We start from the raw sequence: 57,067 nt of genomic DNA, 5'->3' as shown, positions 1-57,067 counted from the left end.
AAGGTGATCACCCTCTCGTCGGAGTCCTCGAGGGAACGGTCGTCGTCCAGGATCACGATGTGGCGCACGACGTGGTCGAGTTCGGTGGCCTTGCGCAGTTTGTCGAGCTGGGCCGAGTTCTCGACCACCACGATGTGCGAGTCGGAGTCGGCCACGATGTGGGTGACGTCGTCGACGTTGGTGTTGGGGTAGATCGTGGTCGTCGCTCCCCCGGCGCACGCAATCCCCAGGTCGGTGAGCACCCACTCGATGCGGGTGGTCATGGCGATCGCCACCCGGTCCTCCGGTTGGAGCCCGAGCCCGATCAGCCCGGCGGCGATCACATGGGCCCGCTGCTGGGTCTGCGTCCACGTCAGCTCGTGCCACTGGTTGGCGCCGACGGGGGCCCGGTCGGGCACCAGGAAGGCCACCTTGTGGGGGGTGGCCCGGGTGCGATCGGCCAGCATGGTGCCCAGGTTCTGCGAGCAGGCGGCCAACAACCGGTCCCGCTCGGCCAGGTCTCCGAAGGCGGAGTTGGCTCGTGCTGAGGAGGGTGTCGGCTCGGCGGGCTCGGGGGTCATGTTCTCTCCTCGCGGCGGGGCGGAGTTCGTCAGTCGGCATCCTAGCGTCAGCCGCGCGCCACAACGGGTTTCAGGCGGGGTGCCTCATCGTGACCGGGTCGCCAGCAGATAGCATGCTCGCCATGAGCGAGGCACTGGATCCCAGCGATCCACGCGCGGGGGGCGACGCGGACGTGGTCTGGCTGACCGATGAACAGCAACAGATCTGGCGGGCGTGGTTGCACGGTGTGGCACGGGTCAACGACGAACTGGACGCCCAACTGCGCACGGTCGGTCTCGACCTCGGCGACTACGAGATCCTGGTGTCGCTGGTCGAGGGCGAGAACCGGGAGCGCCGGATGTCAGACCTGGCGGCCATGGTTCACCAGTCGCGCAGCCGACTCACCCACGCCATCAACCGGATGGAGACCAACGGGTGGGTGATCCGTCGTCAGGCCAGCGATGACCGGCGGGGAGTGATCGCTTCGCTGACCGACGAGGGCTACGCACTGTTGGAACGGGCAGCACCCGGTCACGTGCGTGAGGTACGTCGGGTGCTGGTCGATGCCGTCGATCCCGATGACTTCGTGGCACTGGGACGTTGCATGCAGGCCATCCTCGCGGTGCCAGACTGAGGCAATGACCGTCACCACCCGCGCCACCGTCCCGCAGACCCTGGCCCGGTTCGACTGCGTCGACGACTCGACCCTCACCCGGGCCCTCTACACCACCGACGCCTCCCTCTACCGGGTCGAGCCCCTCGCGGTGGCCTTCCCACGCACGCGCGACGAACTCGTCGAGGTGGTCAGGGCCGCCCTCGAGGCCGAGGTGTCGGTGACGGTGCGCGGCGCGGGCACCTCCTGCGCCGGCAATGCCGTCGGGCCCGGGCTGGTCGTCGACGTCGCCCGCCACCTCAACCGGGTGGTGTCGATCGACCCGGACGCGGCCACCGCCACCGTGGAACCCGGCGTGGTGCACGCCACCTTGCAGGCTCAGGCGCGGCCACTGGGGCTGCGGTTCGGGCCCGATCCGTCGACCCACACCCGCTGCACCATCGGCGGCATGATCGGCAACAACGCATGCGGTCCACGCGCCCTGGGCTACGGACGAACAGCCGACAACGTGGTCTCGCTTGAGGTGTTGACCGGCTCCGGGGAGATCGTCACGGTCACCTCGGGTGAACCGTCGACGGGTGGTCTGGCCACCGACCTGCGGGCACTCGTGGGCGCCAACCTCGGCCTGGTGCGAACCGAGTTCGGACGATTCGGCCGCCAGGTCTCGGGCTACTCGATGGAGCACCTGCTGCCCGAGCGCAAGTTCGACCTGGCCCGCTTCCTGGCCGGCACCGAGGGCACGCTGGCCGTCATCCTCTCGGCGACCGTGCGGCTGGTCCGCGACCTGCCGCACGCGGCGGTGGTGGCCCTGGGCTACCCGTCGATGGCCGACGCCGCCGATGCGGTGCCGGCGCTGCTACCCCATCGTCCGGTGGCCGCCGAGGGCATGGACCGGCGGATCGTCGACGTGGTGGCGCGCACCAAGGGGCCGGCCGCCGTCCCCGCACTCCCCGCCGGCGACGGCTGGATGTTCGTCGAACTCGTGGGCGAGGACGAGGCCGAGGTGCGCTCCCGCGCCGAGGCTCTGCTGGCCACCTCGGGCTGTCTCGACGGCTGGGTCGTGGACGACCCGGCCGCAGCCGATCGGCTGTGGAAGATCCGCGAGGACGGGGCGGGACTGGCCGGGGTCAGCCTCGCCGATCCGGCCTACCCGGGCTGGGAGGACGCTGCGGTGCTGCCCGAGCGGCTCGGGGCCTACCTGCGCGAGTTCGACCTGCTGCTGCAGGAGTTCGGCCTGCACGGGTTGCCCTACGGTCATTTCGGCGACGGCTGCGTGCACGTCCGCATCGACTTCCCTCTCGAACGAGAGGGTGGGGCGGCCGTCTACCGGCAGTTCGTCGAGCGAGCCGCGGCCCTGGTGGCCAGCCACGGGGGTTCGATGTCGGGTGAGCACGGTGACGGGCGGGCCCGCTCGGCCCTGCTGCCCGCGATGTACTCCCCCGAGGCGATCGCGCTGTTCGGGCAGGTCAAGGCACTGTTCGACCCGCGCGGGCTGCTCAACCCGGGGGTGCTCGTCGACCCCGTCGCCGTCGACGCCGACGTTCGGGTTGCGGCCACCGTCAGCTCACCGCTGCGGCTCAGTGACCCCCACTTCGTGCGCGAGGTGCACCAGTGTTCCGGGGTGGGCAAGTGTGTGACCGCGACCCTGGGACCCGGAGCGGTGATGTGCCCGAGCTACCAGGCCACCCGCAACGAGAAGGACTCCACGCGCGGCCGGGCCCGGGTACTGCAGGAGATGGTCAACGGGTCCCTGGTCGCAGGGGGCTGGCGCTCCCCCGAGGTGCACGAGGCACTCGACCTGTGCCTGTCGTGCAAGGGCTGCGGACGCGACTGCCCCACCGGGATAGACATGGCCGCCTACAAGTCGAGGGTGCTGCACGAGTCCTACAAGGGTCGACTCCGCCCCCTGTCGCACTACACCCTCGGCCAGTTGCCCCGTTGGCTCTCGCTGGTGCACGTCGTGCCGGGCCTGTCGGGGCTGGCCAACGTGGCACTGTCCCTGCCCGGTGTGGGATCGCTCGCCAAACGGCTGGCCGGGGTGGACGGTCGTCGTCCGTTGCCGCGGTTCAATCCCGGGGGATCGCAACGGAGACGTGCCGCGCACCGGGCCCGCTCGACCGAGGCCGGGACGGCTGCCGCCGGCGGCGGTGTGTCAGGGCGCCACGGGCGTGTCGCCGTGTGGGTCGATTCCTTCACCGATGCCTTCGAGGGCACCCAGGTGGCGTCGCTGATGGCGGTGCTGGAACGGGCCGGGTACCAGCCCGAGGTGATCAGCGATCGTGCCTGCTGCGGCCTGACCTGGATCACCACGGGGCAGTTGGACGGAGCCCGCGCCCAACTGCGTGGCGCACTCGAAGTGCTCGCACCGATCGCGGAGGCGGGCGTGACGATCGTGGGGGCCGAGCCCTCCTGTCTGGCTGTCTGGCGCTCCGACGCCCCCGAACTGCTGCCCGACGACCCCAGAGTCGGCATCGTCGCCAGCGCCGTCCGCACCCTCGCCGAGGTGCTGTCGTCGACGCCCGACTGGCAGGCTCCCGACCTAAGTGGGCACGAGGTCGTGGCCCAGCCCCACTGCCACCACGCGTCCGTGCTGGGCTGGTCGGCCGACGCCGACGTGCTCGGGCGGACCGGTGCCACCGTCACCACCCTGGGGGGATGCTGCGGCCTCGCCGGCAACTTCGGGGTGGAACGAGGACACTACGAGACCTCCGTCGCGGTCGCGGAGACGGCCCTGCTGCCGGCGCTGCGTGCCAACCCGCGGGCGATCGTGCTGGCCGATGGGTTCAGCTGCCGCAAGCAGGTCGACGACCTGACCCAACGACGCGCGATGACCTTGGCCGAGCTACTGCTCACGCACTCCTGAGGGACGCTGGACGGGCCGGTCGGTCGCTCGAATCGGAGAACCCCAAGTCTGAGAGTATCCTGAGAGGTGTGACTGCTCTGCTCTACCTGCTGGGATACGGGATCACGTTGGCGTTGGGGTGGCTGGTGTTGTTCGGCCACCGGAGCGCCGCGAGGCCGTCCGAGACCTGGCAGATCGCCCTGACCCTGCTCTTCCTGCCGAGCCTGCTCAAGTACGCCCTGCAGCTGCTAATCGCACCTTGGTTCGACGTGCAGGGCTGGTGGCGCCGTCGTCGCGCCCCCCGCCGCGCTGCCAAGCCCGCCCAGCGCGTCTCGGTGCTCGTCCCCGCCTGGAACGAGGAGGTCGGCATCGCGCTGACCGTACGCTCGCTGCTGGCCAGCGACCACCCCGATGTCGAGGTCGTCGTGATCAACGACGGCTCGACCGACGACACAGAAGCCGTGATGCAGGCGCTGGTGGCCGAGCACGAGGCGTCCGGACGACCGGGCCGACTCGTGTACGTCAGCCAACCCAACGGCGGCAAGGCCTCGGCGCTGAACCGTGGGCTCGGCGTGGCCTCGGGCGAGATCATCGTCACCACCGACGCCGACAGCGCGGTGGCAGCCGACACCCTCACGAACTTCGCCCGCCGGTTCGACGACCCCCGGGTGATGGCCGTGGCTGGCAACGTGAAGATCGGCAACCGGCCCGGCGTGCTGGGGCTGGTGCAGCGCCTGGAGTACCTCTACGGGTTCTACTTCAAGAAGGCCGACTCGGTGCTCGACTCGATCTACATCGTCGGGGGCGCTGCCGCTGCCTACCGGGCCGACGTGCTGCACGAGCTGATCGACCGGGGACGATCGGGGGCCCTGGCCGGTTTCGACGAGGACAACATCACCGAGGACATCGAGATGTCGACCCGACTGCAGGCGGCCGGGCACCGCATCGTCTACGCTCCCGATGCCGTCGTGACGACCGAGGCTCCGGCCGACTGGGACGGCTTGGTGCGACAGCGGCTGCGCTGGAAGTTCGGACGGTTCCTCACCTTCCGGCAGTACCGGCACCTGTTCTTCAACCCCACCCTCCCGCGCAAGCGCGTGTTGACGATGCTGATCCTGCCGGTCGCCCTGCTCTCGGAGGTGTTGTTGTTGGCCGAACCCCTGCTGGTGACCGTGATGTGGGCGTGGACGATCGCGGTCGGGGACTACGGTCCGGCGCTGGTCTACATCGGCGCGCTCACGCTGGTGGTGGGGTGGCAGGTGCTCACTGACACCCGACGCAGGGAGTCCTTGGCGCTGCTGCCGCTGGCACCGATGGCCTGGCTGGTGTTCTACCTGGTCGACCTGACCGAGTTCCGTGCGTTGGTGCGCACGCTGGTTCGCATGGCCACCGGTCGGGGCGTGACCTGGCAACGCTGGAGCCGCCAGGGAGTCTTCGCCTCACAACAGGGCTGAATTCGCACTCGGGAGCAGGGATCCACCGGCCGAGCGTCGCTCAGACGTCGAGGAAGAGTGAGACCTCGATCCTGTCACCGACCCCGATGCCCAGGTCTTCGCGCACGTTCTTGCGGATCGGCACCCGATAGGTGCCCAGCTTGGGGAACATGGCCGTCCTGTAGGTGTGGTGACCGATGGTCGCCATCGTCGGCACGCACCCCCAGTAGATGATCGACTGGGCCACCTCGGCGATCAGGTCGGCCTCGTCGTTCGGCACCACCGCGTAGTAGAAGGGGGCAGGGCCGCGCCACTCGATCACCTCTGCGGTGAACTGCAGGTCCATCGTCCCAGTCTGGCACCGGGTGGGGAGGACGACCCGTGACGCGGGACTTTGCCCGTTCACCGCCGCAGCGCGCCGGCCGCGTTGCTCCCCGGCCAATCGTGCCGATCGTGTGCGCTGACGCCGACTGTTCCGTCCCAGGAGCAACATCTGGCGTCAGAACACACGATCCGCACGATTGAACCCCCTGATTGAACCGTCTGACCGCAGCGAGCGCGGGCACAGCACGCACTAGGCTCCCTGCATGAGCGAGCGCACCACCTACCTGCTGGTCGACGGCGAGAACATCGACGCGACCCTGGGGAACTCGGTTCTGGGACGCCGCCCGGACCCCCACGAGCGACCGCGGTGGAACACCCTGCTCGACTACACCGAGCGGGCTTGGGGCCAGCCGGTGAAGGGGCTGTTCTTCCTCGCGGTTCCGGCGGAACTGCCGGCTTCGTTCGTGCAGGCCCTGCTGGCCATCGGTTACCGTCCGGTGCCGCTGCGGGGTGAGGGCAAGGTCGTCGACATCGCCATCCAGCGCACGGCCGAGGCCTTGGCCGGTCGACCCGCCGACGTGATGTTGGTGAGCCACGACGCCGACTTCGCCCCGCAGATGGAGGCCTTGGCCGAGGATCCGGATCGACGGGTGGGCATCGTCGGGTTCGGCGAGTTCCTGGCCACGTCGCTGCGTCGCATCGATGGGGTGGAGTTCTTCGATCTGGAGTATGACGTGGCCGCGTTCCGTGAGCGCCTGCCCCGGGTGCGGATCATCGAGATCGACGAGTTCGACCCGCTCGAGTTCATCTGAGCGAGCCCACCTGCTCATCCCAGGTTCTCTGGTCGGGCAGCCAGCCTGCCAGCAGGTCGTCGGTGCCCGCCCCCGCGAGCAGGTCCCGGGCGAATTGCCTGCGTCCGGTCATCAGGTCGAGCCATCGCCACTGGTCCCCGCGGTGGGTGAACTCCGGGTAGAGGTCACGCGCACTGGTCAGCAGGTCGACCCCGAACCGGACCGCGTCGAACTCGTCGGGATCGCTGACATGCACCTCAACCCCCCGGCAGAGGCGGCCGGCATGGGTCTCGAAGTGGGGCACGGCCAACGGCTCGAACGCGGCCTCGCGCACCAACGCGCCCGGGTGCCGGCCCTCGTCCAGGCGGGCCAACCAGCGGTCATCCACCCAGGGCGCCCCGAGCAGGGTGAACGGACGGGTCGTCCCCCTCCCCTCCGACAGCGTGACAGCCTCCAGCAGCCCGGTTCCGGGATAGGCCAGACACGACTCCACGGTCGGCAGATTGGGGCTCGGTGCCACCCACAGTGGCCATCCCGGAGCCCCGGACGAACGTGCCGAGCCGTCCCAGCCCTCGACGGGCACGACGGACAGGTCAATGCTCGTCCCACCCGGCTCCTCGGGCAGGTGATGGGCATTCAGCACGCGTGCCAGCTCACCCAGGGTGAGGCCGTGCTGGTGCAGGATCGACCTCCGGCCGATGCTCGATTCCAGACCGGGAGCCAGCAGCCCTCCCCTGCGGGCCCGGCCCAAGGGGTTGGGGCGATCGAGCACGAGCATCGCCACTGCGGGAACGCGGGCGACCGCCATCATCAACCGGTACATCGTCCAGACGTAGGTGTAGAACCTGACGCCCGCGTCCTGAAGGTCGACCACCACCACGTGGGCTCCGAGCCGCACCAATGCCTCGGCCAGGTGCTCGGGACCCGCGTGGTAGGCGTCCAGCAGCGGGACGGAGGTCACCGGGTCGAACGCATCGGCCTCCGACTCACCGGCGGTGGCCGTTCCCCGGAAGCCGTGCTCGGGCCCGAACACGCCGACCACCTCGACACCCGCGGCCACCATGGCGTCGACCCCGTGCAGCACACGCCCCTCCCGCACCATCACACCGGTCGGGTTCGACAGCACGACGACGCGACGCCCCCGCAGTTCCGCGAAATCGCGGTCGGCGAGGGCGTCGAGTCCGGTGCGCACGGGCGGCGTCAGCTCTCAGTCGCGGCGCAGGCGGCGGTGCTTGGAGGCGTGCGGACGAGCCGCCTCGGCCCCCAGCCGCTCGATCTTGTTGGCCTCGTAGTCGGCGAAGTTGCCCTCGAACCAGAACCAGTCGGCCTCGTCGGCCTCGTGGCCCTCCCACGCGAGGATGTGGGTGGCGACCCGGTCGAGGAACCACCGGTCGTGGCTGATCACGACGGCGCAGCCCGGGAACTCGAGCAGGGCGTCCTCGAGAGCCGAGAGGGTCTCGACGTCGAGGTCGTTGGTGGGCTCGTCGAGCAGCAAGAGGTTGCCGCCCATCTTCAGGGTGAGCGCCAGGTTGAGCCGGTTCCGTTCACCACCGGACAGCACCCCGGACAACTTCTGCTGGTCGGGACCCTTGAAACCGAAGCTGGCCACGTACGCACGCGAAGCCATCTCGAAGTTGCCCACCTTGATGAAGTCGAGCCCGTCGGAGACGACCTGCCAGACATTCTTCTGCGGGTCCAGTCCCGAGCGGCCCTGGTCGACGTAGCTGATCTTGACCGTCTGGCCGAGCTTCAGCTGGCCCGAGTCCGGCTGCTCCTCGCCGACGATCATCCGGAACAGCGTCGACTTGCCCACCCCGTTGGGACCGATGATGCCGACGATCCCCGCGCGCGGGAGGGTGAAGTCGAGGTCGTTGATCAGCAGTCGGTCGCCGAAACCCTTGGTGAGGTCGATCGCCTGCAGCACGTCGCTGCCCAATCGCGGACCGGCGGGGATGTTGATGTCGGCGGTGTCGATCTTGCGGCTGCGCTCGGCCTCGGTGGCCAGCTCCTCGTAGCGGGCCAGACGTGCCTTGTTCTTCGCCTGACGTGCCTTGGGGGACGACCGCACCCATTCGAGCTCACGCTCGAGCACCTTGGCGCGCTTGGCGTCCTTCTGGCCCTCGATCTGCAAGCGCTTGCGCTTGGTCTCGAGGTAGGTGGAGTAGTTGCCCTCGTAGGGGTGGAGACGTCCGCGGTCGATCTCGCAGATCCAGCTGGCGACGTTGTCGAGGAAGTAACGGTCGTGGGTCACGGCCAGGACAGCGCCGGGGTAGCTCTTCAGGTGGCTCTCGAGCCAGTTGACGCTCTCGGCGTCGAGGTGGTTGGTGGGCTCGTCGAGCAGCAGCAGGTCGGGGGCCTGCAGGAGCAGCTTGCACAGGGCCACCCGGCGGCGCTCGCCACCGGAGAGCACTTCGACGGGAGAGTCCCCGGGAGGGCAACCCAGTGCCTCCATGGCCTGCTGCAGCTGGGCGTCGATGTCCCAGGCCTGACGGTGGTCGAGCTCGGTCTGCAGTCGTCCCATCTCGTCCATCAGGGCGTCGAAGTCGGCGTCGGGATCGGAGAACGAGTCGGAGATCTCGTTGAAGCGGGCCAGCATCGCCTTGGTGTCGGCGACGGCCTCCTCGACGTTCTCCCAGACCGTCTTGTCCTCGGTGAGCGGGGGTTCCTGCAGCAGGATCCCGACGGTCGCCCCCTTCGCCAGCTGTGCCTCCCCGTTGTTGGGACGGTCCATTCCGGCCATCAGCTTGAGCATGGTCGACTTGCCGGCCCCGTTGGGGCCGACGACACCGATCTTGGCGCCCGGGTAGAAGCTGAGGGTGACGTCGTCGAGAATCACCTTCTCGCCGACGGCCTTGCGGACGTTGTGCATGGTGTAGATGAACTCAGCCATGAGTGGCGCGTTTCCTTCGCATCGACGTCGTCCGGTGCGCTCGCACGCCCCGGGGAACGGCCGCACCGCAACAGGCGCGGACCGTCGTCCAGTATGCCAGTGAACACGCTCCGGATGGTTCCTGTGCCCTGAGCTCAGTCGCGGCCCCCGAGCCCGAGCACCTGTTCGTCCGGGGCGGGCTCATCGACGGGTTCAGGGTCCACGTCGTCACGGTCGACCGGTTCCCCCGGGGAGGCCGGTGAGGCCACCCGCTCGTTGCGGGCGAAACTGGTGGTGCCCCGGTTGAGATCGTGACCCACCGAGGAGGCCTCGACGATGAGACGGTCCTGCTTGACACCCTCGGCGTCCTGCCAGACGTGGGTGCGCAGCCGTCCGGTGACGACCACGGGGTCACCCTTGTGCAGGCTGGCGGCGACGTTGCGGGCCAACCGGTTGGAGGCCCTCACCGAGATCCAGGTGGTCTCACCATCGGTCCACTCCCCTCCGCGGCGCACCCTCGGAGTGCAGGCGAGGCGGAACCGGGCCAGTACCCAGTCGTCGCCGGTGAAGGTCTCGACGTCGGTGCCGATGTTTCCCGACAGGCTGATGGTTGCGTCCATGAATGGTCCTCTCCAGGGATGGTCTGCCGAAGGGCAGTCACCTGAGTTGTGACTGGAACTCCCGGGATGGTCCCGCCCGCGATGCCGGGCTGTGGACAACCCTTCGACCTCCCCCTCGCTTGTGGACAACAGTCCGCTCCGAGGCTGGAAGAATCGGGACCATGAGCGAACGCGACGGCATCCTCGCCTGCCCGGTGTGCGGGAACAGGCTGCGCCTGCGCGACCGGGTGGCCCGCTGCGAGGCCGGCCACAGTTTCGACCAGGCCCGCGACGGGCACCTGCACCTGCTGACTCCCGGCAAGTCGAGGTCGCGGGCGCAGGGTGACGACCAGTCAATGGTCGCTGCACGACGGGCATTCCTCGATCGTGGCCACTACCGCGCCCTCAGTGAGGGCCTGCACGAGTGGGTGGGCGAGTTGATGCCCGAGACGATGCTCGACGTCGGCTGCGGCGAGGGCACGTTCACCGAGGCGATGTTGTCGGCCATACCCGACGACTCCTCGAGTCGCCCCGGGGGCAAGCACCTGCACGACGACCACTGGGTGGCGTTCGACATCTCCCGTCCGGCCATGAAGCTCACCGCCCGCCGGGTGCCCCGAGCCGTCGCCGTCGTCGCCTCGGTCAACCAGTTGCCGGCGGTCGACGGATCGGTCGACCTGCTCACCAGCGTGATGTCTCCGGTGCTCGACAGCGAGTTCGCTCGCGTGCTGGCCCCGGGCGGACGAGCCCTGCTGGTCACCCCCGGCGGCTCCCACCTCGCCGAACTGAGGGCTCAGCTGTACCGCGACTACCGCCCCCACGACGAGGAAGTACTGCTGGCCCGGTCCTGGCCGGTGCTGGAGCAGCGACGGTTCGAGGCCCGCGTGACGCTGGGGAGCAACGAGGAGATCATGCAGGTGTGGGGGATGACGCCCTACCGCTGGAATGCTCCCGAGGAGGGGGTCGAGCGGATCAGCGCCCTCGACCGGCTGGAGATCACGGTGCACTTCGTCGGCACGCTGGTGCAGCCGCCCGATGACCCAGCGCGCGATGAGCCAGCGCCCGATGACTGGGCGCGCGACCACCTGGTGCCCGCGGAACAGTCCCCTGTTGTTCCCGGGATCGGGTCGTCAGCGCATCACGCCGGTGATGCCGCCCCACACGTGGTCGACGAAGACCCGATCTGAGTAGGCCTCGGCACGATGACCGAGGGCGGTGTACCAGGTTCGGCCCAGACCCAGTCGCCCACGCCAGCTCAGGGGGCGGTCGGGTTCGTCGGCGAGTACCACCAGTGGTTCGACTCCGACTGGCTCCGACTCGAACTCGTACCACTCGTCCGACCACGACCAGGGGTCGGGCAGGTGCTGGGTGGACGGGTCGGGAGCGACCGCCCGCAAGCCCCGCCGCTGGTCGTTGAGGGGTGGATGGCCCCGGAACCGTGCCCCGACCAGTTCGAGGTAGCCCGGCCAGCCGCGCTCGGCACCGGTGGAGTTGTGCACGGCGGCGAACCCGCACCCCGCTCGCACTGCCGACTGCAGGCAGGCCCGCTGGTCGTCAGTGAGGATCTCACCGTTGCACTGGTGGAAGACCACGGCGCGGGCCCGAGCGAGGTCATCGGGGTTGAGCACCGAGGTGTCCTCGGTGTGGAGCAGGTCGAGCCCCGCCTCGGCGGCCAGACGGGCGAACAGCGCCACCCCCGCCTCGATCGCGGCTGAGTGCCTGAACGCCTCGTGGGTGGCGGTGACCAGCAACAGGTCAGCCACGGACTCGCCCCAGCGCCTCGCGTGCCGTGCGAAGTCGGACGAGTTCTGCGGTGACCGGCGCCACCGCGTGCCGTTCGGCCACGGCCGCGACCTGTCGGTTCAGCACGGCGTGGGCCCGGCGGGCCTTGGCTCGCGCGCTCACCTCGACGAACACGCGACTGATCAGGGCCAGGAGCAGACCAGCGGCCACTCCCCCGACCACGAGCCAGGTCTGCACCGGCAACCGGTGCCAGCTGCGGGTCGGCAGGGGCGGGAAGTGGAAGTAGGCCAACACCAGATCGGCAGCCAGCCACAGCAGTCCAGCGGCCACCACAGCCACCAGGATCCACTGCACGACCTGGATCACGCGCCAGTGGCCGAAGCCGCGGTCCATCGCCAGGTCGGTGGTGGCCACCGCCCGGTCCAGCTCGTCGGCCAGCACGCCCTGGTTGGCGAGGGAGGCACGGCGGACCGCGTCCTGCCACGAGCGTGGGAGGTCGGCGGCAGCCTCGTCCGACAGGGCCCTGACCGCCGAGGTGACCCTCGCCTTCGAGGCCCCCTGCCCGGAGTCGAGCCCCGTGCGGGGAACGCGGACCGGCTCCAGCGACTTCTTGGTGCGCCCGATCGGGAGCCGGTCGAGGTGCAGACGCCTCAACGGGTCCGGTCGCAGCGACGCGATCCATGACAGCGCAGGCCATCCCGTGACGAGTTCACCGCGTCGGCGCACCGAGGCCAGCACGGCCTCGGTGACGACATCGGCCCCCGCCGCCTCGGCCAACGCCCGGTTCAACTGGCGCACGGTGCCGGAACCGATGGCAGGGTCACCGGCGGAGCCGGAGTCGTCCAACCCCAGTTCCGGGGCCAACCGAGCTGCCTCACGGGTGAGGTCGGCGCCGAGACGCTCGGCCACCACCCGCTTCCTGGCGACCAGGTCGACGACCTGACGGCGCAGGGCGTCGACTCCTTGACCGGTCGTCGCCGACACCGCCGCGATCCGGGCCTTGCCCAAGCCCTCGTTGTCGAGCAGGCGACGCAGGTCACGCTCGCACTGCACGAGTTGCCCGGGGGTGAGCAGGTCGACCTGGTTGAGCACGACCAGCATCACCTCGGCGTGGCCGGCCAGTGGCTTCAGGTAGCGCTCGTGCAGGGCCGCATCGGCGTACTTCTGGGGATCCACCACCCACACCAGTAGGTCGACCAGGTCGACCAGTCGATCGACCTCGGCGCGGTGGGCTGCCTCGATCGAGTCGTGGTCGGGAAGGTCAAGCAGCACCAGTCCCTCGAGCCCCGGCGCCTGCGACCCGGGACGAGGGACCCGCGACAACTCGACCTGGTGGCGACGTGACACGTCGAGCCAGTCGAGCAGTTCCGCGGGGGGCACATCCCCCCAGGAGACCGACATGGCCTTCGCCGTGGTGGGACGACGCACTCCCGGCTCGGCCAGCTGGGTTCCGGACAGCGCGTTGAACAGGCTCGACTTGCCTGATCCGGTGGCACCGGCCAGGGCAACCACGGTGTGGTCCCCGGCGATCGCCAGCCTCGAGCCCGCGCGACGGACCAGTTCTTCCGCGTGCCTGACCGCCTCGTCGGGCACCCGTCCCTCGACCTGCTCGACCACGTGGCCCAGAGCCTGGAGTCGTTCCGCGACGGGCCTTTGTCGTGCCATCAGCGGTCGTCCCCGTCCCGATGCTCGACCAGTTCACCGTCGACCACCTCGGCAGGACTGGCCGCGACCTGGCTGACGGTCACCACGGGCTCAGAGGTGGACGAGCCGAGCGCCGCCGGGGTGCGGGCCGGGTTCATACCGCGCGCCGTGGTGGTGTCGGCGGTGATGGCTCGTTCGTGGTCGAAGCCTTCCACGTGGGCCCGCTCCACCGCCGCTGCCGATTCCCGCAGGGCGGCGGCCTGCTCGTCGGCGACGCCGGCCTCGGCCAGCACGGCCTCGAACCGGGCGAGTTCGGTCGACATGAGCGTCTCGATCCGGGCATCCAGGTCGGCCTTCGCCCTCTCCGCCAATGCGCGGACGGCGTCGTCACCGATGATGCCCTCGAGCAGTCTTTGGGCCAGTACCGACGTGCCACCGGCCACGCCGATCTCGGCACCCGTGAGGCCACCGGTGTAGGCAAAGATCGTCACCATGAGGGCCACCCCGGCACCGTTGACACCGAACGCCAGCAGTCGAGCCCTCGACCGCTTGTCCATGCCTTCCTCGGCCACCAGTTCGACGACGTCGCCCTGCCAGTCCCGGATCGCGCGGGCGACCTTGCCCGGGAACTCCCGCGAGGCGCGAGTGAGTTCGTCCCGCCCGTGGGCGGCAGCGTGTCTGGCCAGGAGGGAGCGGCCGGCTGGCGTGGCCCGCCAGGCGGCTTCTGCGCGCTCGGCGGCTGCCTGCCCCTCTTCGCGCACCAGCGCCTCGAGCCCGTTCTCGACCGCCACCTTCATCTTGTCGACCTCGGGTGGCTTGCCGACGAGGGTGCCCCACACCCGGTCGCGCAGCCAGCTGATGCGCTGGTCGAGGGCACGCATGAACTCACCGGTGCCGACCAACTCGTGCCAGCGACCGAGCACCTCACCCCGCAGCAGGGTTCCGTCGGCGGACTGCACCGCCACCTGTCGGGCGGCCTCGGCGTAGGCGCTGCGAGCGTCCTGGCGCAGGCTCTCGAGGGCCTCGACCTGGTCATCGGTCGCCGCGGCCAGGCTGGACACTCGTGGCCCGATGGAGTCGATGGCGCCGGTCAGGGTCTGCATGACCACGGTCTGACGGCTGCGCTCGTCGGCCGCGAGCGTGGCGAGCCAGGTGCGTATCGGTGAGACTGCCGCATCAGGCAGCAACCCCTCGGCATCGGTGGCCGTCTCGGGCACGGCGAACAGCGCGGAGTCGCCCAGGCCACGCTCGGTCATCATCTGCCCCAGGTGGGTGGGGACGTCGGTCATGGCCGCCGGGGGCACACGGTCGAGCACGACGGCGACGGCCGCCCTGCGCTGCACCGCTTGCTGCAGGAACTCCCACGGCACGGCGTCGGCGTACCGGGCAGCTGAGGTGACGAACAACCACAGGTCAGCCGCCTGCAACAACTCCGTCGCCAGTTCGCGGTTGCGCTCGTCCACGGAGTCGAAGTCGGGTGCGTCGAGCACGGCGAGCCCCGGTGGCAGGCTCGGCTCCGCCACCAACTGAAGGGAACTCTGGTCGTGTGAGGCCACCCTGGAGCGGATCAGCGTGGGCAGGATGCGCTCGTCGGAGAACCAGTGCTCGTCGTCGGGATGGTGGATCAAGACCGGCGACTTGGTGGTGGGGCGAATGACTCCGGGAGTGGTGACGGTGCGGCCCACCAAGGTGTTGACCAGCGTCGACTTGCCAGCGCCGGTGGATCCGCCCACGACGGTGAGCAGCGGGGCCTCGAGGGTGGCCAGCCGGGGCAACACGTAGTCGTCCAGCTGACGGACGAGCTCGTGTGCGCTCCTTCGTTGGTCGCCCGTACCGGGCAGGTCGATCGGCAGGCTGAGCCCGGCCAACCTCGATCTCAAGGTCGCAAGCGCCGCGGCCAGCTGGGCTGCGCTCACGCGGGCGGGCCCGCCCCCGGACGAAGGGTCCGAGGACGGCACGTCCGGAGCGCCCGTCATGCGCGTCCACCAGGCGGGGGCCCCCACTGGTTCGAGTCCCACGAGGGCGGCGCCCACTGCGGCGCCGGGCCGGCTGCCGTGGCCAGCTGACGTCGGGAGCGAAGCCAGGCCACCGGGTGCGGCAACCGAACCTTCTCCCCCGCCAGTGTGGTCACGGCGACCGGACGATCCCGGCGGATGACCTCGAGCAGTTCCCGCGCGTGCTCGTATCCGACCCGGTCGATCAGGCCGAGCACCATCGAGTCACGCAGGTAGGCCAGTTCCGTGAGGTGGCGCATGACCCGCATCGTGGCGGGAAGTCGGGACGGTTGCGAGACCGCGATGACCAGCAGGCGCAGGCGCCGCCACAGACTGGAGTAGATCACGGGGTCGCAGGGCAACAACCACCCGAACCGCACCAGATCGTTCAGGCGGGCCCGGATTCGTCCACCCTCCCGGATCATCCACGCAACCAGCACGCCGGCGAGCACGACGACGACCGCAACGGCCATCAGCCAGTACTTCATCCCCCCGCCTTCGGGCACGCTGGAGGCGACCCCGTTGAACACCATGTGACCCAGCGCCGCCGCCAGGAAGCCGGTGACCGGGGCAAGGATGCGCACCAGCTTGCTGCGGTGCCTCACCCCGACCAGGATCCCGATCGCCGTCATCGTCGTGAAGAACGGGTGGCCGAACGAGGTGTAGACACCGCGGAGCCTCACCAGTGACAGCAACGCCTGCTCCGCGTCGCCGGCCTCGATGGTCCGGGAGGCATATTCGTAGCCGCGGGCGTAGTAGATGATGTTCTCGGTGAAGGCGAAGCCCACGGCAGACAACCCGGCGAGCGAGACGCTCTGCATGATCGACACGATGCGGTAGCGGGCCAGCACCGCGAGCGCGAACACGATGGTTGCCTTCGAGAACTCCTCGACGAAGGGGGCCACGAACACCGCCGGACGAGCGCCCGTCGACGGGTCGCCGTTGCCCTGCACGCTGAGCAGTTCGCCGGCCCAGGAGTTGACGTAGATCGACATCCAGGTGGAGAAGCAGGCCCCCCAGAGGAAGGCGATCAGCCACGTCACGACGCGGTGCTTGCGGAAACGGTCGAACCACAGGAACAGCAACGACCACACCACGGCCGTGGGCCACGCGTACTTGGCACCGATCCGCATGGCCTGGTTGGTGATGCCGGGAACGGTGCCACCCTCGACCTTGCGGTCGGCGTGCAACATCCAGTACATGTCGAACAGCCCCACGAATCCCACCAGCAGGATGCCGACCAGCGCCCACGTCCACGGGCTGCGCAGGACGCGGAGGTACCACGGTCGAGGCGGCTGGTTGCGCGGCACCCCCGAGAGGACACGAGCTCGGCGCTCGAGACGTGCTGACGACATGGGCCCAGCCTAGCGAGTGCCCAGTGCAGCGCAGCCGGCCTGCTGGGAGGCTTTACACTGACGGCTGGACCAGCCCCAGTAGCTCAGCGGATAGAGCAGCAGCCTTCTAATCTGTCGCGCGCAGGTTCGATTCCTGCCTGGGGCGCCAACCGGACGGCCGCTCGGGTCGCCCGACCGACCGAAAGGGGCGCACCCGGTGGCGCAGACCAACGAGATGCTCGTCTGGATCGATTGTGAGATGACGGGACTCGACCTGACCACCGATGCCCTGGTGGAGGTGGCCGCGCTGGTCACCGACGGTGACCTGAACGTGCTGGGTGAAGGCGTCGACGTGCTCATCAAGCCGCCGGCCGAGGCGCTGGCACAGATGAACGACTTCGTTCGCAGCATGCACACCACCTCCGGCCTGCTGGTCGAACTCGAGGACGGGCTGACCATGGCCGAGGCCGAGCAGTTGGTCCTGGAGTACGTGCGCACCCACGTGCCCGCCGCGGGCAGGGCTCCCCTGGCGGGGAACACCATCGGCACCGACCGCATGTTCCTGGCGCGCGACATGCCAGAGCTCGAGTCCCACGTGCACTACCGCAACGTCGACGTCAGCTCGATCAAGGAACTGGCGCGACGGTGGTACCCCAAGGCGTACTACAACTCCCCCGCCAAGTCGGGCAACCATCGCGCGCTCGCCGACATCCAGGAGTCGATCGAGGAACTGCGCTACTACCGCGAGGCCGTGTTCGTCCCCGTCGGACCGACCAGCGCCATGGCCAAGCAGGTGGCCGCCAAGCACCAAGGTGCGCTCACTGGCGCGGTGGCGACGACGGCGGACGGTTCGGCGGTGGAGCTCGATTAGCGATCCGGCCCGCGGATCGGTATATTCATCCGAGCCGGTTTCCGGCGCGCAGTGTGGTCGTGGTGGGTATAGCTCAGCTGGTAGAGCACCTGGTTGTGGTCCAGGATGTCGCGGGTTCAAGTCCCGTTACTCACCCCACACTTCACCTCCTGCCGAGAGTGCTCCGGCCTCCCCCTCCCATGCTCCACGTCGGGCCCGAGGCCCTTGTCCGCCGCATTCGGGGGACATGTCAGAATGACCCACATGGCCGCTCCTCGACTGCCCTTCCGCCCGCCGAAGCCGGGAGCCCTGAGTCGGCTGCGACTGAACGCCGCCACCTCGGCAGGCAAGGCGGCGGCTGCCGCCTCGCGCCTGGCGCGACGCGGCACGGGCGCCTCGATCCAGGGAACCGTCATGCTGCGTCTCGACCCGGGGGCGCTGGGGAAATTGCTGGCCGACCGCCGCATCGCCAGCGTCTCGGGCACCAACGGCAAGACCACGACCACCCACCTGTTGACCGCAGCCGTGCGCGCCTCGGTCGCCGACCCCGATGACGTGGTCACCAACGCCGACGGGGCGAACCTGCACCACGGCATCGCCTCTGCGCTGGCCAACCAACCACGGTCGTCGATCGCGGTGCTGGAGACGGACGAGCGGGTGGTGGCCACCGTCATCGAACTGGGCCGTCCCGAGGTGCTGGTGCTGCTCAACTTCTCGCGCGACCAACTCGACCGCCACCACGAGATCAAGTCCTTGGGACGGTCGTGGCGGATCGCCCTGCAAGCGGCGGGCAGCAGCGGACCCGTGGTCGTCGCGAATGCCTGCGACCCGCTCGTGGTGTGGTCGGCGCAGCCGGCGCGACGGGTGATCTGGGTCGACACGGGCGACGTGTGGAACGAGGACGCGGCGCTCTGCCCGGAGTGCGGCTCGTTGCTGGTGCGTGACCAGTCCCGGTGGGACTGCCCCGGTTGTTCCCTCACGCAGCCCGTCGCCGACTACACGGTGCGCGGTGACGAGGTCAGCGACCCCAACGGTCGCGTCTTCACCCTCGACCTGCAGGTGCCCGGACGGTTCAACCGGGCCAACGCCGCCTGCGCCCTCGCTGCCGCCCGCGCCATGGGCGTGCCCGCCCAGACCGCCCTCGACGGCATGGCCACGGTGACCTCACCCGCCGGCCGTTACGCCACCGCCACCATCGGCACCGCCCGCGCCACCCTGCTGCTGGCCAAGAACCCCTCGGGTTGGGCGGAGTCCCTGCCCCTGGCCACCAGTCAGACGGTGGTGCTGGCCATCGACTCGGCGGCCGCCGACGGACGTGACGTCTCGTGGTTGTGGGACGTGCGCTACGAACAACTGGCCGGACGAACCGTGGTCGCCACCGGCCCTCGGGCCCAGGACCTGGCCGTGCGGTTGCGCCATGCCGGGGTCGACCACGTCGTCGAGCCAGACCTGACGGCCGCTTTCAGACGACCCGAGGTCACCCGCGTCGACGGACCGGTCGACGTGATCGCCACCTACACCCCCTTCCAGCGACTGCGGAAACTCGGAGGTCTGGCATGAGCCGTCCCGTCAACGGACCCGTGAAACTGGTGCTGGTCTACCAATCGCTGCTGGGCATCTACGGTGACCGCGGCAACGCCACCGTGCTGGCCAAGCGTCTGGAGTGGCGTGGCATCGACCATCAATTGCTGGTCGTCGAACCGGGCGAGGAGGTCCCTGCTGACGGGCACGTCTACCTGCTCGGCGGTGGCGAGGACCTCGCCCAGATCTCGGCCGTCAAGGCCCTGCGCGCCGACGGCAACCTGTTCCGGGCGGTCGAGGCGGGGGCAGCCCTGTTCGCGGTCTGCGCGGGCTACCAGATCTGTGGCACCAGTTTCACGGTGGGCGACCACGACCAGGTGATCGAGGGCCTGGGACTGCTCGATGTCAGCACCCGCCGCGGCCCGATACGGGCCGTGGGAGAGATCCTCACGCGTTGGCAGCGCCAGGACGGCACCTCCTACGAGCTGACGGGTTTCGAGAACCACGGCGGCCACACCACCCTGGGAGCTGATGCCGTTCCGCTCGCCCGGGTCGAGGTGGGAGTCGGCAACAACGGGGACGGCACCGAGGGAACCCAGCAGGGAACCGTCATCGGTACCTACCCGCACGGGCCCGTGCTGGCCCGCAACCCCGAATTGGCTGACCACGTGCTTCGGCTGGGTACCGGGCTCGACCTCGACCCGCTGGCGGTGCCCGAGGTGGACGAACTGCGTCGCCAGAGGATCGCTGCGGTGAGGGCCGGCCGACGGAGCTGATACCCGCCCGGGGCGGCTCGATTTCCCAAACCGGCGCGCGATGTTCTACAGTTTCTTGGCGCGCACCGCTAGCTCAACTGGCAGAGCAGCTGACTCTTAATCAGCGGGTTCAGGGTTCAAGTCCCTGGCGGTGTACCACGGGAAAGGCCTGTCGAGATCACTCTCGACAGGCCTTTTCGCATTCCCCCTGGCACGTGGGTCAGCTTCGGCTGTGGGACAGGTCAGGAGCGTCGTCCGCCACCGACGATGGCTCGGATGCCGACCAACACGGCCACAGTGCCGACCACGGCGGCGCTGAGCATCAGCAGCCGGTCGATGCGCCAGCCGCGCTCGTCCTTCACCTGCGACTTGGCCGCATCGAACTCGGTGTGCGCGAATGTCTTCGCGTCATCGATGGTGCGGTCCTTGATGGCGGTCGGATGCACCTCGGTGACGAGGTTGGCCAGGTTCGCCGAGACCCGGGCGCGGGCTGCGGCCAGGTCGGCCCGGATCTGGGCGGCGGTACGGGTGTCGGTGGTGTCGGCCACGGTCGGTCCCTTCATTGGAGCGTGCCAGACCACCCTAGCCGCACCGGTATCGTGTGGGGCATGAACAACCGCCTTGACATCGGCTCGCCCGCCCCGGAGTTCAGCCTGCCCGACGCCACCGGGGCGGAGGTGTCGCTGGCGGACTTCGCGGGACGAAGGGTGGTCGTCTACTTCTACCCGGCGGCCATGACCCCGGGGTGCACGATCCAGGCCGTCGACTTCACCGCGGCCCAGCAGGAGTTCCGCGATGCCGGCTACGAGATCGTGGGCATCAGCCCGGACAGTGTCGACAAGCTCGCCACGTTCCGCGACAAGGAAGCCCTGGGTGTCACCCTGCTGGCCGACCCCGACAGGCAGGCCCTGAACGCCTACGGCGCCTGGGGCACCAAGATGCTCTACGGCAAGGAGATCACCGGCGTGCTGCGTTCGACCTTCGTGGTCGACGTGGACGAAGCCGGGTCGGGAACCATTGCGCTCGCGCAGTACAACGTCAAGGCCACGGGTCACGTCGACAAGCTGAAGCGCGACCTGGGGATCTGATCCCCCCACCGCCGGAGTGGTGGAATTGGCAGACACGCAGGATTTAGGTTCCTGTGCCGCAAGGCGTGAGGGTTCAAGTCCCTTCTCCGGCACCCTTCCATCCGCGGACCGCGGCGGACCTCCCCGACACGGCAGGCGTTGGACCGACCTCGGCCTATGCTCAGCCGCAACACCATCGCGCCCTTCCCTGAGGCGTGGTGCCTGCGGGGGGAGCGCGTCTCATGCGAACACTGAGGACGGCATCGGGGGCGATCTTCGCGGTGATCCTGGCCGCATTCGCAGCCACCTCCGTGACGGTCGCCCGGGCTGAGCCGGCGCCGCTGCCCTGCTCCGACCCCATGGTGATGACCTTCGACACCCGGGTGGACCCGGGCACGAAGGGTCACGTCGGGTTCGTGCTCACCGGCGGTTCGGGCACCGTCACCATCGACTGGGGCGGAGCCGGGTCGGCCACCCCGTCCGGTGAGGGACCGGCGACCGACCAACGGCAGACCTATCCGGCTGACCCGGGGTTGGTGGGGTTCGACTTCGCGTCGCCCGGTGCCTACACCGTGTCGGTGTGCGGCACCCCGCAGGGGTTCGCCTCCCCACAGAGCAGGAATGGGGTGGGAGCCTCGACGCTGACGTCAGTGTCCTCGTTCGGATCGCTGGGGATCACCGACTACAGCAGCGCTTTCCTGGGGGCGACCCATCTGACCAAGGTCCCCACCTCCCTGCCCTCCGGCGTGACCAGGGTGCAGTCGATGTTCGAAGGGGCGGTGGCCTTCGACGGCGACGTCAGCGCTTGGGACACCAGCGGGGTCACGACCATGCGCTCGATGTTCGACGGGGCCACCTCCTTCGACCAGGACCTCGGCCGGTGGGACGTGACCCACGTCGCCGACATGACGAGGATGTTCTCGGGCGTCCGGTTGTCATCGTCCAACTACGACGCGCTCCTGACCGGATGGGCCACCCAGAAGGTACCCACCGGGGTGGCCTTCGACGCGGGATCCTCGACCTACTCGGCTGCCGCAGCGCAACCCCGAGCGACGCTCACCGGGGCCGCCGGCTGGTCCATCACCGACAGCGGCCAGTCCGGAGCGGCCACCCCCAGCGACGGGGGCACCTTCGTGTCGCTGGCGCCCACCCGCGTCCTGGACACCCGGACGAACAGCGGCGCCTCCGGGCCGGTGCCCGCACGCGGCACCATCCACGTGCAACTCGCCGGACGCGGCGGGATCCCGGCCGACGGCGTGGGAGCCGTCGTGGTGAACCTGACCGTCACCAATTCCAGCCGCCCCGGCCACATCACGGCCTACCAGGACGGCACCCCGCAGCCGTCCAGCTCGAACCTGAACTTTCCGGCAGGTGACACGCGCGCGAACCTGGCCGTGGTCACCCTCGGCGCGAACGGCAAGATCGCACTGACCAACAACAGCGCGGGCACCGTCCACCTGATCGCCGACGTGTCCGGCTACTACCTGGCCGGTATCCCTACGGCGGCCGGGGCGTACGCGCCGCTGACCCCGGATCGCATCCTCGACACCCGCACCGACACCGGGGCGACGGGACCCGTTCCCGCGAACGCCACCATCCGGGTGCAGGTCGCGGGCCGCGGCGGCGTCCCCGCCAGCGGCGTCTCGGCGGTGGTGCTCAACCTCACCGAGACCGGCTCAACCGCACCCGGACATCTGATCGTCCACGCCGACGGCACGGCTGAGCCCGGCACCTCGAACCTGAACTTCCCCCGGGCCGACACCCGGGCCAGCCTGGTCGTCGTCAAGGTGGGGGCCAACGGGAGCATCGCCATCGCCAACCGCAGCCCGGGCACCGTGCACGTGGTGGGCGACATCGTTGGTTACCATCTCGCTGGTTCCGGTGATGCCGCGGGCAGGTTCGAGCCGCTCACCCCTTCCCGAGTGCTCGACACCCGCATCGGAGCCGGCGGGACCGGTCCGGTGGCGCCGGACGGCAGCCTGCGCGTCCAGATCGCCGGCCGCGGCGGTGTACCCACCAGCGGAGTCTCGGCGGTGGTGCTCAACCTGACCGGCACCAACGCAACCCGGCCGGGACACGTCAGCGCGTACCCCAGCGGCAGCTGTGAGCCCAACGCCTCGTCGCTCAACCTGCCCGGCGGGGACACCCGCAACAACCTGGCGGTCGTCCCCCTGGGCGCCGACGGCACACTGTCCCTCACGAGCCACAACCGGGGCACCGTGCAGCTGATCGCCGACGTCGTCGGCTACTTCACGCCCAACGCAGTGCCAGCGGTCGCGCCGTCGTTCCAGTCGCTGGCGCAGAACGCCATCGGCGCGAGGCACTCCACGCTGGGCACCCAACTCGGCGCAGCCACGACCGGTGTCGTCCTGGACGGCTGCATCGCCCACCAGACCTACGCCAAGGGTGTCATCGTCTACACCAATTTCACCGGCGCCCATGCGGTGCACGGCCCCATCTACTCCCGCTACACCGCGCTGGGCGGCTACCCGCGTACCGGGGTCCCGACCACCGAGGTGGTCGCTCTGGCCAACTACTCCGGTGGTTCGGTCAGCCGGTTCACCCGTGGTGCGCTCGTCTCGTCCGACCATGGGGTCCGCTGGTTGACGACGGAGGCCGCCGACCACTACCTCGCCCACGGCGCGGGCAAGTACGGGGCACCGATCTCGGACACCACCTCGGCGACTGCCCCGTACACGGCCGACTCGTGGACGAAACTTGCCGGTGCGGGCCAGACCTCGGCGACCTCGATGCTGTACCGCAACACTGCGAGCGGCATCCACTGGGTCCGTGGACCCATCTACCAGACCTGGGTCTCGCTCAAGCTGGCCGCCGGCCCCCTCGGACGGCCCACGTCCAACGAGTACACCAAGGGCGTCACCATGCAGAGGTTCACCTCCGGGGCGATCATGCGCGGTACCAACGGCTGGCCCGCGGTCCACGGTGACGTCTGGCGTGTCTACTCCAGCACCACCCACAACGCCGCCACCGGCGACCTGGGACTGCCCACCGGACCCGGCAGTCAGGACGTCCAGGACTTCCAGAACGCGCGCATCGACCACGGACGCATCAGGGTGCGGGTCAACGCCACCACCCACACCACGACCTCCGCCGAGGTGCAGTACACCTTCCGCTCCGGCTGCCCGGTGGGCCCCTCGAGCCTGCGCACCATCTCGATGAATCACCTCGGTTTCGACAACCGGGTGCATCGGGGCGTGATGATCGTCCGCTCGGACGTCGTCACCCAGATCATCGACTCGTTCTCGGCCGCGGCATGGAACAGCTTCCAGATCCGCCAGATGGTCAACCCGAACCACTGGCTCGGCAATGACTACAAGATGATGGCCGCCGACAACACCTCAGCGTTCAACTGCCGCAAGGTCAGCGGCAACCCCTACGCCATGTCACCGCACTCGTACGGGAGGGCGATCGACATCAACGACTTCGAGAACCCGTACAAGGAATTCGGTGTCTGGTACCCCTACGAGAACTGGTACGCCACCCATCGTGACCCCAGCAAGCCGGGTGTCCTGGTCGGCACCAGCACCCTGACCACCAAACTGGTCGGCCACGGCTTCTACTGGGGTGCATGGTGGAGCGAACCCGACTACCAGCACTTCCAGAAATGACACCTCAGACCGCCAGGGGCGACCGGCCAGCCCCCCGGGCAGGGGATGGGGTCGCGGTCGGTGCCTGCGCCCTGGCACTCGCCGTCGTGCTGATGGGCTGCTCGTCGCACTCCCCGACCCCGAGGACGACGCCGACCACCCCCGCACCCACCATGGCCTCACCCAACAGTGGCGCGCCCACCACACGAGTCACCAGCCCGAGCGCCACCCCCGCCAAGGACAGCACAACCGCCAGCTCCTCCGCCCCAGGGTCAGCTCCCCCCAGTGCAGGGGTCACGGCCAGGACACCGTCTCCCGACCCGTCGACAGCCGGCCCGCTCAGCGGGGCCACGGTGCCCAGGAGCATTCTCACCTTCACGGCTGACGACCAGGCCAAGGCCGATGAGGGCGAGTTCAACCCGAACGGCACCTTCGTCCACCAGGTCGACGCGGCCGATGCGTCACTGGCCGCCCTTCCCGGCTGCGGGCCGGAACCCTCGACCATCCCACGGGCCCGTTATGCGCTCACCGCTGCCTATCGCGACCCCGCGACGAACGGAATCGGGAACCTGATCCAACTGAGCTTCCCCGACCCGCAGCGGGCCGCAGCGTGGCTGTCGGTCTTCCAGGCCGATCTGAAGCACTGCCCCCGTGCGGGCATGACCCCGGCACTTGCCGAGCGCAGCGTCCAGGACCGCCGGGAGAGCGGTGGCATCACCTGGTCGGAGGCGGGAGTCCTGACCAACGACAGGGTCACCCTGGCGGCCCTGCAGGGAACCCATGACACCGGCCGCATCCTGGCGACCCTCCAGCGGTTGCCCCCGTCCTGACCGGTCACGTCCCGATCAGCCACGCCCCCACCCACACCCAGTTCCTCGGCGGTAGGGGGCCGTCCGACTCAGACAGCGCGCACCCAGTTCGCTCCCCGACCGGTGGGCCAGCGACCGACCTCGTCGAGTGCCCCACCCTCGTCCACGCTGACGAGCGACACCTCGGTGTCGCGCTCCCCCGCCACCACGGCGAACCGGCCACCGTCGAGCACCCAGAACCCACGGGGCTGGGTCGGCGTGGCGATCCTCGACACGCGTTCACCCAGGCTGCCGTCTGCGAGCACTGGCAGGCAGGCCAGGGTCGAGGTGGTGCGCTCGGTGGCCAGCACCCACTGCCCGTCGGCACCCGCCTGGTGCACATCGGCGCCCCAGATCAGGTGTTCGGCGAGCGGGTCGGCGCCGAGGCGACTGTGGGTCAGACCGGCGTCGGTGGGGAAGAAGGCGCGCCTCGCCGACGGCGTCAGCGCCCCGGTGCGGTCACGCGCGAAGGAGAGCACCTCCCCCGAGAACTCAGTCACCACCCAGCCGACCTTCCCATCGCGCGACAGGGTGAGGTGGCGAGGACCCGACCCCTCCGGGGCAACAGCGGTGGCCGGGTCGAGGGCCACCAACGACCCGTCCGACGACAGCGCGTACTGGGCCACCAAGTCAGCCCCGAGCGAGACGACGTACAGCACGGCCTCCCCACCGGTGCCGGCCACCAGAGCGCAGTGGGACTGCGGCCACTCGACGCGGGCAACGGGTTCGTCCGACGGTCGCCCCTCCTCGTCGACCAGTCGGGTCTCGGCGAATCCTCCGCCGTAGGAGGCGCCCACGAGCACCCGTCCGTCATGGGCCAGGTCGAGGTAGGTCATGGACGAGGCGACCGGCACACTTGCCAGCGCACTGAGCCGGCCGGTGGCCCGGTCGAGCCGGAAGGTGTCGACGCTCGGTTGCTTGCTCGCTGCCAGCACGAGGTCACGTGCCTCGTCCACCACGAAGGTCGAACAGCCGCCCCCCACGGTGCTCACCGCCAGCGGCTCCAAGGCGTCCCCCGTGATCCGGAAACTCGAGACGGTGCCATCACCGGCATTGGCAACGAGGACGAGATCGCGCATGCCGCCAGCCTAGTCACTGCCTACAGTGGGTCGGGTGATCGAACCCGAGGGCCACGGCTACCTGCTCGTCCATTTCGTCGAGGACCCCCACGGGCATGCGGAGAAGATCTTCCTGTCCCTCAGCGAGGGGGATGACCCCCTGCGCTGGCGTCGCCTCAACTCCGGTGCTCCGATCCTGGAGTCGACACTGGGAACCACCGGGGTGCGCGACCCGCACCTGCTGCGCCGTCAGGACGGCAACGGGTTCCACATCATCGCGACCGACGCGCGCATCTGGACCGGCGAGCCGACCATCGACTGGGACCGGTTGTCTCGCCACGGCAGCCGGAACCTGGTCGTGTGGGACTCCCCCGACCTGGTGCACTGGTCGGAGCCGAGGCTGGTCGAGGTGGCACCCGTCGAGGCCGGCATGGCGTGGGCACCGGAGGCCCACCATGACGCCGAATCCGGTGACTACCTCGTCTACTGGTCGTCGAAGCTGTTCGCGGACGAGTCCCACACCGGCGACAGCCACAGCCGAATCCTGGTCAGCCGCACGCGTGACTTCGTCACCTTCACCCCGGCCCGGGTCTTCCTCGACCAGGGCGTCGAGGTGATCGACCTGACGATCCACGTGGAAGCCGACGATGACCCGCACCCGGGGCGGGTGCACCGCTTCGCCAAGGACAACTCACCAGACGGCCGGCGCATCTTCGAAGAGGTGGCGGACAGCTTCTTCGGCGAGTGGCGACCGGTGGCGACACGGATCGGGGCGCAGATCGCCGACGGCATCGAGGCTCCCCTCGTCTTCCGTCATCACCACGAGCGCCGCTGGTACCTGTGGGTCGATTCCTACGAACTCGACCCCCAAGGCTACCGAGCCCTGACCACGACCGATCTCGGCTCCGGTCACTGGACCCAGATCGACCTCGACCTTCCCGCCCGGACGAAGCACGGCACCGTCCTGCCGCTGACCCGAACCGAGTACGAGGCGGTCGCCGCCGCCTTCTGAACCCGGGCTCAGCCGAACCACGAAGGGGGCCGCTCCCTGTTCCTGCGGGTTCAATCTAGATCGAGGGGCCCGGGAGTTGAGCCGGGCGACGGGTGCCAATCGTGCGAATCGTGTCGTCTGACGGGGAATGTTGCGCCCTGGCCGCAACTCCTGGCGCCACAGCACACGATCCGCACGATTGGTCCGAACGCCCAGTGCTGTCCGGCCACGCGGGCCGACCACCGATCACCCTGCGCTCACCCGCCCGGGCCACCCATCTGGGCCTGGGCGTCCCCGCCCACGTCATCGAGGGCCTGGTGGTCGACATCCCCGTCCTGGCTGTCCTCGTCGTCCTCGGGCACCTGCCAGGCCATCGGCAGCAGCGCGGTGGCCCTCGACAACGCGGGGTCGTCCACCAGGAATGACCTGACCCGACCGTGGGGTGCCGCCCGGGTCTCGAAACGCACCGTGACCCGACCCAGGCCGGTTCCCCAGACCCAGCCGCGACCGTGTTCCTCGTGCTCGACCTCCATGCCGGGCGTCCAGCCGCTGCTGCGGCGCCGCCCGAAGGGGCCGCCCACGTGCTCGTCCGTGTCGCCCGACGAGACGGAGGCGCTCACGGTGTCGCCATCGTCGTCGAGGTCGAAGAGTTCCTCCTGGGCAGCGCCGACGAAGCTGGACACCCCGATGCCGAGCAGACGGACCCCGACCCGCACGTCGAGCCCGGAGAGGAGTTCCCGTCCGGCACGGGCCACCCGCTCGGGCGAGTCGGTGCCCCCACTGAACGACCGCGACCGGGTGTGGGTGGTGAAGTCACCGAATCGCACCTTGATGGTGACGGTGCGGGCGAAGAACCCGTGACGACGAAGCCTGCCGACGACCACCTCGGAGTCGCGATCCAGGATGGCCTCCAGAGCGGCCCGGTCGGTGAGGTCGGTCTCGAAGGTGTCCTCGACCGAGATGGACTTGACCTCTCGTTGGCTCTCGACGGGGCGATCGTCGCGCGCGAACGCGAACGCGTGCAGGCCCGACGCCCAACTCGACCCCAGCTCGCGGGTCAGTTCGGTCAGGGAGGCGCGCTGCACGTCGGCGACGGTGTGGATGCCGAGCCGGTTCAGCTTCTCCGCGCTCACCGGCCCCACCCCCGGTATGGCCTTGGCGGGCAACGGGGCGATGGTGGTCACCTCGTCGCCCGGGGCAACCACGTGCAGGCCGTCGGGTTTGCCGAGTTCGCTGGCGACCTTGGCCATGAACTTGCTGGTGCCGATACCGATGGAGGCGGTCAGCCCCTCGGTTCGTTCGAACACCTGGGCGCGGATCCGTTCGCCCAACTCCACCAGGGCGGGTACCGACGAGCAGTCGACGCCGCCCGCGGCCAGGTCGACGAACGCCTCGTCGAGGCTCAGCGGTTCGATCCTGGGCGAGTACTCGGCCAGCAGGGCCATCACGATGCGGGACGACTGCCGGTACGCCTCGAAGCGCGGTGACAGGAAGGCCGCGTACGGGGCCCGCCGGCGCGCCTCGGCGCCCGACATGGCCGACCGCACTCCGAACAACCGAGCCTCGTAGGAGGCGGTGGCCACCACCCCACGCACGCCCACCCCACCGACGACGACGGGCTTGCCCCGCAGGGAGGGCTTGTCGCGCTGCTCGACGGAGGCGAAGAACGCGTCCAGGTCGAGGTGCAGCACCGAGGCGGTGGAGCGCACCTCAGATCAGGTCTTTGACGACGCTCTGGTAGATGATCTGCTCCTGGCCGGCCTCGTTGACCAGTCGGCCGTGCTCGGCCAACCCGAGGTTGTCGACCACCGCGATGGCGTCGGCGTTGTCGGCGCGCATCACGGCCCGCACCCGGGCGTAGCGGTCGATGCGGGCCAGTTGCTCGACGGCGGCCCGCACCAGTTCGGCGGTGAACCCCTGACCTGTCTTGGCGGGCACCAGCCGGTAGTAGAGCTTCCACACCGAGTCGCCGTTGGGCAGGCGGATGGCACGCATCCCGCCCGCGCCCACCAGGTCACCCGTGTCGCGCTCACGGGCCAACCAGTAGCCCAGCCCCCGGTTCAGCCAACTGGCCAGGTACTCACCGAGTTCGTTCTCGGCCTCCTCGGTCGTGGTGATGGGGCCGTCCGGGGCGAACGGGAAGGCGGCCGGGTCGGAGTGCAGGGCGAACCAGTCGTCCACGTCGACGGGTGTGGCCGGGCGGAGTTCGAGCCGGTCCGTCACGGTGACGGGGGCGTAGCGGACGAAGTCGAAGCCCCGCTGGGGTTCCCGGCTCAGCTCGGCCCACTGCTCGGGCCGGATCTCGGGGAACCGGGCGTCGCCGTCGGGCGACTGGTGCACCTCGGTGATGTCGAGCCCGGTGACCAGCTCCATCGACTGCTCGTAGATCTGTGCACCACCGGCCACGAACACGGTGTCGTCGCGGGCCTGCATCCGGTCGGTACGGGCGAGCTCGATGGCTCCCTCGATCGAGTTGGCGACCAGCACGCGGGTGGCCCCGGTGCCCGCGGGGGCCTGCCAGTCGGGATTGCGGGTGACCACGATGGTGGTGCGGTTCGGCAGAGGGCGTCCGATCTGCTCGAAGGTCTCGCGACCCATGACCAGGAAGTTGCCGGTGGTGCGTTCCTTGAAACGGGCCCAGTCCTCGGGCAGGTGCCATGGGATCCGCGACCCGTCGCCGATCACCTGGTTCTCGGCAACGGCGGCAATGCTGATGATCTGCATCGGTCTCCTCAGACGGCGATCGGGGCGGCTATGGCTGGGTGGGGGTGGTAACCGACCAGTTCGATGTCGGCCAGGGTGAAGGCGTCGATCTCGGTGACGTCGGGGTTGAGCCGCAGCTGGGGCAGCGGCCGGAAGTCGCGGGTGAGCTGCTCCCGCGCCTGGTCGAGGTGGTTGGAGTACAGGTGCGCGTCGCCCAGGGTGTGGACGAAGTCACCCACCCGCAGTCCGGTCACCTGCGCCAGCAGGTGGGTCAGCAGGGCGTATGAGGCGATGTTGAACGGCACGCCGAGGAAGACGTCGGCGGAGCGCTGGTACAACTGGCAGCTGAGTTCGCCGTCGTTGACGTAGAACTGCATGAAGGCGTGACAGGGCGGCAGGGCCATCTCGTCCAACTGGCCGACGTTCCACGCGCTGACGATGTGACGTCGGGAGTCGGGATTCGTCCGCAACCCCTCGATCAGGGTGGCGATCTGGTCGATGTGTTCGCCGTTCGGCGTGGGCCAGGAGCGCCACTGGTAGCCGTAGATGGGGCCGAGGTTGCCGTCGGCGTCGGCCCACTCGTCCCAGATGGTGATGGCGTTGTCGTGCAGCCATGCCACGTTCGTGTCGCCGCGCAGGAACCACAACAACTCACCGAAGACCGAGCGGGTGTGCACCTTCTTCGTGGTCAGCAGGGGGAAGCCCTGGCGCAGGTCGAAGCGCATCTGGTGGCCGAAGACACTCAGGGTTCCGGTGCCGGTGCGGTCGGACTTCACCGCGCCCTCGTCGAGGATCAGACGAACCAGGTCGTGGTACTGCTGCACCGCTCAACCCCTCGCGGACTGGTCGGCAGCCAGGGTCTGCGCCACCAGCGGCATGATCAGGCGCAGGGCCTGCCCGCGGTGGGATCGCTTGTCCTTCTCGTCGGGGTCGAGCTGGGCCGCGGTTCCCTTGGCGTTGTCGGGGGCGAAGATGGGGTCGTAGCCGAATCCCTCCGAGCCCGAGGGCTCGACCGTGATGTGGCCGGGCCACTCCCCCCGCACCACGTGCTCGCGCCTCTCACCGTGGGCGCCGGGCACGACCAGGGCCATCGCCGACACGAACCGAGCACGCCGATCTGCCTCGGGAACGTCGTCGATCTGGCGCAGCAGCAGCTCGAGGTTCTCCTCGTCCGTGGCATCCGAGCCCGCCCAGCGGGCCGACCGGATGCCGGGCATGCCATTGAGAGCGTCGACCTCGAGCCCCGAGTCGTCGGCCAGGGCGGGGAGCCCGTGTGCCGCCGCGGCGGCGCGGGCCTTGATCAGCGCGTTCTCCTCGAAGGTGGTGCCGGTCTCAGGAGGGGCCACACTGTTGGGCAGGTCAGCGAGCCCGAGCACGGCCACGTCGAGCTTCATCTCCTCGACGAGACGCTGCATCTCGACGAGTTTCTTCGGGTTGTGGGTGGCCAGCACCAGGGTGGGGCCGGCGGGGCGAACCAGATCGGCCAGCCAGGCCTGGGTCTCGTCGTTCACGGGAGTGCCTCCGCCGCCGGGGTCTCCAGCGCATGACGCTGGGCACGGTCCAGGTCGGAGCAGCCCTTCAGCGCCAGGTCGAGCAACTGGTTGAGCAGGTCACGGTCGAAGGGGGCACCCTCGGCGGTGCCCTGGACCTCGATGAAGTCGCCGCTGCCCGAGACGACCACGTTCATGTCGGTGTCGGCGGACGAGTCCTCGGTGTAGGCGAGATCGAGCAGGGGCACCCCGTCAACGATCCCCACGCTGATCGCCTGCACGGAGTCCTTGATGGGTTCGCCCTTGAGGGCGCCGCGGGCCCGTAGCCATTCGACGGCGTCCACCAGCGCGACGTAGGCGCCGGTGATGGACGCGGTGCGAGTGCCGCCGTCGGCCTGCAGCACGTCGCAGTCGATCTGGATCGTGTTCTCGCCCAGGGCCTTCGTGTCGATGACGGCACGCAGGGATCGTCCGATCAGACGGCTGATCTCGTGGGTCCGGCCACCGATGCGGCCACGTACCGACTCCCGGTCGGACCGGTCGTGGGTGGCGCGCGGGAGCATGGCGTACTCGGCCGTCACCCAGCCCAGGCCCGTGCCCTTGCGCCAGCGAGGAACGCCCTCGGTGACGCTGGCGGCGACGAGCACCCGGGTCTTGCCGAACTCGACCAGCACCGACCCCTCCGCATGGTCCAGCCAGTTGCGGGTGATGGTGACCGGTCGCAGTTGGTCGGCAGCGCGTCCGTCGGAACGGACGCCCGCCGCCGGGCCGGCAGGATCAACAGGATCAGGGGTGGGGACCATGGGGGCCACCCTACTGAACCTCAGTCGATCTGTGGCCCGGCGACGGGGGGTGGAAGTCGCTGCTCCGGTCAGCGGGGGCAGTGGCAGCGGTCGGCCATGTCGACCCCGGCCAGAGCCTGTTCGACGTGCTCACCGCAGCCCTGCCAGGTGGGCTTGCCGCACTTGTCGCAGGTGACTCGAGTGCACATGGGTTCCTCCTCGGGTTGGGTGCGGCCAGCCTAGACGCTCCCCTGCAGAGGGTCGTCAACACTGAAGAGGGTCGTCAACCGATGTGCACCCGCGAGACGTCCTGCACGAAGCCGCCGGTGAGCCGTCCCGCGATGCCCGAGAAGCGCTCCTCGTCGCCGGTGGTGAGGAAGAGTCGACGCGCCGGACGCTCGCGATCGGTGAGCAGGTGTCCCGCGGCGAGTGCGGCCCACGTCTGCTCCGCGGTCTCGGTGGCGCTCGAGACCAGGGTGACTCCCCCACCGAGCACATAGTTGAGCACTCCCGACAGGAGGGGGTAGTGGGTGCACCCCAGGATCAGGGTGTCGACCCCGGCCTCCTGGATCGGGGCGAGGTACTCGCGCGCGAGGCCGAGCAGTTCGTCCCCGCCCGTGATGCCGTTCTCGACGAACTCGACGAACCGTGGGCAGACCTGGGTGGTGAGGCTGATCTCGGGTGCGATCGCCAGGGCGTCGTCGTAGGCGCGGCTGGTGGCCGTGGCCCGGGTGCAGATGACCCCCACCTGTCGGTTGCGGGTGGTGGCGGCCGCGCGGCGGGCGGCGGGCAGCACCACTTCGACGATGGGCACGTCATAGCGCTCGCGGGCATCGTGCAGAACCGCCGCGGAGGCGGTGTTGCACGCGATCACCAGCAGTTTCACGCCGTGGGCGACGAGTCGGTCGAGGCACTGCAGCGCGAATTCCCGCACCTCGGCGATCGGACGGGGCCCGTACGGTGCCCGGGCCGTGTCGCCGAGGTAGACCATGTCTTCGCCGGGCAGCAGGTCGACGATGGCCCTCGCCACCGTGAGTCCCCCGAAGCCTGAGTCGAACACGCCGATCGGGGCATGGACGTCGGGGGTTCCCGGGGGGTTGACGCTCACCTCTGGCACGAGGGCAGACTACCGCCGGCGCGGGAGTGACAGCTGCACCAGCACCGGGCCGCTGCGGTGGGCCGACGGTGCCGCCGCCCCGCAGCCGGCGGTCGCGTCGGGTCGTCCCGAGGCGCAGCTGCCGCAGCCGCCGCTGGGGCAGCCGACGGCGAGTTCGGTGGCCCGCAGACGGCCCATGCGCCGCAGGTGGTCGACAGCGGCGTCGACGACGTCGCGGTCCAGGCCAGTGCGATCGGCCACCTCGTCCAGGCTGAGGGCGCCGGCACCGAAGGCGGCCAGCACCGAGCTCAGGGGTGCGCTCACCACCACCACCGTCCGACCTGGAAGACGACCACAGCGGCGATCCAGGCCACCACCAACTGGAGCCCGACGCCGAAGGCCGTCCAGCGCACCCCTATCTCGCGGCGTTGGGCGGCCAGGGTCGCCACGCACGGGGTGTAGGCGAGCAGGAACACCAGGAAGGCCAGCACCGCGGGCAGGGGGTGGCCGCCCGAACTGGCGTTGAAGGCATGCACGATCTGGTCGCCCAGCGCTCCGGCCGCTCCGGAGGCAGGGTCGGCCACCGCGTAGGTCTGGGCCCAGGAACTGATCACCGCCTCCTTCGCCACGAACCCGACCACCAGGGCCGAGACCGTCTGCCAGGTCGCGAACCCGGCTGGGCCGAAGATCGGCGCGACGGCTTGGGCGAGCCTCCCGTAGACGGAGTCGGCCACCGGCGCCTCGCCGAAGCCCACGCCGCCCACCGCCGGGATCGACTGCAGCAACCACACCACGGTGACGGCGGCGACGATGATGCCCGACGCGGTGCGCAGGAAGCCGGACAGCCGCTGCCAGGCCACCGCAGCGATCAGCCTCAGCGTGGGCCGATGGAAGGCGGGGAGGTCCATCAGCAGCGGATCGGCGCCGAAGGTGCGCCACAGGGTGGTCCGCAGCAGGGCGCCCACCCCGATCACGAACCCGATGCTGACCAGGTACATCACGAAGACGACCGTGCCCGCCCAGGGACCGAAGAACACCGAGGTCACCAAGGTGTAGACCGTCAGCCTCGCCGAACATGAGGTGAACGGGATCAGCAGCGAGGTCAGCAGTCGTTCGCGGGCCGTGGGCAGGATGCGGGTGGCGGAGATCGCTGGCACATTGCAGCCGAAGCCGACCACCAGCGGGAGGAAGGCGCGTCCCGGCAGACCGATGGAACGCATCAGTCGGTCGGTGACCACCGCGGCCCGGGCCAGGTAGCCGGAATCCTCGAGCAGGGCCAGCAGCACGAACATGAGCGCCATCAGCGGCGCGAAGGTCAGCACCATGCCGACCCCTGCGACCAGCCCGTCGACGACCAACCCCTCTGCCCAGGATCCTCCCAGGCCGACCGAACCGAACGCCGAACGCAGCGTCGAGGTCAGCGGGCCACTGACCACTGAGCCCAACGCCGCTTGCAGGGGAGCTGCCACGGTCGTGGTGACCTGGAAGACGAGCCACATCACACCCATGAAGATCAGCGGCCCAGCCACCGGGGCGGTCACCCATCGGTCGACGCGGTCGCTGAGGGTGCGAGCGGCCGAGGGGTCGCGGGTGATGGAGGCCGTCACTGCGCGGTCGATGGTGGCGAAGCGCTCGTCCTCGCGTGCGAGAGCGTCGTCTTCCACGCCCTGCGAGGCCGTGGGCCCCTCCCTGAACTGATGCGGGCTCAACGGATGGGGGGCCGACGGATGGGGGGCCAGCAGGCGGGGGCTCGGCACGTCCCGGGCAGCGGAGTCGACCACGACCCGGGCCAGTTCGTCCAGGCCACGCTGCCGTCGCGGATCGACGGCCACCACCGGCGCTCCCAGCTCCTGGGCCAGCAGAGCCGGATCGACGGTGATGCCCCGGCTGGTGGCCACGTCGCCCATCGTCAGGGCCACCACCACGCGCAGGTCGTGCTCGCGCAGTTGGGTCACCAGGTACAGCCCTCGGGCCAGCTGCGAGGCGTCGACGACCGCGACGGTCACCTCGGGGCGTTCACAGTGCGGTGCGTCGACCACCAGGTCGCGGCTGAGTGCCTCGTCCGGGCTGAGCGGATCGAGGCTGTAGGCCCCGGGGAAGTCGATCAGGGTCAGCTCCCGACCGGCCCGCCAGGTTCCCCGTGAGACCGCAACGGTGGTGCCGGGCCAGTTGCCCACGGTGACTCGGGCGCCCGTCAGCGCGTTGAACAGCGTGGACTTGCCCACGTTCGGGGCTCCCACCAATGCGACCACCGGCGCATCGCTGCCCGCTCCCGCATCGGACGAGGACCCGTGACAGGTGGCCCTGACGGTGGCCGCCCTCATCGTGCCCGCCTCATCTGGGCTGGACCATCAGGGCCGCGGCCAGGTCTCGTCCCAGTGCCAGCCTGGAGTCGCCCAGCGAGACCACTCGTCCACCACCGGCGGTGGCGAGCACCACTTCGAGTCGGTGGCCACGACGGATCCCCAGCGCTGCGAGCCGGCGCAGCAGCCCCGGACTGCCCTGGGCCTCGACGAGGGTGAGGGCGATGTTCAGGGGAGCCTCGAGCACGGAGCAGGCAGCGGACGTGGTCACGGCAACGAGCTTAGGTATGCCTCACCTGGGGTCCCTGGGCGGGTCGCCAATTTCGTCAGGCAACCCTGCCTCAACTGGTGCCCGGGTCGGGTGGCCCCCCGGTCAGCGAGCCTCAGGCGGGCTCGGCCAACGTCTCGAGCAACGACTCGAGCATCCACCCCAACCAGCCGTAGTACTGGTGCACCACGGCCCGCGGGTCGTCGTCCGGCAGTTGCGCGGCCTCGTCTGCTGACACCTCGTCGGTGATCCCCAGCAGCACCGACAGCACCAGCCTGAGGTTGTTCAACGTGCGCAGCCAGGCCTGCAGGTGATCGGCAGGGATCTGCACCCGTCCACGGGACGACAGGTGGTCGAGATCGTCGAGCACCAACCGGCACTCGGCCACCTTCTGGCGGCGCTCGTCGGCCTGGGTGAACCGGCGGAAGTCGTAGGCCGCCTCCGGGTCATCGGAGTAGGCGCTCGGGAACAGTCGCGCCGTGATCGGGTCGGGGTCGTCGAAGTCCTCGTCCTCGATGGTCTCCGACTCCGAGAAGCTGGCCTCCCACACGTGGAAGGGGTCGTCGTCCGGCCCCGCCGACCTGGCGTCGGGCACCGACGCGTCGGGCGAGTCCATCCGTCGGGTCGCTGCGGCGGTCTGTTGGTCGTGCTCGAGAACGTCGAGCAGTTGCTGCACCAGGTTGGGCAACAACTCCTGCTCAAGACCGTCGAGCGTCAACACGGTCTGCACACCGCGGCGGCTGAAACGTCCCATGGTCACGACCGGTCCACGGTCGCCCACAGCCCGAAGCCGTGCATCGCCGCGACATCGCGTTCCATCTCCTCGCGGGTGCCGTGGCTGACCACCGCCTTGCCCTCGTTGTGCACCATCAGCATCAGTTCCTCGGCCTTGTCGAGGCTGTAGTTGAAGTAGGTGGTGAAGACGTAGGTGACGTAACTCATCAGATTCACCGGGTCGTCCCACACGAGGGTGACCCAGCCGGGGGCGACCTCGGCCGAGGTGCTGGTCTGCTCGACGGTCGCAGTGCCGCCCGCTGGCGTGACAGGAACAGACATGGCTCCAGTATGTCCGACGACGACCACCTGACCCCGCAAACCGGGCGGTGGGCAGGGTGGCACCCATAAGCTGACGGGCATGACGACGGCGCTCCTGACCGACCATTACGAGCTCACCATGGTGCGGGCTGCGATGGGGGACGGCTCGGCCTCCCGCCACAGCGTCTTCGAACTGTTCGGGCGGCGCCTGCCCGAGGGACGCCGCTACGGGGTGGTCGCCGGTGTGGGCCGCGCGCTGAGGGCCCTGGAGGAATTCCGCTTCGATGAGGAGACCGTCGACTTCCTCGTGCGCACCGGGGTCGTCAACCACGACCTCGCCCAGTGGCTCTCGACGTTCCGGTTCAGCGGGAACATCTGGGGCTACGGCGAGGGCGAGGTGTACTTCCCCGGCTCCCCGCTGCTCGTGGTCGAGGGCACCTTCGCTGAGGCGTGCATCCTCGAGACACTGTTCCTGTCGATCTACAACCACGACTCCGCGATCGCCTCGGCCGCCAGCAGGATGACCGCCATGGCCGAGGGCCGTCCGGTGATCGAGATGGGATCGCGCCGCACCCAGGAGTGGAGCGCCGTCGCGGCCGCCCGGGCCGCCTGGATCGCCGGGTTCGCGTCGACCTCCAACCTCGAGGCGGGACGCAGTTGGGGGGTGCCCACGGCCGGAACCGCCGCGCACTCGTTCACCCTGCTGCACGACTCCGAGGACGACGCGTTCCGCTCCCAACTCGCCGCCCTGGGTGAGCAGACGACGCTGCTGGTCGACACCTACGACGTGGAGCGGGCCGTCCGCTCGGGGGTCGAGCTGACGCACGGACGACTGGGTGCCGTGCGCCTCGACTCCGGAGACCTGGCCATCGCTGCCCGTGAGGTGCGCGACCTGCTCGACGACCTGGGCGCCGAGGACACCCGGATCATCGTGACCTCCGACCTGGACGAGTGGCAGATCGCGGCTCTGCGTGGGTCGCCCGTGGACGGGTTCGGGGTCGGCACCTCGGTGGTGACCGGTTCGGGCCACCCCACCTGCGGGTTCGTGTACAAACTGGTGGCCCGGGCCGACTCGAACGACCCGGGTGCCCCGCTGCAACCCGTGGCCAAGAAGTCGACGAACAAGGTTTCGGTCGGGGGACGCAAGTACGCCCTGCGCCGACGCGACGAACACGGTCACGCCGAGGCCGAGGTGGTCGGCATCGGCGCCGCGCCCGGCGACGACGGCAATGATCGTCCGCTGCTGGTGGAGCTGGTGCGTGACGGCGAGATCGTGGGTCACGAACCGATCAGCGCGGCCCGTGAGCGACACCAGGCGGCACGGGACGAGCTGCCGCGCTCGGCCCTGCGCATCTCGAAGGGCGAGCCGGCCATCCCCACGCTGATGCTCGACGAAGACGGAGACCTCACCCACAACCCCTACCAGAAGGCCTGACATGAACGCGCGTGCCCTGATCGTCGTCGACGTACAACCGGACTTCTGCGAGGGGGGCGCGCTGCCCGTCGTCGGCGGCAACGCGGTTGCCGACAAGATCGCCGACCTGCTCGACTCCGAGCACGGCTACGACCTGGTGGTGGCGACCCGCGACCACCACATCGACCCCGGCGCTCACTTCTCCGACCATCCCGACTACGTCGACTCGTGGCCCCCGCACTGCGTGGTGGGCACCCCGGGGCAGCGACTGCACCCCGACCTCGACTCCCGCGAGTTCGCGGCCGTGTTCGACAAGGGCTCCCATGCAGCTGCCTACTCGGGTTTCGAGGGCACGATCGGTGGGGAGCCCGAGGGCGAGGCCCTCGAGCCCTTCCTGCGCCGCCACGACGTCAGTGAGGTCGACGTCTGCGGGCTGGCCTTCGACTACTGCGTCAAGGCGACCGCCGTCGATGCCGCCGCGGTCGGGTTCCGCACTCGGGTGCTGGTCGACCTGACCGCCTCGGTGCACCCCGAACGCGACGATGAGCTGGCCGACCAACTCTCGGCTGCTGGCGTCGACACCCACACGGCGCACTGATCCCGTGCTGGGTGTCGCGGCGGCCCAGTTCGCCCCCACCGATGACCGGGCGCGGAACCTCGCCGAGATCGAAGGACTGGCCCGGTTGGCGGCCGAGCGTGGCGCAGGACTGGTGGTCTTGCCCGAGTACTCGAGTTGGTTCGTACCAGAGCTCGGCCCCGCCTGGCTGGACCATGCCGAACCGCAGTCGGGTCCCTTCGTCGCCGGGCTCGGTCGGATCGCGGACGATCTGGGTGTGCACCTCGTGGCGGGGATGGCCGGGGTCTCGTCCGAACCCGGCAAGGTGAGCAACGAAGTGGTGGCGGTCGCGCCCGGCGCCGGGGTGGTGGCCACCTACCGCAAGCTGCACCTGTACGACGCGTTCGGGGGACGCGAGTCGGACTGGGTCGAGGCGGGTGACCTGCGCGACCCTCAACTGTTCGAGGTGTCGGGCTTCCGGGTGGGGCTGCAGACCTGCTACGACCTGCGCTTCCCGGAGGTCACGCGATGGCTGGTCGACGCGGGCGCGGAGGTGGTGCTGATGCCGGCCGAGTGGGTGCGCGGCCCGTTGAAGGAGTCCCACTGGGACACACTGATCAAGGCACGCGCCATCGAGAACACCGTCTGGTTGGCCGCCGCCGACCATCCACCGAAGGTGGGGGTGGGGCACTCGATGGTGGTCGATCCGATGGGTGTCCAGCTCGCCTCGGTGGGAGAGGAGCCGCGGGGGGTGGCCCTGGCCTGGTTGGATCGTGAACGCCTGCGCGAGGTCCGGACGACGAACCCGTCACTGCGGTTGCGTCGGTTCCGGGTGGAACCCGGTCCACCGGCGACCGACTGATCGCCACGGTGGTGAGCCGTCGAGCGGGTCAGCGATCCCTGGCGGTGGACGGCGATCCGTCCAATCGGACGAGTGACCTCAGGCGCGTCACGAAGGGATCGGCCAGCCACCACAGCAGACAGCCACCGGCCACGGCAGCGAGCGAGCGAGCGATCCCCGGCACGACCCCCGGCTCCCACCGCGGGACGAGTTGGAAGATCTGGAACTGGAAGACGTAGATGTAGAGCGAGGCCGACGCGATCACCACGACCGTCGAGACCAGGCGACGGGGAACAGGCACGTCGCGCACGAAGGCCAGCAGGCACACCCCGGCCAGGATGGTCAGGTTGCGCTGCGGGTCGGGGAAGTACGTGACGATCCCCACCGCCAGCACCGTCAGGCTCACCAGCCGTCGCTGTACCGTCGCGGCGTGGGAGATCGCCGCCCCGACCGCGAAGATGAAGAACACCGTGTGCGGCACCCCTCCCACCGGAGCATCAGAGATGGCATGGGCGACGAACCGGGGCACCAGCGCCAAGGCGGCGATCACCACATGCACCCGCCATGGGTCGGCGCGACGAGCGCGCGCGATGGGCGGCACGGCGCAGAGCACCGTCATCACGACCAGACAGGCCACCAGCGAATCGACGAACCACAGTTCCACCCGGGTGTCGTCGAGGCCTCCGAACAGCCAGTTCAGCAGGAAGACATTGGCCCAGCCATAGCGGTCGGAGGCCACCATCCCGACGATAGCGGCGGCGGCCGTGGGCAGCCACACCCCCACCACGGAGCGCAGGGTTGCCTGGAGACGCTGGCGCGCGCCCTCCAAGGACAATCCGAACCGTGCCGCGTTCCAGCCAGCGATGGCGAGCAGGACGTGGGCACCCCCGGCTGCGTCGATCACCCGCGTGTGGGAGAAGCAGATCATCAGGACGGTCAGGGCGCGCAACACCACATTGGTCTCGACCCGGTGCGAGGTCCGGTGCTCGGGGGCGGCGAGTTCACGGAGGGGACGATGGTGCCAGTCCGACGGCAGATCGCCGACCAGGGCACCGAGACGGGTCGTCGCAGCCACGTGGGTCAGGGAGTCGCCGCCCTGCTCGACGAACGACCGGTCGGGATCCAGGGAGTCCACCGCCAACACGGAGGCCAGCACGCCGGCGACGTCGGTGACGGTGACGGCCTCACCGCCGGAGTCCACGGACCGACGCGTCTCACGACAGCTGTCGAGGGTGGCGGCGCGAACCAAGGCGTCGGCGGCGATCCGGTCGACCTTGCCGTTGTCGAGCAGGGGCATCGGCATCACGGCCACGTCGATGACGGCCGGCCCGACCCCGCTGGCCGCGGCGGCGTCGCGACGGACCCGGCTGGCACGTCCGGGGTCGTCGTGCACCGCGGGGTTCACGGCGATCCGCAGACCGGTGTCATCACCGGTGACCACGACCTCGTGGCCCTGCTCGCCCAACAGCTGTTCGAGACGATCGAGGTCGACGCGCAGCCCCATCAGCTTGGCGAAGTTGCGGCGTCGTCCCACGATGCGCACGAAACCGTGGTCATCGATGGTGGCCAGGTCGCCGGTGCGGAGTTCGTGCTGCATCCTGCCCAATGCCAGGTCGTCGGCATGTTCGGCGTAGCCCAACATCACGCTCGGCCCCGTCACCACCAGTTCGCCCACTCCTGGGCCGTCGGCCTCCGGCACCGAGAGGTCCAGCCGCAGTCCGGTGCCGGGGACGGCTCGTCCGACACTGTCGGGATGACGCTCGGCGCACCCCGGTGGTCCGATGGTGATGCGGGCGGTCGACTCGGTCTGGCCGTACATCACCCGCACCTCGCAACCCGTCGACGAAGCTGCCGCCGCCAACTGGCTGACGCTGCGGGCCGGGAGTCGACCCCCGGCCTGGGTGAGCATCCGAAGATCGGGGAAGCCGGAGTCCAACAGCGCTGAGTCCGCCAGCCACTGGGCTGAGTGCGGCACCAGCGCCACGTTCGTGACACCACGTTCACGCACCGTCGACCAGAACTCGGGCTCGACCGGCGACCCGTCGTCGATCACCAACGAGGCCCCGGCCACGAGGTGGGCGTGCAGCACCGACAGCCCATAGCAGTAGTGCAGGGGAAGCGAGGTGATCCCCCGGTCGTCCGCTGTCAGCCCCAGGGCCGCGACGATGCCCCGGGCATTGGCGCGCAGGTTCTCGCGGGAGAGCCTGACCAGTTTGGGGGACCCGGTACTGCCCGAGGTGCTCAGCAGCACCGTGAGGTCGGGGTGCAGCAGGTGCCGGGGTCCTCGAGGATCCCCCACCCAGTCGAAGCCCCCCGGGACCAGGTCGAGGTCGGCCGGGTAGGTGGCCACCACCTGCTCGGTCCTGGCCGCCTGTCCGGGCTGCCCGGGGCCCAGCACCAACGCCACGTGGCCCGCCTCAAGCACGGCGAGGTAACCGATGATGGCATCGAGGGTTCGCTCCATCCGCACATGCACCAGACAGCGGCCATCGAGCGAGTCGGGCAGCAGTCGCGCCCGCTCCGAGACAAGACGGCCGAGTTCGGCGCCGGTGACCACCCGGTCACCGGCCACCCATGAGCCGGGCAGGATGGCAGCCGGGTCGTCCAGCAGGAGCTTCACGGCAATTAGGGTAGCCTGTGCTTACCTAATCCCCGTCATCGCCCACATGGACACTCCCCTGCCCCCAACATCGCCACCCCGAGACACCACCACCCACGTCTGGTGGACTCCGCTGACGCTGGCCTCGATCGAACAACTCGACGTGCTGGACGAACCGGAGCGGGCCAGGCTCGAACGCATCGCACCGCCCGCCGACCGGGCACGGGTGATGCTCGGAGCGGCCCTGCTGCGCCACGCGATCGCCGGGCTGAGCGGGCTCGCACCCGACCTCGTCGAGGTCGACCGCACCTGCGAGGAGTGCGGACGGCAGCACGGTCGTCCGGTGCTGGTCGGGCAGCCGTGGCAGGCATCGGTCTCACACTCAGGGCTCCTGACTGTCGTCGCCCTGTGCCTCGAACCGATCGGCATTGACGTGCAACGGAGAACCGGCGGCCAGCGAGGAGCCGGCGGGGACGGCCGGGTCGACGTCGATGGGGAGGTCGACGTGGAGGACTGGGTGAGGCGCGAGGCGCGGTTCAAGTCAGGGCTGGTCGCGCCCTCGTTCGTCGACCTGCACCCACCCGCGCCCGGGCATGTGGCAATCCTGGCCCGGTCAGGCAATGGCCCGGTCGTCGAACACGACGGGGCTGAGCTGCTCAGGCGGCGGCCGTGACCTCGTCGGCCTCCTCATGGGTGGTGACCCAGAACCGGGCCGCCACCACCAGCCCCGCCAGCAGCAGCACCGAGGTGAGCATGAAGGGCCAGCTGCGGTCGTGGCTCGACAGCCACCCGCTGAGCCACCCGAACGGCGCGGTCACCAGCATCACCGCCGTGCGCTGGATCGCCATCACCCGGGAGCGCTCGGTGCGGTCGACGTGCAGGGCCACCAGGGACTCGGCCAGCATGAACAACATCCCGGCTCCGAACGCGTCCAGCAGCAGGCACACCCCCAGCAACGCGAAGGTCGACAGCGACGCGCCGCCCGGGGCCGCCGGGATGGTGACCAACAGCGCCTGGCCAGCGAGATAGACCCCGAACCCCAGCATCGTGGGCACCCTCAGGTGCTTGCCGTGGGTGAGCCGCGGGATCAGGGTGAAGAAGAAGAGCACCGACAACAGCGAGCGCACCATGGGGAAGAACGGCAGCAGCGCGTCGCTGACCCCCAGTCGCTGGTTGATCGCGACCTGCCAGAACGTGCCGTTGACGAGGCTGACGGCGGCCACGAGCACCGCGATCACGAGCGAGAAGATCGTCCCCCTCGAACGGACGATCAACCGCGCCACCCCGCGGTACTCCCACAGCGAGGTCCAGATGCTGGTGCCGCGCGTCTGGGCCATGCGCAGCCGGCCCGTGTCGGTCTCGGTGGTGAACCGCCACAACAGCCAGATCTTGACCGACATGATGACGAAGGCGTTGAGGTAGAGGATGCGCACCGCCAGTTCCAGCCCCAGGTTCGACACCAACAGGGCGGCGATCGGGGCGAACAGCGAGGAGAACTCGGCAGCCACCTTCACCAGCGAGTACACCCGCGGGATCTGCCTGCGGTCGAGGTCCTCCACCAGCAGGCAGTCCCAGGAGTTCTGCGTCACCTGCCAGACGCCGTTGACGACGGAGGCGACCAGGAACCACCAGAAGTTCTGCGCGAACGCCCAGATCAGGCACGGGATCGCCCACGAGACGATGTCGAAGACCGCCGTGGTCAGGCGTCGGCCGAGCTTGTCGGTGATCACGCCGCTGAGCAACCCGAACACCATCTGCGAGAGCATCGAGATGGTGGCCAGCAGGCCGATCTGGGTGTCGTGGACGCCCAGGGCAAGCATGAACACCGAGGCGTAGGGCAGCACCAACATCATCGACAGACCCCACATGGGCTCTGAGTAGACAGCCGCTCGGCTGTTCCCACGCAGGTGCAGCAGGGTCGAGATCATGGGGTTGCGAACGCCGGACACCCCACCAGTCAATCCACGCCACCGCCGGTTGTCGAACCGTCCCGCATCCCTAGACGGAACCCTTTGAGCGCACCGCTGCCGCAACCAAGAGCAGCCAGCCGGCGGCCGGCCTCGTCGAGCACCTCGTCCGACTTGCAGAAGGTGCACCTCACCAGGCTGGCCACCTCGCTGCGGTGTTCGGGCTGGACGAACGCCGACACCGGCACCGCCACCACCCCGGCCAGTTCGGGAAGTCGGTGACAGAACTCCTCCGCGTCGCGCCACCCCAGGCGGGCGACGTCGACCACGGTGAAGTAGCCCGCCTCGGGCACCGACACGTCGAACCCGGCCGACAGCAGGGCCGCACACAGCCGGTCACGCTTGCCGGTGAGGGTTCGCGCCAAGCCGGCGAAGACCTCGTCCGGCAGGGCGAGGCCCACGGCCACGGCGGGCTGGAAGGGCGCCCCGCCTGAATAGCTGAGGTACTGCTTCACGGAGAGGACGGCCGTCACCAGGTGTGCCGGCCCGCTGGCCCAGCCCACCTTCCACCCCGTGACGGAGAAGGTCTTGCCAGCCGAGGAGATCGACAGCGTCCTCTCGGACCCGCCCGGGAGCGTGGCCACGGGCACATGTCGTCCTTCGTGCACGAGGTGCTCATAGACCTCGTCGGTGACGATGGTCGCGTCGTGACGATGGGAGAGTTCGACCACCAGCTCGAGCACCGCGCTACCCAGGACGGCGCCGGTGGGGTTGTGGGGGGAATTCACGAGGATCACCCGGGTGCGGTCGTTGACGGCTCGGCGCAGGTCGTCCGGGTCGGGTTGCCAGTGGGGGAAGCGCATCCGTACCGGCACGAGTACGCCACCTGCAAGTGCGACCACGGCCGAGTAGGCGTCGTAGGTGGGTGAGAGGCAGACCACCTCATCCCCCGGTTCGACCAGCGCGAGCAGCGCAGCCGCGAGGGCCTCGGTGGCGCCGGCGGTGACCACCACCTGGGTCTCGGGATCGAGGTCGAGGCCGTACCAGTGGCGCTGGTGGTCGGCGATCGCTGCCCTCAGCCCCGCCTGCCCGGGTCCTGGCGGGTACTGGTTCACGCCGTCGGCCATGGCCCGATGGGCCGCCTCGAGCACCTGGGCGGGCCCGGGCTCGTCCGGGAACCCCTGACCGAGGTTCAGCGCGCCGGTGCGTGCCGCCAGCGCCGACATCTCAGCGAAGACGGTCTGCCGGACGCCGCCGCCCGTGTCGAGCAGGCCGGCGCCGGCGATCGTCCGCTGCCAGGGGCTGTACTCCCCCGGTCCACGGCCGGTCAGCGGGGTCCCCAGGGTGCGGGCACGGTCTGGAAGCCGTTCATCACGGCCGACAGCCGCATGGCGCGCTCGGAGCAGTAGACGTCCTCGAGCAGCATCGGTTCGCCGTCGGGCCCCGACAGTGGCACCCGCCAGTTCGGGTACTCGTCGATGGTTCCCGGCTGGTTCTGGGTGAGCCGATCACCGACCGCGTCGGTGAGAGCCACGTTGAGCACCCGGGCAGGGGTGCGGAGCAGGAACCGGTGCATGCCCAGCACGGTCGACTCCACCTCGTCGACGCCCTCCTCGGGCACGATCAGACCCAGGTCATGCAGATGGGTGAGCAGTCGACGCTGCTCCTCCTCGTTGTGGGCCAGTTCCTCCTCCAAGGTCTCGGTCAGCAGGCCCAGGTCGTGGCGCAGGCGCACGTGGTCGCCCGCGAGGTAACCGGTGGTCGGCGGCAGGTCGTGGGTGGTCACCGAGGCCATGCAGTACTCCCGCCAGTTCTCGGCCGGCAGTGGGGAGCCGTCGGGGAGGTTCTCGAACCAGAGCACCGAGGTGCCGAGCAGTCCCCGCCTCGACAAGTAGTCACGCACCCACGGTTCGACGGTCCCGAGGTCCTCCCCGATCACCAGCGCCCCGGCGCGGTAGGCCTCCAGCGCCAGGATCCCTATCAGGGCCTCGTGGTCGTAACGCACGTAGGCACCGTCCTGGGGTGATCCACCCGCCGGCACCCACCACAGTCGGAACAGCCCGATGATGTGGTCGATCCGCACCCCACCGGCATGCCGCAGCACTCCCGCCACCAGTTCGCGGAAGGGGGCGTAGGCGAGGTCGGCCAACCGGTCGGGCCGCCACGGCGGCTGCCCCCAGTCCTGCCCCGACTGGTTGAACTGGTCGGGCGGGGCGCCCACGGTCACCCCTTGGGCGAAGACGTCAGCGAGCCGCCAGGTGTCGGCACCGGCGCCGCTCACTCCGACGGCGAGGTCCTGGATCAGTCCCAGCGCCATCCCGGCGTCCTTGGCGGCCTGCTGGGCCAAGGAGACCTGGTGGTCGCAGTTCCACTGCAGCCATTCGAAGAAGCGCACCCGATCGGCATGCTCACGGGCGAACTCGGCGACCTCGGGAGAGGTGGGACGCCGCAACGCCTCCGGCCACTGCCGCCAGTCGGGCCCGTGCACCTCGTAGAGGGCCGACCAGACGGCGAAGTCACGCAGGGATCGTCCCTCCCGCCGCAAAAACCCCTCGAAGGCCATCTGCCGGGCGGGCGGCAACCCCACCTGGTAGAGGATCTCGAGCGCCTCGAGCTTGGCCGCCATCGCCTCGTTCCGCTTGATCTGCACGGCACCGGCGAGGTCGTCCCACAACTTCGACCGCAATCGCTCGATCCGGTCGCGGGTGGAGTCGTCGACACCGGCGAACTCGGGAATCGCCTCCGGCCGCAGGTACAGGGGATTGACGTAGGTGCGGCTGGACGGCAGGTACGGCGAGGGCTCCATCGGGGCCACCGGCTGGGCTGCGTGCAGCGGGTTCACCAGGATGTAGTCGGCGTAGGTCTGGGTGCGCGCCCAGGTGCTCAGGTCGGTCAGGTCGATCAGGTCGCCCACTCCCCAGGACCGCGACGACCGGACGCTGTACAGCTGCGTGGCGTAGCCCCAGACTCGGCGGTCCCCCAGGCTGCGGGGGAACCCGACGAAGATGGGGGTCACGATCAGCGACGACTCCTGTTCGCGCCCCTCGTTGAACAGCACCAGCCGGTGGTAGCCGAGCGGGAGGTCTGCGGGCAGCACGAAACTGGCCTCCCCCGTCCAGACACCCTCGATGTCGCGATCCGCCTCGTCGTTGACGGTCTGCCCCAGAGGGATCAGCCGTCCGTCCTCGGTGCGCACGCTCACCCCGGCAGGCGACCCACCCGGCACGTGCACGTCGATGGTGCGCACCTGGCCCTGTTCCATCACGACGCAGGCTGGCAGGGCTCGTCGCCACCGTCGGATCCTGATCTCGTCGACGGCCGCAGCCGCGGTTTCAGGGGTGGACGCATCGATGCCGAGGGCGCCGAGGATCGTCACGACCGCCGATTCCGAGATCTGGGTGTGGCGACCCTTCCAGTCCCAGAACTCCGTCGCGATGCCGAAGTGCTCGGCCAGGTGATTGAGGGCGTCATTGTCCAGTGGCACGGCGAACAGCCTAGCCGCGGCGGACGGGGGGCGGGCTCAGCTGGTGCTGATGACCTGGGTGCGGGCCAGTCGGTCCTGCAGGGCCTGGCAGCGGGGCTTCTGCAGGGCGGCGAGACAGGTGACCAACGTGACGATGCCGACCGAGATGTCGACGAGGGCCGCCCCACCGACGACGACGGCCCGGATGATCGCCTCACGCCAACCGATGGTGCCGCGGCCGCGGTCGACGGGGACGATGCGCAGCCCGAGCGCCATCTTGCCCAACGTGCGCGAGGTGAGGCCGACCATCAACAGTTGGTAGGCGAACATGACGGCCACCCAGACCAGCGCGATCGCCGAGACCGGTCCCTGGATCTTCTCGGCGAGTTGGATGGAGTTGCTGAAGGAGCCGGTGCTGACGGCAGAGGAGTAGACCGCCAGGTACTCGCGCACCCAACGGTAGGCCAGCGGCAGCGCGATCGCCGAGACGACGAACCAGTCGATCAGGCGTGCCAGCAGCCGTTGGCCGAAGCTGGCGAGCGGTACCCCGTCGGCCGTGGCCGGGCGCAGCATGCCCAGGGCGTAGCCAGCCGGAACCTGGGTGGGGTGCTGGACGCCCGGGGTCGCGCCCGGTGCCAGCTGATGCGGTACGGGCGACTCGTGGGTGGGCTGACCCGAGGACGAGCCCCAGGGCTGACCGGACGACTGCCCCGAGGGTTGGGGGGTCGGGCGCGAGGAGCCGGACTGGCCGGTGGCCGCCCCCAGACCCGACGACCAGCGCCCATCGGGCTGGGGATCACGCACGTTGTGGGTCCAGCGAGTGCCCTCCCAGTACCGCTCCTGCTTGGGATCGTTCGGGTCGGGGTACCAGCCCATGGGCGGCAACTGCGGATGATCGGTCACCGCTCCAGTCTTCCATGCCGCACCGAACCGACCTCCGAAGGCACCCCAGAGGCCGGTGAGGCCGGACCGCGGTGCTGCGACAAGCGATCCTGCCCGGTGCAGGGAACTCTCACCCAACTCTCAGACCGGGGAGGCAGACTACCCAGACAGCACCACCCAGAAGGGTGGCCGTGGAAGTATGGGAAGGCAATGGACAAGATCGGTCGCTACCGCCTGACCCAGCGCATCGGCGCGGGGTCGTTCGCGACCGTCTACAAGGGCCACGACGACGACCTCGACGTCCCCGTCGCGATCAAGGTGTTGTCGTCGACCTGGGCCCAGAATGCCGACGTGCGGCGACGCTTCGTGGCCGAGGCCCGACTGCTGCGCCGCATCCGTGACGAGCGCATCGTCCGCGTCTACGACATCGGTGACACCCCCGACGGGCTGCCCTACTTCGTCATGGACTACGCCGACGGCGGCACCATGGAGAACCTGCGCAAACACCTCACCGCCCCCGGACGAGCCCTGCGCCTGTGCGCCGAGGCCTCGCGGGCCCTCGAGGTGCTGCACCGCCACAACCAGATCCACCGCGACGTCACACCGGGCAACGTGCTGCTCACCCATTCCGCCGCCGGGGTCCGTGTCATGTTGGCCGACCTGGGGGTCTCGGAGTCGCTGGTCGACAAGTTCGGCAGTTCCGCCACGGCTGGCACGCCGGCGTTCATGGCGATCGAGCAGGCCAGCGGCGCCCCACTCGACCATCGCAGCGACATCTACTCGATGGCCGCTGTCACCTACTCCCTGCTGACCGGGCACGCTCCCTTCCCGGTGAAGACCTTGGAGGACCTGCTGGGACGCAACCCGAACGTGGGGCCGCCCCCCGTCTCCGACCGGATCGGCGCGCCGCCGGAACTCGACGCGTTGTTGTTCGACGCCCTCTCACCCGACCCCAGTCGTCGCCCCCAGTCGGCCGAGCAGTTCGCCACCGCACTCGATGCCATCGCCGAACTCATGCCCGGGGGTGAGACCTACATCCCGCTGCCACTGGAGGGAGGGGGACGCGGGGCGACCCTGCCCCCCACCACCAACGGTCATGCCATCCCGTCCGCTCCCCTGCCGACCAGTGGCGGCGAGTGGGCCAGCAGTTCCCACCGCAGCTTCCGCTCGGTGGACGACCTGAACACCGTGGCGCCGCGCAACGAGACACCGGCGTCGATGCTCGAGCAGTACCTGGGCAAGGGGCGCTACCAGCCGGCGCCCGTCAAGGAGCGGCACTCCTGGGGCTACTACCTGCTCGTCACCAGCGTGCTGGTCGTGGTCTTCGTGCTGGTCACCTTCCTCACGATCAACTACCTGACCTGACCTGAGCCCCATGGCCAGGGTCGGGGACGTCCTGACCCCGCTGGGCTACCGCGGACCCACCCCGGCAGTCGCGTTGCGCACGGGCCCGATCCGCAGCGAGGCGCCGAGTGCGAGTACTGCCACCAGGGCCATCACCGCGAACACCGAGGCGAAGACCGTCGCCGGGAGGTGGTTCGTGCGCAACCCCGCGAACAGCGTGCCGGCGATCCCCACCAGCAGCGCGTTGCCCATCGACTCGCTGACCTGCAGCGACGAGGTGTTGCGTCCCAGCTTGGCCGGTGCGCTGAGCTGCATCACCGCCAACGTGCCCGAGGCGGTCGAGAATCCCATGCCGAGACCGCTGACCGTCCAGCCGATGGCGATCAGGGCCAGCGGCCACCCGAACCACACCGACGCAGCCACCAGACCGACCCCCACCACGTGGCAGGCGGTGCCCAGTTGGATGAACTGGTCACGCCGCACCCGGAACCAGGACCTCGACTGGAACCACGAGCCGAGAGTCCAACCGATCGAGCCGATGGTCAGCGCCAGACCTGCCTCGAACAGGGTGAGCCCGCGCAACTGCACCAGGGTCAGCGGCAGGAACGACTCGGCGGCGAAGAAGGTTCCCGCCTGCAGCAGGCGCGCCCACGACACGGCAGCGATACCGGGGGCCAGCCGCAGGAATCCGGGAGCCATCAGGGGACGGATCGACACGGCGATGGCCACCGCCGCAACCACGGCCAGCACGAGACCGGTCCAGTCCAGACGTTGACCGCCGGCCTGCAAACCGGCCAGACCGAGCGAGACGAGCACGGCTGCCCAGATGGGCACGGCCGCCGACTGTTCCGGGTGGGGGCGCAGGTGCTCACGCATCCGGGCCAGGGGACGCACGCACAGCAGGCTGGCCACCACGAGCACGGGGATCACGCTCCAGAAGACGTGGTGCCAACTCCACCGATGGGTGAGCCAGGCGGCCACGGGCGGGCCGACGAAGGCGGGCAGCACCCAGCAGAAACTGAAGGCCGTCATCAGCACGGCGCGACGGTGCTCGTCCCACAAGCGGGCGACGATCACCATCAGACTGACGTTCAGCAGTCCGCCTCCCAGACCCTGGACGAATCTGGCCGAGACCAGCACCACCATGGTGGGGGCCAGGGCTGCGAGCGTGAGTCCGAGACCGAACAGTGCCACCCCGACCACCGCCGGACGGACGGGACCGAACGCGTCGCACGCGCGGCCGCCGAGCACGGTCGACAGGCTCATGCCGATCACGAACAGCGAGAAGGCCCACGCGAACAGGCTCAACTGCCCCAGTTCGGCCGCGGCCGCCGGCATGGCCGTCGCGACGGCGATCGCCTGGAAGGCGACGGAGAAGACGATGGTCAACACGCCGACCGTGAGTGCCCGAAGGCTCGGGGGCTCGACGTCGCCGACCACGCCGACCCGGGTCTGGTCACTCACCTGCTCTGCCACCCGCCCCATCCTGCCAGTGGTGCGGGTTTCTGCTGTCAGCCGACCGTGTCGCGGGGGTGGACGGGCTCGGTAGAATGCAGCGCATGAACCAGCAGTTGGCCCCCGGATCCCAGACGGTCGTCGACGAACGCACCCAGGAGTCGTTCGATCCCGGTGACCATGAGCGGTTCTCGCACTACGTGCCCAAGGCCAAACTCACCGAGGCCATGGTGATGGGCACGCCCGTGGTGGCCCTGTGCGGCAAGGTGTGGGTGCCCCACCGCAACCCCGACAAGTACCCGGTCTGCCCCGAGTGCAAGGAGATCTGGGAGTCCTTCCAGGACGGCAAGGGCGGCAAGGATCCCGACCGCTGAGAGGCGGCACCGACCGGACGCCGCCGGCTCCCTGACCCCGCCCGTCGTGGCTCAGGTATGTCGTGGCTCAGGTATGTCGTGGCTCAGGTATGTCGTGGCTCAGGTCAGTCCTGGCGCAGCGACGCCAGGTGAGCCAGGGCGAGGTCGTATCCGCCCAGGCCGCAGCCCACGATGATTCCGGTCGCACCGGCCGAGAGCACCGAAACGTGGCGCCACTGTTCGCGGGCGTGCACATTCGAGATGTGCACCTCGACGTAGGCGGGGACCATCGCGGCTGCGTCCCCGATCGCCCGGGAGTAGTGGGTCCAGGCGCCGGCATTGATGACCACGGGGATCGAGGCATCCGCGGCCTCGTGCAGCCAGCCGATCATCTCGTGCTCGGCGTCGGTCTGGCGCACCTCCACCACCAGGCCCAACCCTCGTCCGGTCTCGACCAGATGGTCGGCCAGTTCGGCGTGGGTGGTCGCGCCGTAGATCTCCGGTTGGCGACGACCCAGTCGTCCGAGGTTCGGTCCGTTGAGCACCAGCACGTCAGCCATGGCGGCAGCCTATCCGCAGGCGCCCGGTCCGAGCAGGGCGACCGTGGCAGGGAGACTCAGAACGCGCCGAGGCCGATCCCCAGCCAAGCGGCCCCGAACAGGCCCTTCTGCAACAGGGTGACGTAGGTCTCCATCGACGACGTCTGCGTCATCTCGCTGCCTGCTTCGACCACGCAGACCCGCACGTCATGGGCCTGAGCGGCCGCCAGCAACTGGGACCGCTCCTGACGCACCTGGGCATCGCCGGCCGGATCGTCCAGCACCACCAGGACCGGCCTGGTCTCCTCCCCGTCCTCGAGCGGATCGGCGAACACGTCACGTTCGCGCACCCCCTCGATGACGGGCAGGAGTTCGCTGGCGTCGGCGGCCAGGGCGGCTCGCCCCGACGATCGGCGGATGGCTTCCGCGACCCGGCGCGAGGCGCGGGCGGCCAGGACGGTGCCTCCCCAGACCAGGGGCTGGGCGTCGGCCAGGGCCACCGCCAGTTCCTTGGCGGGATTGGTGGTGAGGTCGCGGTGCGGAGACGACTCCTCGGCGACCAGGTCAGCGGCATCGGCGACCTGTTCGGGGACGACCAACGGCCCCAACCCCAACTGGTGCAGCACGCTCAGCACCTGCACGACGCACGCCAACGCATCGCCGGTGGTGACGGGCAGCAACAAGGTGGTGCGCGAACCCGCGCGCTCCGCGATCGCCGATCCCGGCTGGGCGGCCACCACGACGGCGGCGCCTCGACGCACGGCCTCGGCGACCGAGGCCACCAGCGCCGGATCGGAGCCGGACGGTGCCAGCACCACCACGAGGTCGAGGGCACCCACCCAGGCCGGCAGCCCCGGGTGGGGCCATGCCATGAAGGGCACCGGGCAGACGGGTTCGAGCAGGGCCCGGATCAGCCGCGCCTCGGGACCGACCGCGATCACCCCACGGGGACGCAGCCCGGCCTCGAAGCCTGCCGCCAAGGGCTCGTCCGCCGATCCCTGGGCCTCACGGCGCACCCGCGAACCTGCCGAGGCAAGCGATCGGAGCAGGTCGTCGGCACGCTCGGAGAGCCTGGTCTGTTCCAACAGGGAGTCGTCGAAGTCACCGGCCGACATGGTGGCTCAGTTCTCGAGGGTTGAACGGGCTTCGTCGATCAGCAGCACGGGGATGCCGTCGCGAACCGGGTAGGCAAGTCCGCAGACGGCCGAGGTGCACACCAGTTCGTGGGCGTCGTAGTCGACCGCGAACTTCGAGTGGCAGGCGGGGCAGGCGGCGATCTCGAGGAACTCGGGGGCGAGTTCCAGTTCGCTGGTGGGGTGGGACATCTCAGGCTCCTTCGGGGGTGGGCGCGGGAGTGCGCACCAGGTCAAGGACATCATCGCGGATGGCGGCCATCATCTCGTCGGTGGCGGCCTCGACATTGAGCCGCAACAGGGGTTCGGTGTTGCTGGCGCGAAGGTTGAACCACCAAGGGCGCTGCTCGGCGTCAAGCCCTCGCACGGTGAGGCCGTCGACCCGTTCGATGCTGCCCTTGCCGGCAAAGGCTGCCGCCACTCGCTCGATGGTCGCTGCCTGGTCGGCAACGGTGGAATTGAGTTCACCGGAGTTCGACACCCGCTGGTAGTCGGTGACCAGCGCAGACATGGGCTGGTCGCTGCGTCCCAGCAGGGCGAGCACGTGCAGTGCTGCCAGCATGCCGGTGTCAGCACCCCAGAAATCGCGGAAGTAGTAGTGGGCGGAGTGTTCGCCGCCGAAGATCGCGTGCTCGGCGGCCATCAGTGCCTTCACGTGCGTGTGGCCCACCAGCGAGGTGACCACTCGTCCGCCGAGTTCGGTGACCACCTGCTCGACGGTGCCCGAGGTGACGGAGTTGACCACGATGGTGGCACCCGGCTCCCGTCCGAGCTCCGAGGCCGCGATCAGCGCGGTCACCACCGACGGGGTGATCACCTCACCACGCTCGTCGATGATGAAACAGCGGTCGGCGTCGCCGTCGAAGACCAATCCCAGATCGGCACCGTGCTCCCGGACGGCGCGCTGGGCGTCGACGAGGTTCTCGGGCTCCAGGGGGTTGGGCTGGTGGTTCGGGAAGCTGCCGTCGAGATCGAGGTAGAGGCCGACCAGGTCGACGTCGACCCCGTCGAAGACGGCCCTGACGGTGTGACCTGCCATGCCGTTGCCGGCGTCGACCACCACGGTGAGGTGGCGCAAGCCTGCGGTGTCGACCAGGGAGTGCAGGTGGGCGACGTATCCCGGCAGGGTGTCGACCTGTGCCAGGTCACCCGTGGGCTCGCCCAGCGGGGACTGGTCGGCCTCGAGTTGCAGGGCCCGCTCCGCCACCGCCCGCAGGAAGGCAGGCTCGACCGGGGCGGCGCCGGGGCGGCAGAACTTGATGCCGTTGTAGTCGGCCGGATTGTGGCTGGCAGTGAACTGCACCCCGGCCAGGTCGAGGGAACCGGACGCGAACCACAGCTGGTCGGTGCTGCTCAGCCCCGAGTCGAGGACGTCGACTCCGCGGGAACGCAGCCCGGCGATGAAGGCGCGGCTGATCGCCTCACCCGAGACCCGCATGTCACGGCCGACCACCACCGTGGCCCGCCAGGCCGGGTCGGCCAGGTCGGCCCAGGCCTGCCCGATCCGGGCGGCGCCGGCTTCGTCCCACTCACCGGGGCGTTCCCCACCGGCGACAACTCCACGGATGTCATTGGACTTGAACACGCTCGCCTCGATCACGGGTCGAGACTAGCGCCGGGGCCCACTCCAGCGCGCCTGCCACACCTCCGCCGTCAGCAGTCGTAACCTCCTCTGGGTGACCGGGCACCCGGACCACAGGCTCGGCTGCGGCACGACGAAGGGGGCACAGTGATGGGATCGAGGGTCTGTTCGCGCACGAGTTGTCGGGCCAGGGCCACCACGACCCTCACCTACGTCTACGCCGACCAGACGGCCGTGATCGGTCCCCTGTCACCCGAGGTGGACCCCGCCAGCTACGACCTGTGCGACCAGCACTCGGCCTCGACCTCGGCGCCACGGGGCTGGGAGACCATCCGGATGCCCCACTCCGACGAACCACGTCAGGCCCCACTGGACGACCTTCTCGCCCTCGCCGATGCGATCCGCGAGGTCGGCATGCGGGTGGACGAGCCAACCCCTTCCCCCGAGTTCGGCCGCGACGTGGTGGTGCTGGCCGAGAAGCGGCACCTGAAGGTCATCGCCGAACGCTGAGGCGAGGGCTAGGCTCACCCCCATGCCACGCCACCGCGACCGCCACGACCGCGGCATGCGTGGACCCCTCGTGCCGCTCGCGGCCGAGCCCACCACGCGCCGAGCCGCACACGAGGTGCGCGCCGCCTTCCTCGCCCACCGGAACCCGACAGCCGCGGCGTGGTTCACCGAGTGTCTGACGGCATCGCTGGCGCGGATCGGCAGCCTGCAGCCGGGGCTGCTCGACCACATCGAGGTGGGGGTCGAAGAGGTGCCCACCGTTCGGGAGCATGACACCCGGGTGCCTCTGGCCGCCGCGATGGAGGCCTCAGCCACCCAGCCCGCACGGGTGGTGGTCTATCGCAGGCCCCTCGAACAGCGATCGACCGGACGCCGTCATCTGCGCAGGTTGGTGCATCGCACGGTGGTGGAGCAACTGGCCGCCCTGACCGCCCGCAATCCCCGAGACATCGACCCCTTGGTCGGCGACGAGGACGACTGAGCCTCAGCCCAGCCGCGGGTCCTGGTCGATCTGCACCTCGTTGGACTGCTGGACGGCACCCCGCAACGGCTGCACGGCCACCCCGGAGTTCGCGATGATCGAGGCTGCGGCGATTGGCAGGCCGCTGCTGAGGGTGACCACCTGCCCGGCCTGCACCACCGTGCCGGCGGCCCCCGAGGCGGGCACCCTGACGCGGGTGGTGCGACTGCCCGAGGTGACCTGGACGGTGACCGGCTGAGGATTCGGGTTGGCCACCTGGACCACCCCCGAGGCGGGGATGTCGGTGATGACCGGGGCCAGCGGGGCGCTGCCCACCATGGCCGTGTCGTTCCCGACCCTCACCTCCGCGGTGGCCACGATCGGCTGGTCGGCGGTGAGGTGCAGTGAGGTCGCCTCCCCCTCGAGGGCACCGGTCAGGTCGAGTTGCACGCTCGACTGGGCATCGACCGTGACGTTCTCGGTGCCCACCGGCACGTACTCGCCGCGCCCGTTCATCGCCTTCACGGTCACCTGGGTACGGGTCTCGCCGGGGTTGCCCAGCACCAGCCGGGTGCTGGTCGATCCGGCGACGATCCCCGGGAGGACGACCTCGGCGGCAGGCTGGGTGGCCGCCAACTGGTCGACCGCCCCGTCGATGGTGCGGCTGACCATCACCACTCGTCCCTGGGTGGCGGTCTGCACCACGGTGACCGGGTCCGAACCCGGGGCGAGGACCGAGATGGGCACCACCCTCACCTGTCCCGGCGGGATGGTCAGCCCACGCGAACCAGCGGTGGTGAGTGACCCGTTCACCGAGCTGAGGGCCAGGTTGACGACGGCCTGGGTCTTGTCCGGGTTGACCAGCAACAGGTCCGCGACGCTCGGGTCGGGTACCTGCACGGCCGAGGTGGAGGCTGGTTCGGAGCAG

53 protein-coding genes and 4 tRNA genes (2 of these 57 only partly in view) are annotated in these 57,067 nt (G+C 69.6%); 24 read left to right on the top strand and 33 right to left on the bottom strand.

Annotated features, from left to right (window positions below):
* Window positions 1-560, bottom strand: the 5' end (the start) of a protein-coding gene (locus tag QQZ11_RS09405; protein WP_284550033.1) for an AMP-dependent synthetase/ligase. Its footprint begins 1,360 nt before the window's first position; only the first 560 of its 1,920 coding nucleotides appear in the window; the start codon lies at window positions 558-560; its stop codon lies off the left edge, out of view.
* A 122-nt stretch (window positions 561-682) separates the two neighbouring features.
* Here QQZ11_RS09405 and QQZ11_RS09400 point away from each other — a divergent pair, with 122 nt between their 5' ends.
* From QQZ11_RS09400 to QQZ11_RS09390, 3 genes are all read left to right on the top strand, one after another.
* A complete protein-coding gene (locus QQZ11_RS09400; protein ID WP_051139811.1) occupies window positions 683-1,174 on the top strand; it encodes a MarR family winged helix-turn-helix transcriptional regulator in 492 nt (163 codons plus the stop codon).
* A 4-nt stretch (window positions 1,175-1,178) separates the two neighbouring features.
* Window positions 1,179-4,016 (top strand): FAD-binding and (Fe-S)-binding domain-containing protein, encoded by a 2,838-nt coding sequence (locus QQZ11_RS09395; RefSeq protein WP_284550032.1) that lies wholly within the window; start codon window positions 1,179-1,181, stop codon window positions 4,014-4,016.
* A 68-nt stretch (window positions 4,017-4,084) separates the two neighbouring features.
* On the top strand, window positions 4,085-5,449 hold the full coding sequence (locus QQZ11_RS09390; protein WP_284550030.1) for a glycosyltransferase: 1,365 nt from the start codon (window positions 4,085-4,087) through the stop codon (window positions 5,447-5,449).
* Between the two features lie 40 nt (window positions 5,450-5,489).
* Here the strand turns inward: QQZ11_RS09390 and QQZ11_RS09385 are convergent, their stop codons facing one another.
* Window positions 5,490-5,774, bottom strand: a complete 285-nt coding sequence (locus tag QQZ11_RS09385; RefSeq protein WP_284550029.1) for a DUF1905 domain-containing protein — start codon at window positions 5,772-5,774, stop codon at window positions 5,490-5,492.
* A gap of 241 nt (window positions 5,775-6,015) precedes the next feature.
* On the opposite strand from QQZ11_RS09385, the gene QQZ11_RS09380 reads away from it, so the two are divergent.
* Window positions 6,016-6,564 (top strand): NYN domain-containing protein, encoded by a 549-nt coding sequence (locus QQZ11_RS09380; RefSeq protein ID WP_284550028.1) that lies wholly within the window; start codon window positions 6,016-6,018, stop codon window positions 6,562-6,564.
* On the opposite strand, the gene QQZ11_RS09375 is transcribed toward QQZ11_RS09380, so the two are convergent.
* The 3 genes from QQZ11_RS09375 to QQZ11_RS09365 form a co-directional block, all read right to left on the bottom strand.
* Window positions 6,557-7,735 carry an exo-beta-N-acetylmuramidase NamZ family protein gene (locus QQZ11_RS09375; RefSeq protein ID WP_284550027.1) on the bottom strand — a complete coding sequence of 393 codons (1,179 nt, stop codon included), beginning with the start codon at window positions 7,733-7,735 and terminating at the stop codon, window positions 6,557-6,559. The two genes, QQZ11_RS09380 and QQZ11_RS09375, sit on opposite strands and share 8 nt — an antisense overlap.
* A 15-nt stretch (window positions 7,736-7,750) precedes the next feature.
* A complete protein-coding gene (gene ettA, locus QQZ11_RS09370) occupies window positions 7,751-9,433 on the bottom strand; it encodes an energy-dependent translational throttle protein EttA (RefSeq protein WP_284550025.1) in 1,683 nt (560 codons plus the stop codon).
* A gap of 134 nt (window positions 9,434-9,567) precedes the next feature.
* Window positions 9,568-10,032: a single-stranded DNA-binding protein gene (locus QQZ11_RS09365; protein ID WP_342395071.1), complete on the bottom strand. Its 465-nt coding sequence runs from the start codon at window positions 10,030-10,032 to the stop codon at window positions 9,568-9,570.
* A gap of 161 nt (window positions 10,033-10,193) precedes the next feature.
* On the opposite strand from QQZ11_RS09365, the gene QQZ11_RS09360 reads away from it, so the two are divergent.
* The gene (locus QQZ11_RS09360) at window positions 10,194-11,198 is read left to right on the top strand and encodes a putative RNA methyltransferase (RefSeq protein WP_284550024.1); all 1,005 of its coding nucleotides are present in this window, start codon (window positions 10,194-10,196) and stop codon (window positions 11,196-11,198) included.
* Here QQZ11_RS09360 and QQZ11_RS09355 read toward each other — a convergent pair.
* The 4 genes from QQZ11_RS09355 to QQZ11_RS09340 are packed head-to-tail and all read right to left on the bottom strand — an operon-like array spanning window position 11,142 to window position 16,747.
* Window positions 11,142-11,774, bottom strand: coding sequence for a ThuA domain-containing protein (locus tag QQZ11_RS09355; RefSeq protein ID WP_284550023.1), 633 nt, complete (start codon window positions 11,772-11,774; stop codon window positions 11,142-11,144). The genes QQZ11_RS09360 and QQZ11_RS09355 overlap by 57 nt on opposite strands.
* Entirely contained in the window at window positions 11,767-13,419 is a 1,653-nt protein-coding gene (locus QQZ11_RS09350) for a GTPase (RefSeq protein ID WP_284550022.1), read from the bottom strand. Before QQZ11_RS09350 ends, QQZ11_RS09355 begins: the two co-directional genes overlap by 8 nt.
* Window positions 13,419-15,314 (bottom strand): dynamin family protein, encoded by a 1,896-nt coding sequence (locus tag QQZ11_RS09345; RefSeq protein WP_284550021.1) that lies wholly within the window; start codon window positions 15,312-15,314, stop codon window positions 13,419-13,421. The genes QQZ11_RS09350 and QQZ11_RS09345 overlap by 1 nt, the downstream gene beginning before the upstream one ends.
* A gap of 56 nt (window positions 15,315-15,370) precedes the next feature.
* Window positions 15,371-16,747: a PrsW family intramembrane metalloprotease gene (locus QQZ11_RS09340; protein ID WP_284550020.1), complete on the bottom strand. Its 1,377-nt coding sequence runs from the start codon at window positions 16,745-16,747 to the stop codon at window positions 15,371-15,373.
* 72 nt (window positions 16,748-16,819) lie between these two features.
* On the opposite strand from QQZ11_RS09340, the gene QQZ11_RS09335 reads away from it, so the two are divergent.
* The 6 genes from QQZ11_RS09335 to QQZ11_RS09310 all read left to right on the top strand — a co-directional run bounded on the left by QQZ11_RS09335 (window position 16,820) and on the right by QQZ11_RS09310 (window position 20,011).
* A tRNA-Arg gene (locus QQZ11_RS09335) sits at window positions 16,820-16,895 on the top strand.
* Between the two features lie 66 nt (window positions 16,896-16,961).
* The gene (gene orn / locus QQZ11_RS09330; protein WP_051139809.1) at window positions 16,962-17,597 is read left to right on the top strand and encodes an oligoribonuclease; all 636 of its coding nucleotides are present in this window, start codon (window positions 16,962-16,964) and stop codon (window positions 17,595-17,597) included.
* A 62-nt stretch (window positions 17,598-17,659) separates the two neighbouring features.
* Window positions 17,660-17,735 (top strand) — tRNA-His (locus QQZ11_RS09325).
* A gap of 258 nt (window positions 17,736-17,993) precedes the next feature.
* On the top strand, window positions 17,994-19,136 hold the full coding sequence (locus tag QQZ11_RS09320; RefSeq protein ID WP_342395079.1) for a MurT ligase domain-containing protein: 1,143 nt from the start codon (window positions 17,994-17,996) through the stop codon (window positions 19,134-19,136).
* A complete protein-coding gene (locus QQZ11_RS09315) occupies window positions 19,133-19,873 on the top strand; it encodes a type 1 glutamine amidotransferase (RefSeq protein ID WP_284550018.1) in 741 nt (246 codons plus the stop codon). Before QQZ11_RS09320 ends, QQZ11_RS09315 begins: the two co-directional genes overlap by 4 nt.
* Window positions 19,874-19,935: 62 nt before the next feature.
* Window positions 19,936-20,011 (top strand) — tRNA-Lys (locus tag QQZ11_RS09310).
* Window positions 20,012-20,094: 83 nt separating this feature from the next.
* Here the strand turns inward: QQZ11_RS09310 and QQZ11_RS09305 are convergent.
* Window positions 20,095-20,400 (bottom strand): DUF3618 domain-containing protein, encoded by a 306-nt coding sequence (locus tag QQZ11_RS09305; protein ID WP_040438509.1) that lies wholly within the window; start codon window positions 20,398-20,400, stop codon window positions 20,095-20,097.
* A 60-nt stretch (window positions 20,401-20,460) separates the two neighbouring features.
* Between QQZ11_RS09305 and bcp the strand changes: the two genes are divergently transcribed.
* From bcp to QQZ11_RS09285, 4 genes are all read left to right on the top strand, one after another.
* The gene (gene bcp, locus QQZ11_RS09300; protein ID WP_022910861.1) at window positions 20,461-20,940 is read left to right on the top strand and encodes a thioredoxin-dependent thiol peroxidase; all 480 of its coding nucleotides are present in this window, start codon (window positions 20,461-20,463) and stop codon (window positions 20,938-20,940) included.
* A 10-nt stretch (window positions 20,941-20,950) separates the two neighbouring features.
* A tRNA-Leu gene (locus tag QQZ11_RS09295) sits at window positions 20,951-21,032 on the top strand.
* A 129-nt stretch (window positions 21,033-21,161) separates the two neighbouring features.
* Entirely contained in the window at window positions 21,162-24,548 is a 3,387-nt protein-coding gene (locus QQZ11_RS09290; protein ID WP_284550017.1) for a BspA family leucine-rich repeat surface protein, read from the top strand.
* A 332-nt stretch (window positions 24,549-24,880) separates the two neighbouring features.
* The gene (locus QQZ11_RS09285; RefSeq protein WP_022910858.1) at window positions 24,881-25,357 is read left to right on the top strand and encodes a hypothetical protein; all 477 of its coding nucleotides are present in this window, start codon (window positions 24,881-24,883) and stop codon (window positions 25,355-25,357) included.
* 68 nt (window positions 25,358-25,425) lie between these two features.
* Here QQZ11_RS09285 and QQZ11_RS09280 read toward each other — a convergent pair whose 3' ends face one another.
* Window positions 25,426-26,454, bottom strand: a complete 1,029-nt coding sequence (locus QQZ11_RS09280; protein ID WP_284550015.1) for a lactonase family protein — start codon at window positions 26,452-26,454, stop codon at window positions 25,426-25,428.
* Window positions 26,455-26,488: 34 nt separating this feature from the next.
* On the opposite strand from QQZ11_RS09280, the gene QQZ11_RS09275 reads away from it, so the two are divergent.
* The gene (locus QQZ11_RS09275; protein ID WP_284550014.1) at window positions 26,489-27,445 is read left to right on the top strand and encodes a glycoside hydrolase family 43 protein; all 957 of its coding nucleotides are present in this window, start codon (window positions 26,489-26,491) and stop codon (window positions 27,443-27,445) included.
* Window positions 27,446-27,681: 236 nt separating this feature from the next.
* Here the strand turns inward: QQZ11_RS09275 and QQZ11_RS09270 are convergent, their stop codons facing one another.
* The 11 genes from QQZ11_RS09270 to clpS all read right to left on the bottom strand — a co-directional run bounded on the left by QQZ11_RS09270 (window position 27,682) and on the right by clpS (window position 37,122).
* On the bottom strand, window positions 27,682-29,133 hold the full coding sequence (locus QQZ11_RS09270) for a DNA polymerase IV (RefSeq protein WP_284550013.1): 1,452 nt from the start codon (window positions 29,131-29,133) through the stop codon (window positions 27,682-27,684).
* A gap of 1 nt (window position 29,134) precedes the next feature.
* A complete protein-coding gene (locus QQZ11_RS13660; RefSeq protein WP_022910854.1) occupies window positions 29,135-30,148 on the bottom strand; it encodes a dihydrofolate reductase in 1,014 nt (337 codons plus the stop codon).
* 8 nt (window positions 30,149-30,156) lie between these two features.
* On the bottom strand, window positions 30,157-30,951 hold the full coding sequence (locus QQZ11_RS09255) for a thymidylate synthase (RefSeq protein ID WP_284550011.1): 795 nt from the start codon (window positions 30,949-30,951) through the stop codon (window positions 30,157-30,159).
* 3 nt (window positions 30,952-30,954) lie between these two features.
* Window positions 30,955-31,578 carry an RdgB/HAM1 family non-canonical purine NTP pyrophosphatase gene (rdgB, locus tag QQZ11_RS09250; RefSeq protein ID WP_211217346.1) on the bottom strand — a complete coding sequence of 208 codons (624 nt, stop codon included), beginning with the start codon at window positions 31,576-31,578 and terminating at the stop codon, window positions 30,955-30,957.
* A 56-nt stretch (window positions 31,579-31,634) separates the two neighbouring features.
* Complete coding sequence (gene rph, locus QQZ11_RS09245; RefSeq protein WP_051139787.1) at window positions 31,635-32,420, bottom strand: ribonuclease PH; 786 nt, start codon at window positions 32,418-32,420, stop codon at window positions 31,635-31,637.
* Window positions 32,421-32,682: 262 nt separating this feature from the next.
* Complete coding sequence (gene murI / locus QQZ11_RS09240; RefSeq protein WP_284550206.1) at window positions 32,683-33,507, bottom strand: glutamate racemase; 825 nt, start codon at window positions 33,505-33,507, stop codon at window positions 32,683-32,685.
* Window positions 33,508-33,525: 18 nt separating this feature from the next.
* Window positions 33,526-33,819, bottom strand: coding sequence for a FeoC-like transcriptional regulator (locus QQZ11_RS09235; RefSeq protein ID WP_284550009.1), 294 nt, complete (start codon window positions 33,817-33,819; stop codon window positions 33,526-33,528).
* Window positions 33,816-35,819: a ferrous iron transport protein B gene (feoB, locus tag QQZ11_RS09230; RefSeq protein ID WP_284550007.1), complete on the bottom strand. Its 2,004-nt coding sequence runs from the start codon at window positions 35,817-35,819 to the stop codon at window positions 33,816-33,818. The genes QQZ11_RS09235 and feoB overlap by 4 nt, the downstream gene beginning before the upstream one ends.
* Before the next feature lie 10 nt (window positions 35,820-35,829).
* Window positions 35,830-36,069: a FeoA family protein gene (locus tag QQZ11_RS09225; protein WP_022910850.1), complete on the bottom strand. Its 240-nt coding sequence runs from the start codon at window positions 36,067-36,069 to the stop codon at window positions 35,830-35,832.
* Window positions 36,070-36,181: 112 nt separating this feature from the next.
* Window positions 36,182-36,820, bottom strand: coding sequence for a DUF2017 family protein (locus QQZ11_RS09220; RefSeq protein WP_284550205.1), 639 nt, complete (start codon window positions 36,818-36,820; stop codon window positions 36,182-36,184).
* Between the two features lie 2 nt (window positions 36,821-36,822).
* Window positions 36,823-37,122, bottom strand: coding sequence for an ATP-dependent Clp protease adapter ClpS (gene clpS / locus QQZ11_RS09215; protein ID WP_022910848.1), 300 nt, complete (start codon window positions 37,120-37,122; stop codon window positions 36,823-36,825).
* Window positions 37,123-37,201: 79 nt separating this feature from the next.
* Between clpS and QQZ11_RS09210 the strand changes: the two genes are divergently transcribed.
* From QQZ11_RS09210 to QQZ11_RS09200, 3 genes are read left to right on the top strand one after another with little or no spacing between them, the layout of a single operon-like run.
* A complete protein-coding gene (locus tag QQZ11_RS09210; protein ID WP_284550005.1) occupies window positions 37,202-38,536 on the top strand; it encodes a nicotinate phosphoribosyltransferase in 1,335 nt (444 codons plus the stop codon).
* A 1-nt stretch (window position 38,537) separates the two neighbouring features.
* Complete coding sequence (locus QQZ11_RS09205; protein WP_022910846.1) at window positions 38,538-39,113, top strand: isochorismatase family protein; 576 nt, start codon at window positions 38,538-38,540, stop codon at window positions 39,111-39,113.
* Entirely contained in the window at window positions 39,058-39,933 is an 876-nt protein-coding gene (locus QQZ11_RS09200; RefSeq protein WP_284550003.1) for a carbon-nitrogen hydrolase family protein, read from the top strand. The genes QQZ11_RS09205 and QQZ11_RS09200 overlap by 56 nt, the downstream gene beginning before the upstream one ends.
* A 28-nt stretch (window positions 39,934-39,961) precedes the next feature.
* On the opposite strand, the gene QQZ11_RS09195 is transcribed toward QQZ11_RS09200, so the two are convergent.
* Window positions 39,962-42,532: an AMP-binding protein gene (locus QQZ11_RS09195; protein WP_284550001.1), complete on the bottom strand. Its 2,571-nt coding sequence runs from the start codon at window positions 42,530-42,532 to the stop codon at window positions 39,962-39,964.
* A 46-nt stretch (window positions 42,533-42,578) separates the two neighbouring features.
* Here QQZ11_RS09195 and QQZ11_RS09190 point away from each other — a divergent pair, with 46 nt between their 5' ends.
* Window positions 42,579-43,184 carry a 4'-phosphopantetheinyl transferase family protein gene (locus QQZ11_RS09190; protein ID WP_284549999.1) on the top strand — a complete coding sequence of 202 codons (606 nt, stop codon included), beginning with the start codon at window positions 42,579-42,581 and terminating at the stop codon, window positions 43,182-43,184.
* Here the strand turns inward: QQZ11_RS09190 and QQZ11_RS09185 are convergent.
* The 4 genes from QQZ11_RS09185 to QQZ11_RS09170 all read right to left on the bottom strand — a co-directional run bounded on the left by QQZ11_RS09185 (window position 43,168) and on the right by QQZ11_RS09170 (window position 48,784).
* Window positions 43,168-44,460 (bottom strand): MFS transporter, encoded by a 1,293-nt coding sequence (locus QQZ11_RS09185; protein ID WP_284549997.1) that lies wholly within the window; start codon window positions 44,458-44,460, stop codon window positions 43,168-43,170. The two genes, QQZ11_RS09190 and QQZ11_RS09185, sit on opposite strands and share 17 nt — an antisense overlap.
* Before the next feature lie 8 nt (window positions 44,461-44,468).
* Complete coding sequence (locus QQZ11_RS09180; RefSeq protein WP_284549996.1) at window positions 44,469-45,644, bottom strand: aminotransferase class I/II-fold pyridoxal phosphate-dependent enzyme; 1,176 nt, start codon at window positions 45,642-45,644, stop codon at window positions 44,469-44,471.
* A 101-nt stretch (window positions 45,645-45,745) separates the two neighbouring features.
* Window positions 45,746-47,902, bottom strand: a complete 2,157-nt coding sequence (gene malQ / locus QQZ11_RS09175; protein WP_284549994.1) for a 4-alpha-glucanotransferase — start codon at window positions 47,900-47,902, stop codon at window positions 45,746-45,748.
* A gap of 36 nt (window positions 47,903-47,938) precedes the next feature.
* The gene (locus QQZ11_RS09170) at window positions 47,939-48,784 is read right to left on the bottom strand and encodes an RDD family protein (protein WP_284549992.1); all 846 of its coding nucleotides are present in this window, start codon (window positions 48,782-48,784) and stop codon (window positions 47,939-47,941) included.
* Between the two features lie 189 nt (window positions 48,785-48,973).
* Between QQZ11_RS09170 and QQZ11_RS09165 the strand changes: the two genes are divergently transcribed.
* Complete coding sequence (locus QQZ11_RS09165) at window positions 48,974-50,128, top strand: serine/threonine-protein kinase (RefSeq protein ID WP_284549990.1); 1,155 nt, start codon at window positions 48,974-48,976, stop codon at window positions 50,126-50,128.
* 45 nt (window positions 50,129-50,173) lie between these two features.
* Here the strand turns inward: QQZ11_RS09165 and QQZ11_RS09160 are convergent, their stop codons facing one another.
* A complete protein-coding gene (locus QQZ11_RS09160; RefSeq protein ID WP_284549988.1) occupies window positions 50,174-51,583 on the bottom strand; it encodes an MFS transporter in 1,410 nt (469 codons plus the stop codon).
* An 83-nt stretch (window positions 51,584-51,666) separates the two neighbouring features.
* Here QQZ11_RS09160 and QQZ11_RS09155 point away from each other — a divergent pair, with 83 nt between their 5' ends.
* The gene (locus QQZ11_RS09155; protein ID WP_026378135.1) at window positions 51,667-51,936 is read left to right on the top strand and encodes a DUF3039 domain-containing protein; all 270 of its coding nucleotides are present in this window, start codon (window positions 51,667-51,669) and stop codon (window positions 51,934-51,936) included.
* 104 nt (window positions 51,937-52,040) lie between these two features.
* Here the strand turns inward: QQZ11_RS09155 and QQZ11_RS09150 are convergent, their stop codons facing one another.
* The 4 genes from QQZ11_RS09150 to manB are packed head-to-tail and all read right to left on the bottom strand — an operon-like array spanning window position 52,041 to window position 55,187.
* Window positions 52,041-52,475 (bottom strand): type II 3-dehydroquinate dehydratase, encoded by a 435-nt coding sequence (locus tag QQZ11_RS09150; protein ID WP_284549986.1) that lies wholly within the window; start codon window positions 52,473-52,475, stop codon window positions 52,041-52,043.
* A gap of 56 nt (window positions 52,476-52,531) precedes the next feature.
* Window positions 52,532-53,569, bottom strand: coding sequence for an SIS domain-containing protein (locus tag QQZ11_RS09145; RefSeq protein ID WP_284549985.1), 1,038 nt, complete (start codon window positions 53,567-53,569; stop codon window positions 52,532-52,534).
* A 6-nt stretch (window positions 53,570-53,575) separates the two neighbouring features.
* Window positions 53,576-53,779, bottom strand: a complete 204-nt coding sequence (locus QQZ11_RS09140; protein WP_022910834.1) for a Trm112 family protein — start codon at window positions 53,777-53,779, stop codon at window positions 53,576-53,578.
* Between the two features lies 1 nt (window position 53,780).
* Window positions 53,781-55,187, bottom strand: coding sequence for a phosphomannomutase/phosphoglucomutase (gene manB / locus QQZ11_RS09135; protein WP_284549982.1), 1,407 nt, complete (start codon window positions 55,185-55,187; stop codon window positions 53,781-53,783).
* Window positions 55,188-55,319: 132 nt separating this feature from the next.
* Here manB and QQZ11_RS09130 point away from each other — a divergent pair, with 132 nt between their 5' ends.
* Window positions 55,320-55,679: a DUF3499 family protein gene (locus QQZ11_RS09130; RefSeq protein WP_284549980.1), complete on the top strand. Its 360-nt coding sequence runs from the start codon at window positions 55,320-55,322 to the stop codon at window positions 55,677-55,679.
* 22 nt (window positions 55,680-55,701) lie between these two features.
* On the top strand, window positions 55,702-56,160 hold the full coding sequence (locus tag QQZ11_RS09125; protein WP_284549978.1) for a metallopeptidase family protein: 459 nt from the start codon (window positions 55,702-55,704) through the stop codon (window positions 56,158-56,160).
* 3 nt (window positions 56,161-56,163) lie between these two features.
* Here QQZ11_RS09125 and QQZ11_RS09120 read toward each other — a convergent pair whose 3' ends face one another.
* On the bottom strand, window positions 56,164-57,067 hold the 3' portion of the coding sequence (locus tag QQZ11_RS09120) for a DUF5719 family protein (RefSeq protein ID WP_284549976.1). It continues 338 nt past the right edge of the window; only the last 904 of its 1,242 coding nucleotides appear in the window; its start codon lies beyond the right edge, outside the window; it ends in the stop codon at window positions 56,164-56,166.

The sequence above is a fragment of the Aestuariimicrobium sp. T2.26MG-19.2B genome (genome assembly GCF_950101875.1).
GTDB lineage: Bacteria > Actinomycetota > Actinomycetes > Propionibacteriales > Propionibacteriaceae > Aestuariimicrobium > Aestuariimicrobium kwangyangense.
The sequence above is the reverse complement of the archived record's forward strand: the minus strand, read 5'-3'. Positions and strand labels throughout refer to the sequence as shown.

Coding starts and splice junctions, on each gene's coding strand:
- QQZ11_RS09205 (WP_022910846.1), top strand. CDS start 38,538: ATGAACGCGCGTGCCCTGATCGTCGTCGACGTACAACCGGACTTCTGC.
- QQZ11_RS09180 (WP_284549996.1), bottom strand. CDS start 45,644: ATGTCGGCGCTGGCGGCACGCACCGGCGCGCTGAACCTCGGTCAGGGG.
- QQZ11_RS09165 (WP_284549990.1), top strand. CDS start 48,974: ATGGACAAGATCGGTCGCTACCGCCTGACCCAGCGCATCGGCGCGGGG.
- QQZ11_RS09385 (WP_284550029.1), bottom strand. CDS start 5,774: ATGGACCTGCAGTTCACCGCAGAGGTGATCGAGTGGCGCGGCCCTGCC.
- rph (WP_051139787.1), bottom strand. CDS start 32,420: ATGGTCCCCACCCCTGATCCTGTTGATCCTGCCGGCCCGGCGGCGGGC.
- QQZ11_RS09360 (WP_284550024.1), top strand. CDS start 10,194: ATGAGCGAACGCGACGGCATCCTCGCCTGCCCGGTGTGCGGGAACAGG.
- clpS (WP_022910848.1), bottom strand. CDS start 37,122: ATGTCTGTTCCTGTCACGCCAGCGGGCGGCACTGCGACCGTCGAGCAG.
- QQZ11_RS09395 (WP_284550032.1), top strand. CDS start 1,179: ATGACCGTCACCACCCGCGCCACCGTCCCGCAGACCCTGGCCCGGTTC.
- QQZ11_RS09365 (WP_342395071.1), bottom strand. CDS start 10,032: ATGGACGCAACCATCAGCCTGTCGGGAAACATCGGCACCGACGTCGAG.
- QQZ11_RS09350 (WP_284550022.1), bottom strand. CDS start 13,419: ATGGCACGACAAAGGCCCGTCGCGGAACGACTCCAGGCTCTGGGCCAC.
- QQZ11_RS09380 (WP_284550028.1), top strand. CDS start 6,016: ATGAGCGAGCGCACCACCTACCTGCTGGTCGACGGCGAGAACATCGAC.
- feoB (WP_284550007.1), bottom strand. CDS start 35,819: ATGAGGGCGGCCACCGTCAGGGCCACCTGTCACGGGTCCTCGTCCGAT.
- orn (WP_051139809.1), top strand. CDS start 16,962: ATGCTCGTCTGGATCGATTGTGAGATGACGGGACTCGACCTGACCACC.
- QQZ11_RS09315 (WP_284550018.1), top strand. CDS start 19,133: ATGAGCCGTCCCGTCAACGGACCCGTGAAACTGGTGCTGGTCTACCAA.
- QQZ11_RS09340 (WP_284550020.1), bottom strand. CDS start 16,747: ATGTCGTCAGCACGTCTCGAGCGCCGAGCTCGTGTCCTCTCGGGGGTG.
- QQZ11_RS09130 (WP_284549980.1), top strand. CDS start 55,320: ATGGGATCGAGGGTCTGTTCGCGCACGAGTTGTCGGGCCAGGGCCACC.
- QQZ11_RS09190 (WP_284549999.1), top strand. CDS start 42,579: ATGGACACTCCCCTGCCCCCAACATCGCCACCCCGAGACACCACCACC.
- QQZ11_RS09220 (WP_284550205.1), bottom strand. CDS start 36,820: ATGGGACGTTTCAGCCGCCGCGGTGTGCAGACCGTGTTGACGCTCGAC.
- QQZ11_RS13660 (WP_022910854.1), bottom strand. CDS start 30,148: ATGCAGATCATCAGCATTGCCGCCGTTGCCGAGAACCAGGTGATCGGC.
- QQZ11_RS09140 (WP_022910834.1), bottom strand. CDS start 53,779: ATGTCCCACCCCACCAGCGAACTGGAACTCGCCCCCGAGTTCCTCGAG.
- QQZ11_RS09280 (WP_284550015.1), bottom strand. CDS start 26,454: ATGCGCGATCTCGTCCTCGTTGCCAATGCCGGTGATGGCACCGTCTCG.
- QQZ11_RS09155 (WP_026378135.1), top strand. CDS start 51,667: ATGAACCAGCAGTTGGCCCCCGGATCCCAGACGGTCGTCGACGAACGC.
- QQZ11_RS09400 (WP_051139811.1), top strand. CDS start 683: ATGAGCGAGGCACTGGATCCCAGCGATCCACGCGCGGGGGGCGACGCG.
- QQZ11_RS09145 (WP_284549985.1), bottom strand. CDS start 53,569: ATGTCGGCCGGTGACTTCGACGACTCCCTGTTGGAACAGACCAGGCTC.
- QQZ11_RS09200 (WP_284550003.1), top strand. CDS start 39,058: ATGAGCTGGCCGACCAACTCTCGGCTGCTGGCGTCGACACCCACACGG.
- QQZ11_RS09290 (WP_284550017.1), top strand. CDS start 21,162: ATGCGAACACTGAGGACGGCATCGGGGGCGATCTTCGCGGTGATCCTG.
- QQZ11_RS09150 (WP_284549986.1), bottom strand. CDS start 52,475: ATGGCTGACGTGCTGGTGCTCAACGGACCGAACCTCGGACGACTGGGT.
- ettA (WP_284550025.1), bottom strand. CDS start 9,433: ATGGCTGAGTTCATCTACACCATGCACAACGTCCGCAAGGCCGTCGGC.
- QQZ11_RS09210 (WP_284550005.1), top strand. CDS start 37,202: ATGACGACGGCGCTCCTGACCGACCATTACGAGCTCACCATGGTGCGG.
- QQZ11_RS09125 (WP_284549978.1), top strand. CDS start 55,702: ATGCCACGCCACCGCGACCGCCACGACCGCGGCATGCGTGGACCCCTC.
- bcp (WP_022910861.1), top strand. CDS start 20,461: ATGAACAACCGCCTTGACATCGGCTCGCCCGCCCCGGAGTTCAGCCTG.